The following is a 53,923-nucleotide window of genomic DNA, read 5'->3' as shown; positions in this document are numbered from 1 at the left end:
TGAATCGTCTGCTGCAGACCGAAGGCATGTGGCCGGCAGCCGACTGAACACGAGCGCGTCCGGCGTTGCTTGCACAAGTTGTGCAGGGATCAAAGATCGTCCAGGCGGCTCAACGTCAGCGCCGCCTGGTCTCGCAACGCCGTCTGTACGTGTTCGGGCGTCTTCCGCCATTGCTGGTACACCATCGCCAGACGCCGGTTGTCCTGAAGCAGCGGCTGGTGGCGAGCAAAGAAATCCCAGTACAAGGCATTGAACGGGCAGGCGCGGTCGCCGGTTCTCTGCTTCCTGTCATACGGGCATGCCTGGCAGTAATCGCTCATGCGGTCTATGTAGGACGCGCTGCTGACGTAGGGTTTCGTGCCCAGCAGCCCGCCGTCCGCGAACTGGCTCATGCCAACGGTATTGGGCAGCTCGACCCATTCGAACGCATCGATATACACGCCCAGATACCACTGATGCACGGCGCCGGGGTCCAGTCCGGCCAGCAGCGCAAAGTTGCCGATGACCATCAGGCGCTGGATATGGTGCGCGTAGGCGTTCTCCAGCGAATTGCCGATGGCGTCGCGCATGCAACGCATTGTTGTCTGCCCCGTCCAGAACCACGCCGGCAACGGGCGCGCATGCCCCAACGCGTTGCGTGTCTCATAGCCCGGCATGTGCGCCCAATACACGCCGCGCACATATTCGCGCCATCCCAGAATCTGCCGGATGAAACCCTCCACCGCAGCGAGCGGTGCGTGCCCCGCCTCGTAGGCGGCTTGGGCCTGCCGCACCACTTCGTCCGGATGCAGCATCTTGGTGTTCAGGGCGAACGACAACTGCGAATGAAACAGGCGCGGGTTGCCCGCGCTCATCGCGTCTTCATAGGCCCCGAAGTTCGGCAGAGCACTCTGGATGAAGTGATCCAGCCACGCCAGCGCCTGCGCACGGTTCAACGGCCAGTGGAACTCACCGGCCTGCGGATTTCCGAAGCTTTGCACACCCGCTTGGCGCACTGTTTCCCACAACCCGCGATGATCATGCACCGGCCGGGCATCCGGCGGCAGCAGCGGCGTGCCCTGCCAGGGCTCGCGGTTGTCGTGGTCGAAGTTCCATCGGCCGCCCATCGGAGCGCCTGAAGTGTCCATCAGCACGCCATGGCGTTGGCGCATATGGCGGTAAAAAGCCTCCATCAACCACTGCCTGCGTGGTCCGAAAAACTCGGCCACCTCGTCGCGGGACGTATAGAAATGTTCGCTGTCCACTTCCCGCACGGAGAACGTCTGCGATGCGCCCCAAGTACGCAGGTTCTCGCTGACCCGCCATTCATCGGGTTGCTGGTAACTCAGTTCGCGCGCGCCGTAATGCGCCATCAGCGCGGCCAGGTTTTGCGTCATGTCCTGGCGATTGCTGGGATCGTCGATCGCGACGTACCTCACCCGATGTCCCGCCTCGCGCAGATGCCGCGCAAAATCGCGCATGGCTGCGAAGATAGCCAGGATTTTCTGCGCGTGGTGCAGCACGTAGTCCGTCTCTTGACGCACTTCCATCAGCACATGCACCACGCCCGGATCGGGATGCTCGAACCAGCTGTGAAGCGGGTTCAGCTGATCGCCCAGAATCAAGCGCAGCGCGCGCGCGCCGGAGCGTTGGGATGCCATGGCGTGCCGTTCCGGATCAGGACGCTGGTTCCAACGCAGGCTGCGCGCGTTCCTGGCTGACCCAGATAAACGCATTGGTATCCAAGCCCAAGGCCTGGGCGCGACGCAGGATATCGTCGCGCGTGTCCGGGCTCAGCGTTTTGTCGCGCGCCAGGATCCAGGCGTAGCCGCGATCCGGGCCCACGACCAACGCCCAGCGATACTCCGGGTCCAGCGCGGCCACATGGTAGCCCCCGTAGAACGGACCGAAGAAAGACACCTTCAGCGACGCCACCGACGGGTCACCCGTAAAGAGGGCTCGGCCCTGCGCCGATCGCCAATCGCCCTGCGCCCCCTTGGCAGGGTCGAACCCGCGATTCACCACACGCACGCTACCGTCATCCTGCAAGGCATAGTTGGCGGTGACGTCGGTCATTCCGCGCTCGAACCGGTGGTCCAGCCGCGCGATCTCGAACCAGCGGCCTTCATACCGATGCACGTCGAAGGAACCGACTGGCGTCACGCCCTTGGGCGGCGTCGTGGCGGCACAGCCGTACAGCGTCAAACCCAGCAGTCCCAGGCCCAGCCATGGCGCCACGCGCCACAAGGGATGGGAGAAACGACGATCGGACTTGGCATGACGCATGGCAGACCTCCGCTGAAAGTATCAGCCGCAATTATATTTTCGAGGTCCTGCGGCCATGCTTCCGATTCGAGGAAAACGGAAACAAGTCTGGGGGTTTGGGTATCAAGGTGTAGGGGGTGACCGAAACCAAGCCGGCCAGGTCTAGCGAATATTCAGTTGAGCTGACACCAGACAGTTATGGCGACGAGAAACAGCAGCCCAAAAGCAAAAACCCCGACAGTCATGGACATGCCGGGGTTTGTTTGCAGACTGAACTGGCGACGTCTTAGAACGGAATATCGTCGTCCATATCCGCCAGGTTCGCACCGCTGCTGGCCGGGGCTGCGGCCGGAGCCGGGCGCTGTTGCGGCGCCGGGCGTTGCGCCGGGGCGCGTTGCTGTTGCGGGCGCGACGGAGCGTCGTCGTAACCGCCGCCGCCGCCGTAGCTGGCGCCACCGCCGCCGCCGTCTTCGCGGCCACCCAGCATTTGCATCTGGTCGGCGACCACTTCGGTGCTGTAGCGATCAGCGCCGGTGTCCTTGTCTTGCCACTTGCGGGTCTTCAGGCGGCCTTCGATGTAGACCGAACGGCCCTTCTTCAAGTATTCGCCGGCGATTTCCGCCAGGCGGTTGTACATGACGACGCGATGCCATTCCGTTTCTTCGCGGCGCTCGCCGGAAGCCTTGTCCTTCCAGGTGGAGGTCGTGGCGATGGACATGTTGCAGATTGCCGCCCCGTCCGGGCTGTAGCGGACTTCCGGGTCACGCCCCAGATTGCCCACAAGAATGACTTTGTTAACCGATGCCATGCCGATGTCCCTCAGTTGTTGACAGCCTGCGCCCAGGCGTTGCCGCGAGCGCGCCGGCAACAACATAAAAAGCGATGTTGAAGACCGGCTTCATGAAACACGCCGGTCATCATGACAATGACCGGCGACGACTGGAATCCGATGGATTCCCACTTCCTTGAAGCCCTAATTTGGTACGTATTATCGACGAAAAGCACTCGCCGCGCCAAACGCGATTCGTGACAAAGCGATCCACCCCGGGAATCGATTTAGGAGCTGTTGGCGACCATACGCGGCAACATCCGCGACTTTCCGCATGTAGTCGGGGACACATCCCCACATCAGGACAACGGTCGTAGCGCCCAGGTCACCGCCAGCCAGATGGCCGACAGAATGGCCGCGCCGATGAACACCGCGCTGGCCCCCGAATGCGACGCCAGCCAGCCACCCAGCGCGCCGCCGACAAATAGGCCCGCCGCCTGCGCCGTGTTGTAGAAGCCCAGCGCCAGGCCCTTGTATGCCTGAGGGGCCACGCGCGAAACCAGTGAGGGCTGCAGGGCCTCAAGCACGTTGAAGGCCACGAAGAAACCGGTCAGCGCCACGGCCAACGTATAGAAACCATGGCTGGCGGCGGGCAGCAGCGCACACACCAGCACCAGGCCCGCCACGGCGGCGCGCAGGGCGCCACGGTGGGCGCGGCGCTTTTCCGCGACGAACACCACCGGCACCATCAGCACGAACGACACCAGGATGACCGGCAGATAGACCTTCCACAATTCGCGCGCATCCAGCCCGCCCACCTTGGCGAGCAGCGCCGGCACCACGACGAATAGCGACACCTGGATCAGGTGCAGTACGAAGACGCCGAAGTTCAGGCGCAGCAGATCACGGTGGGTCAGCACTTCGCGGGGTCGAGCGGCCTGCATGGTTCGGGCCTGGGTGCGCGGCACCACCGGCACCACGAAGCGCGCCACGCCCAGGCAGATCACGCCCAGGCAGGCGATGGTCCAGAACAGCCCGGACAAGCCCCACCAACCCACCAGCACCGGCGACAAGACCAGCGACACCGCGAACGACAGCCCGATCGAACCGCCCACCATCGCCATGGCGCGGGTGCGGACTTCATCACGGGTGGCGTCGGCCAGCCAGGCGGTGACGGCGGCGGAAATGGCCCCCGCCCCCTGGATGGCGCGGCCTATCGTGATCCAGTACACGTCCGTCGCCTGCGCACAGACGACGCTGCCGACGACGAACAACAGCAATCCGAACAATACGACGGGGCGACGCCCCCAGCGGTCGGACGCCAGGCCAAAAGGAATCTGCATGAAGGCTTGCGTCAGGCCGTACATGCCCAGAGCCAGGCCGACGCGCGCGGGGTCGTTCCCGCCCGGCAGTCCGGCGGCGGCCACGGCGAACACCGGCAACAACAGGAACAGCCCCAGCATCCGCGCGGCGAACAGGCCGGCCAACGCGACGCTGGCGCGGCGCTCGGAGGGGGTCAATTTCAACTTGATGTCTGCCGGCATGCGGAAAATTCAACAATGACAAGGGCGGTGCGCGCGCGTGGATGTCACACGCTCACAGTCTGATCTGGCGGTGCGGCGCCGAACCCGGTCCAGTCCGCCTTGGTGGGCTGCCTTGAACGCGGGAGGATTCGGCGCGCTATAGTAACAAGTTGGCCTTTGAAACCGCTTAAAAGAGCCTGATGGACACACGATCAACGTGACAATACGCATACGGGGTGCTCGCACCCACAACCTCAAGAACGTTTCGCTGGACCTGCCGCGCCACAAACTGGTGGTCGTCACCGGCTTGTCCGGCTCTGGCAAATCTTCGCTGGCGTTCGATACGCTGTACGCGGAGGGCCAACGACGTTATGTGGAAAGCCTGTCCGCGTATGCCCGACAATTTCTCCAGCTGATGGACAAGCCGGACGTTGACCTCATCGAAGGTCTGTCGCCGGCCATTTCCATCGAGCAGAAAGCCGCCGGCCACAATCCGCGCTCCACGGTCGGCACCATCACCGAAATCCACGACTACCTGCGCCTGCTGTATGCGCGGGTGGGCACGCCCTACTGCCCCGATCACGGCCTGCCGCTACAGGCGCAATCCGTCAGCCAGATGGTCGACGCGGTGCTGGGCTGGACGCCGGAAACCCGGCTGGCCGTGCTGGCGCCGATTGCGCGTGGCAAGAAAGGCAGCTTCGAGGACGAATGCGCCAGCCTCCAGGCGCAAGGCTACGTGCGGCTGCGCGTCGACGGCCAGTTGATGGAAATCGACGGCATGGCTCCGTTGAAGAAGACCGAGAAGCACGACATCGACGTCGTGATCGACCGGCTGCGTATCAAGCCGGAGAGCAAGCAGCGTCTGGCCGAGAGCTTTGAAACCGCGCTGCAACTGGCCGACGGCCGCGCGCTGGCGCTGGACATGGACAGCGAACGCGAGCAGGTGTTCTCCAGCCGCTACGCCTGCCCGGTGTGCAGCCACAGCCTGCCCGAGCTGGAACCGCGCCTGTTCAGCTTCAACAATCCGATGGGCGCCTGCCCCAGCTGCGACGGCATTGGCCAGGTGGGATTCTTCGACCCCAAGCGCGTGGTCGCCTTTCCCGAACTGAGCCTGGCCGCTGGCGCGATCCGTGGCTGGGATCGCCGCAATGCATTCACGCATTCGCTGCTGACCAGCCTGGCGGCGCACTACGAATTCGACATCGAAGCCCCATTCGAAGACCTGCCCGAAACGCTGCGCGACAAGGTGCTGTACGGCTCGGGCGAGGAAGAAATTTCATTCCTCTACCTGAACGAAAAGGGCCGCAGCACCGTCAAGCGGCATACGTTTGAAGGCGTCATCCCGAATCTGGAACGCCGCTGGCGCGAGACCGACTCGGCCACCGTGCGCGAAGAACTGGGCAAGTACCGCAACATCAAGACCTGCCCGGACTGCGCGGGATCGCGCCTGCGCCCCGAAGCGCGCAACGTGCTGATCGGGCACGACCCGCGCGGCGGCGAGCGCCACGGCCAGGCCATCTACGAAGTCGAAGCCATGCCGCTGTCCAGCTGCCTGGCCTGGTTCCGTGATCTGAGCCTGACCGGCGCCAAGCAAGAGATCGCGCAGCGCATCGTGCGCGAGATCGAAGCGCGGCTCAGTTTCCTGAACAACGTCGGGCTGAACTATTTGTCACTGGACCGCAGCGCCGACACCATCTCGGGCGGCGAAGCCCAGCGCATCCGGCTGGCCAGCCAGATCGGCTCTGGCCTCACGGGCGTGATGTACGTGCTGGACGAGCCCTCCATCGGCCTGCACCAGCGCGACAACGATCGCCTGATCGGCACCTTGCAACACCTGCGCGACCTGGGCAACAGCGTCATCGTCGTCGAGCACGACGAAGACATGATCCGCATGGCCGACTGGGTCGTCGACATGGGCCCGGGCGCTGGCGAGCACGGCGGCGAAGTCGTGTCCCAGGGCGACCCTGACACCGTGCAGCGCGATCCGAATTCGCTGACCGGCCAGTACCTGAGCGGTGCGCGCGAGATCGCCATTCCCGCTCGCCGCCCGGTCAACGACGAACTGCCCTGGCTGACCCTCACCGGGGCCAGCGGCAACAACCTCAAAGACGTCGAACTGCGCGTGCCGGCCGGCCGCCTGGTCTGTGTGACGGGCGTGTCCGGCTCCGGCAAATCAACGCTGGTCAACGACACCTTGGCGGTAGCGGTATCGCGCCAGCTGCATCACGCGCAAAGCGAGCCCGCTCCCTATGTGTCGATGCAGGGTCTTGAGAACTTCGACAAGATCATCAGCGTGGATCAAAGCCCCATCGGCCGCACCCCGCGCAGCAATCCGGCCACGTACACCGGCTTGTTCACGCCCATCCGAGAACTGTTCGCCGGCGTACCCGAGGCGCGTACTCGAGGCTACGACCCCGGCCGCTTCAGCTTCAACGTCAAGGGCGGCCGCTGCGAGGCGTGCCAGGGCGATGGCGTGGTCAAGGTGGAAATGCACTTTCTGCCCGACATGTACGTGCCTTGCGACGTTTGCCACGGTAAACGCTACAACCGCGAGACGCTCGAGATCCGCTACCGGGGCCGCAACATCAGCGAAGTGCTGGACCTGACCGTCGAGCAGGCGCTGGAATATTTCGAATCCGTGCCGGCCATCTCGCGCAAGCTGCACACGCTGATCGACGTGGGCCTGTCCTATATCCGGCTGGGCCAAAGCGCGACCACGCTGTCGGGCGGCGAAGCGCAGCGCGTGAAGCTGTCGCTGGAACTGTCACGCCGCAGCACCGGGCGCACGCTGTACATCCTGGACGAGCCCACCACCGGCCTGCATTTCCGCGACATCGAGCTGCTGTTGCAGGTGTTGAACCAGTTGGTCGACAGCGGCAACACGGTGCTTATCATCGAACACAACCTGGACGTCATCAAGACGGCGGACTGGCTGATCGATATGGGCCCGGAAGGCGGCGACGGCGGCGGTTACGTGGTGGCGCAAGGCACCCCGGAAGTCGTGGCGAACACGCCGGCCAGCCACACCGGCCAATACCTGGGCAAGCTCTTGCGCCGCAGCGCAAGCAGGTAAGCCCACCGCAACCCCACCATCAGGCAGGAGATACCGCATGTACACGTTGATCATCGGCAACAAGAATTACTCGTCGTGGTCCTTGCGGCCCTGGCTGGCCCTGCGTGCGACCGGCATCGCCTTTAGCGAGCAAAAGCTCGGCTTTTTCACCGAAGAGTTCTCGCGCAAGGTGGCGGCGGTGTCTCCGGCAGGCCTGGTGCCGGTGCTGCTGGACGGCGAGTTCGCCGTCTGGGATTCCCTGGCCATCTGCGAGTACGCCGCCGACCAGCACCCAGACGCGGGCCTTTGGCCCAAGGATGCAAAAGCCCGGGCTCGTGCCCGTTCGCTGGCGGCGCAAATGCATAGCGGCTTTGGCGCCTTGCGCAACGCGCTGCCGATGAACATCGAAGCGCACTTGCCTGGCATCGACATGTCCGAAGCCGTGCATGCAGACATCCAGCGCATGCAAGCCCTCTGGCGCGAAACGCGCGAGCAGTTCGGACACGGCGGTGATTTTCTGTTCGGTGCGTTCTCGATTGCCGACGCATTTTTCGCGCCGGTGGTCTCGCGCTTCACAACCTACGACGTGCCCGCGACGGGCGCTGTGCGCGACTATATGGACGCGGTGCTGGCGCTGCCGGCCATGCAGGAATGGACGCGCGACGCCCGCGCCGAAGCCACTTTCGTCCCGGAAGACGAACCTTATCGCAAGCACCGCTGAAGATGCGGCCGGGGCGTAACCGTAAGGATGCGCCCCTGCCCCCGCGTTCAGCCCATTTCGAACAGGCGCTTGTGTTCGCGGATCGCGTAGCGGTCGGTCATGCCCGCGATGTAGTCTGATATGGCGCGCGCCTGCTCGTTGAACGCGGGCCGGCGGTAGTCGGGCGGCAACAGGCGCGGATCATCCAGGAACGCCGCGAACAACTCGCGCACGATGCGGCGCGCTTTCGCGGTCATGCGCAGTACCTGATAGTGCCGGTACAGGTTGTCGTACAAGAATTTTTTCAACGCATCGGCCTCGCGCCGGATCTCGTCGGAAAATCCCGCCAGCGGCGGCGCGCGACGGACGTCGTCAACGCTGGCCGGAGCCGCGTCGCGGATGCGCGCCAGCGAGGTCTGCGTCAGATCCACAATCAGCGTGTTGATCATGCGGCGGATGGTCTCGGACACGGCGCGACGCGGCGCCAGGCCTGGATAGCGGTCCAGCACCTCTGCATGATGGCGCTCGAAGATCGACACATCCTGCAGCTGTTCCAGCGTGATCAGGCCGGAACGCAGGCCGTCGTCGATGTCATGGTTGTTGTAGGCGACTTCATCGGCAAGATTGGCCAACTGCGCTTCCAGCGAAGGCTGGGTGCGGTTCAGGAAGCGCTCGCCCACATCGCCCAACTGGCGCGCGTGCGCAACCGAGCAGTGCTTGAGAATGCCTTCGCGGGTTTCAAAGCACAGGTTCAGTCCGTTGAAATCCGCGTAGCGCTCTTCAAGCTCGTCCACCACGCGCAGGCTTTGCAGGTTGTGTTCGAAGCCGCCGGCTTCCGGCGCCAGTTCGCGCATGCATGCGTTCAGTTCGTCTTGGCCGGCATGCCCGAAGGGCGTGTGGCCCAGGTCGTGCGCCAGCGAGATCGCTTCGGTCAGCTCTTCGGACAGGCGCAGGCTGCGTGCCAGGGTACGCGCAATCTGCGCCACTTCCAGGCTATGCGTCAGGCGTGTGCGAAACAGGTCGCCTTCGTGGTTGACGAACACCTGCGTCTTGTATTCGAGCCGACGGAAGGCGCCGGAATGCACGATGCGGTCGCGGTCACGCTGAAACTCAGTCCGATTTTCGGGCGGTGGCTCGGCATAGGTGCGACCGCGCGATTGGGACGGGTCGGATGCGTAGGAAGCCAATTCTTTCGTCTGCAACACCGTCTCCAATCGCGGTTACTGGGTCGTTCTGGACAAGACGGCGCGCACCGCCTCGTCGGGGGCCGCGCGCATGAAGGCTTCGCCTATGCGCGGCATGAGCACGTAGCGGATCGAACCGCCTTCCGTTTTCTTGTCGACCTGCATCAGGTCCAGCCAGCGGTCCGCGCCCAGATCCGGGGCGACGACGGGGCAGCCGATGGCGGCGACCAGCGCGCGCACGCGCTCGACGTCGGCGCGGGCAAATCCGGCCACGTCGGCCGACAATTCAGCCGCTTGCACCATCCCGCAGCCCACGGCTTCGCCGTGCAGCCAGGCGCCGTAGCCCAGGCCGGATTCAATGGCGTGGCCAAAGGTGTGGCCCAGGTTCAGGATGGCCCGCAGACCGGATTCGCGTTCGTCCTTGCCCACGACCTGCGCTTTCAATTCGCAAGAGCGCCGGATGGCGTAGGCCACCGCCTGCGGGTCCAGCGCGCGCAGCTTCTGGGCGTTGTCCTCGCACCAGGTCCAGAAATCCGGGTCCAGGATCAGGCCGTATTTGATGACTTCCGCCAGGCCGGCGGACACTTCGCGCGCGGGCAGCGTGTTCAGTACGTCGGTATCGATCTCGACCGCTACCGGCTGGTAGAACGCGCCGATCATGTTCTTGCCCAGCGGATGGTTCACGGCGGTCTTGCCGCCCACCGACGAATCCACCTGCGCGAGCAACGTGGTGGGCACTTGCACGAAGCGCACGCCGCGCATGTAGACGGCGGCGGCAAAGCCCGTCATGTCGCCGATGACGCCGCCACCCAGCGCCACCAGCACGCAGCGGCGGTCCAGGCGGTGCGTCAGCAACGCGTCGAAGATCAAGTTCAACGACTGCCAGTCTTTATAGGCTTCGCCATCCGGCAGTTCGATGCGCAGCACGCGCTTGCCGGTGCGCGCCAGGGCGGCCTCGGCGCGTTCGCCGTACAGCGCGGCCACCGTGGGGTTGGTCACGACCGCGATGGCGGTGGCGTCGGCGGGGATGCACTTGTCCAGCGCATCGAGACGGCCAGGGCCGATGTGAATGGGGTAGCTTCCGCCCGGGGTGTCGACGTCAACAACGTTCATATGCGCTTCTCGAAGGCTTGTAATTGCGGCAGCAGCGCCTTCACCAGCGTGTGGATGGGCATGGCGCCCGTTTCCACGACCAGGTCGGCGACTTCTTTGTACAGGGGTTCGCGCAGGGTCATCAGATCCCGCAGGGTGCCGCGCGGGTCGGCGGTGGCCAGCAAGGGGCGATTGCGGTCGCGGCAGGTGCGGCGGAACAACTCGTCCACGCTGGCCCTCAAATAGATGACGATTCCGCGCTCGCGCAGACGCTGGCGGTTTTCGCTGGCCAGGATGGCGCCGCCGCCGGTGGCAAGAATAATGTTGCGCCGTTGGGTACACTCTTCCAAGGCGGCGGACTCTCGGCGACGAAAACCGGCTTCGCCCTCGATTTCGAAGATAACCGGCACCCGAACGCCGCAACGCGCCTCGAGCTCATGATCCAGATCCATAAACTCGCGCCCCAGCGCACGCGCCAGGCTCCGGCCGATGGTAGTCTTGCCCGCGCCCATCATGCCGACCAGGAAGACGGGCAGGTCATGCGGCAACGGCACGGTCTTGCCTGTGCACTCGATGGCGCACGGCATGTTTTCAGACGCCTCGTCGGAGGGCGCTGGGTCCGGGTCAGCCTCCGGACATGAATGGGCGGAAAAGTTCATGTCGGCATTATCACATCTGCCGCCAGTTGCCCGCGCACCACACTGAACAATCTTGTTACAGAAACCGATCCCTCTCGCTGAGTGGGGACCGGAGTTACCCGTAAAATCGCCGCGATGAGCAAGCCCCAGAATTCCTCCAAGAAAGACAAGCCCGCCAAGAGCGGCTCCCCGTTCCTGCGATTCTTCGTGAAAACCGGCATCCTGTTTGCCGGCCTGTTCCTGTGCGGCGTATTGCTGGCCGGGATGGCGTTGGCGCTGGCCTGGCCCAACCTGCCCGACCTGAACGCCATGACGGATTACCGCCCCCGGGTGCCGCTGCGCGTCTACACGGCGGATCGCGTCCTGATCGGCGAATTCGGCGAAGAGCGCCGCAACGTGCTGCGCTTCAATGAAATCCCCGACGTCATGAAGTCGGCGGTGCTGGCAGCCGAAGACGACCGTTTCTATCAGCACGGCGGCATCGACTGGACGGGCGTGGTGCGGGCGGGCCTGACCAACCTTATCAACATGTCCAAGACGCAGGGCGCGAGCACGATCACCATGCAGGTGGCGCGCAACTTCTACCTGTCGTCGGAAAAGACCTATTCGCGCAAGTTCTACGAACTGCTGCTGACGTTCAAGATCGAGTCCGAGCTCACCAAGGACCAGATCCTTGAGCTCTATATGAACCAGATCTACCTGGGCCACCGCGCCTATGGTTTCGCGGCCGCCTCGCGCACGTACTTCGGCAAGCCCTTGGCGGAAGTGACTCCGGCCGAAGCCGCGATGCTGGCCGGCATCCCGAAGGCGCCCTCGCGCTTCAACCCCATTTCGAACCGCCCCCGCGCCGAACTGCGCCAGCGCTACGTGCTGGGCCGGATGCAGTCGCTGGGCTATCTGACCGAACCTGAATACAAGCAGGCGATGGCGCAGCCCATCATCATGAAGTCGGCCGAAGGCACGCCCGCGGGCGGCTATGCCATCCATGGCGAATACGTGGCGGAACTGGCGCGCCAGCTGCTCTATAACGTCTACCAGGACAACGTCTATTCGCGCGGCATCAATATCTATACGACCGTGCAGTCCAAGGACCAGGAAGCGGCCTACCGCGCCGTGCGCGAAGGCGTGCTGGAATACACGCGCCGCGCGCCCTACCCGGGCCCCGAAGAACAGCTGGACCTGCCCCCGGGCACCGAGAACAACCCGGCCGCCCTGGATGAATTCCTGGACGGCGTGTTCGACAAATTCAGCGACAGCGGCGATCTGCTCACCGCCTTGGTGCTGTCCGCCAGCCCCACGGAAGTGAAGCTGGCTCGCAGCTCGCGCGAAATCATCACCGTCACCGACAAGAAGGTGCTGGGCGTGGTGGCGCGCGCGCTCAATGACAAGGCCAAGCCCGAACAGCGCATCAAGCGCGGCTCGGTGGTCTATATCCGCAAGTTCGGCGACAACTGGGAAATCATCAACCTGCCGTCGGTGCAGGCGGCGTTCGTGGCCCTGTCGCCGCAAGACGGCGCCATCCGCGCGATGGTGGGCGGTTTCGATTTCTACCGTGGCAACTTCAACCGCGTGACGCAGGCGTGGCGCCAGCCGGGCTCGAACATCAAGCCCTTCATCTACGCGGCCTCGCTTGAACGCGGCTTGACGCCGGCCACGCAGATTTCCGACCAGCCGTTTGAACTGACGGCGGCGCAGACCGGCTCCAAGGCCTGGAATCCGAAGAACTACGGCAATCAGTACGAGCCCATGCTGACGCTGCGTCAGGGCCTGTACAAGTCCAAGAACATGGTGTCGATCCGCATCCTGCAAGCCATCGGCCCGCAGTATGCGCAGGACTACCTGACCCGCTTCGGTTTCGACAAGGCGCGCCAGCCGGCCGTGCTGCCGCTGGCGCTGGGCGCGGGCTCGGTGACGCCGCTGCAACTGGCGGGTGCGTTTTCGGTATTCGCCAACGGCGGCTACCGCGTCACGCCCTACCTGATCGACCGCGTCACCGACAGCAGCGGCAAGGTCATCATGCAGTCCAAGCCCGTGGTCGCCGGCGATGCGGCGGCGCGCGCGATTGACCCGCGCACCGCGTGGGTCATGGACGACATCCTGCGCGGCGTGGCCACCTACGGCACGGCGGCGCGTGCTCGCGTACTGCTCAAGCGCAACGACATCGCCGGCAAGACCGGCACGACCAACGAATCCGTGGACGCGTGGTTCTCGGGCTACACGCCGAATCTGGTGGCGACGGCCTGGCTGGGCTTCGATCAGCCCAAGTCGCTCGGCTCGCGCGAGACCGGCGGCGGCGTCGCCATGCCGATCTGGGTCGACTACATGCAGGACGTGCTCAAGGGCGTGCCGGAAGAAAAGCCGCGCCCCCGTCCCGATGGCCTGATTGTGGAAAACGGCGAATTCTACTTTTCGGAATTTCCCCCCGGCCAAGCCGTGGCCCGCCTGGGGCTGGCCGAGGCCGACACCTTGGGTGAGTTCCTGAATGGCCTGAACGGCAGCAGCAATCAGGACACGAAGATCAAGGTGGCGCCGGGCGTGGGTACGCAAAACGCGGCTCCGTGGTCGCAAAAGATTCCGTTCTGACGAAAAAAGGCCGGCCTGGATAGGCCGGCCTTTTGTTTGCCGCGTGCGGTATGGGCAGTCTTACAGTTTCAGCGTGACGGGTACGCCTGCCGCGGCGGAACAGATCTGCGACAAGGCATCCGGCAATTGCGGACCGCCACGCGTATCGTTCCAGTGCTGGCCGTCGTAACGGTAATGGAAGCCGCCGCTGCGGGCAGCCACCCACAGTTCCTGCATGACGGCCTGGCTGTTCACGACGACGTGGGTATTGTCTTCGAACACCATGGTCAGGACATTGCCGCTACGGCTGGTTTCCACATCGACGTCGAGCGAAGCCGCCCAGTCATCGGCCTGGCTTTCGATGCTGTCCAGCACCTGGTCGATCAACGCAAGAAATTCGGTTTCGGTCATAATCGAGCCTGCAAGAATTACGGAGTTCCCAGTGTTCCAATTGGCATTCAGCCGCATGGCTCTTCGCATTGTAGCCACGCTTGTGGCCTCCGGCATGGTAGCGGCCTGCGGGTACAAGGGGCCTTTGTATATGCCGACGCCTGACGGCAAACCGCCGTCCAACCCTCAGCCGGCGTCGCAAATTCCTCCTGCCCCGACAATCCCATGACGACAGCCTTTCCCGTGCCGCCAGAGCTGGCCGGCCATCCCTACTTCCAGTACCGCAATAACGTACTGTACGCCGAGGATGTGCCCCTGGACCATCTGGCGCATGGGCTAGGCACCCCGCTGTACGTCTATTCCCGCGCGGCGCTCAAGGCCGCCTGGGAGACCTATCGCAGCGCCATCGGGCCGCTTCCCGTGCTGGTCTGCTACGGCATGAAAGCCAATTCCAACCTGGCCGTGCTCAAGGAATTCGTGCGGCTTGGCGCGGGCTTTGACATTGTTTCGGGCGGGGAGCTCAAACGCGCCCTGGCCGTGGGCGCGGACCCCGCCAAGATCGTCTTTTCCGGCGTCGGCAAGCAAGTCTGGGAAATGCGCGACGCACTGGCCGCCGGGGTGAAGTGCTTCAACGTCGAATCCGAAGGCGAATTGCGCCGGCTGTCGGACGTGGCCCAGGAAATGGGAATGCGCGCGCCGGTATCGCTGCGCGTGAACCCCGACGTGGATGCCCAGACGCACCCCTACATTTCCACCGGCCTGAAAGAAAACAAGTTCGGCATCGCCATTGAATCGGCACTGGACGTCTACCTGACCGCGCAGGCGCTGCCGGGCCTGGAGATCGTGGGCGTCGATTGCCATATCGGTTCGCAGCTGACCGACATCAGCCCCTATTTCGACGCGCTGGAAAAACTGCTGGACCTCATCGGGCAACTGGACCAGGCCGGCATCCGCATCGCGCATCTGGACCTGGGCGGTGGCTTGGGCATCCGCTATACGGACGAGACGCCTCCGTCACCCAAGGCCTTGTTGGACCAGGTGTTTGAACGATTGAATGCGCGGGGCCAGGGGCATTTGCACCTGATCCTGGAGCCGGGTCGCTCGCTGGTCGGCAATGCCGGCGTGCTGTTGACCACGGTGCAATATCTCAAGCATTCGGACGCGCGCAATTTCGCCATCGTCGATGCCGCCATGAACGATCTGCTGCGCCCCGCGCTGTACGACGCATACCATGGCGTGCAACCGCTGCGCCCGCGTGCCGGCGACCTTGTCGAGTACGACATCGTGGGCCCGGTATGCGAAAGCGCCGACTGGCTGGCCAAGGGCCGCGCACTGGCGATCCAGCAAGGCGACGTGCTGGCAGTGGAATCGGCCGGCGCGTACAGCATGGCCATGGCCAGCAACTACAACACGCGCGCCCGCGCCGCCGAGGTCATGGTCGATGGCAGCAACTACCACGTGGTGCGCCAACGCGAAACGCTGGACGACCTGCTGCGCGGCGAATCGACGCTGTAGCTTTCATCCGCGCGGTATCGCCGCGCCTTCGTCAGCACCTGGGGCGATCATTCTTCGCACCAATAAAAAAGGCCCTTGCGGGCCTTTTCTACGTCGGGCTTTTTCTCACAGCTGCCCGTACGAATGCAGCCCGGACAGGAACATATTCACGCCCAGGAAAGCGAAGCCGGTAATCAGAAGACCCATCAGCGCCCAGTAGGCCGCCATGGTGCCGCGCAGGCCTTTGATCAGACGCATGTGCAGCCAGGCCGCGTAGTTCAGCCAGACGATCAGCGCCCAGGTTTCCTTGGGGTCCCACTGCCAGTACGCGCCCCAGGCATCGGCCGCCCACAACGCGCCCAGGATCGTCGCCACGGTGAAGAAGGCGAAGCCGATCGCGATGGCGCGATACATGATGTCGTCCAGCACCTCCAGCGACGGCAGCGCGGCGGCGATACGGCGGCGGCCCAACAGAATAGCGCCCACGATTACCGCGCCCACACCGAAGTAGAGCATCCAGGTGGCCGACAAACCATCGGTGCGGAACACCATCGGTTCAGCGCAAAGCAACACGCCCAGCACGAACAAGGGGGCCAGCTTGAGCCAGGACGTCGTCTGCCCGTGCTGCTTGATCAGATAGGCAAAGCCCACCATCGCGGCCAGCGAGAACGTGCCGTAGCCGATGAAATTGGCGGGCACGTGCAGCTTCATCCACCAGCTTTTCAGGGCGGGCACCAGCGGCTGGATCTGACCTGCATCGCGCGTAAAGGAATACCACAGCAGAAACACGACGGCCGAGGTCACCACCAGCAGCACGAATCCGCCCAGCGCGCGCGTGGCGTACTTGCGTTCGTAATACAGATAGAACAGCGCCGTGATCAGCGAGAACAGTACGAAGACTTCGTAGAGGTTGCTGACGGGGATGTGCCCCAGGTCGGGCCCCATCAGATGGCCTTCGCGCCAGCGCACCAGCAGACCCGTCACGCCGGCGAACACCGCGCCCCAAGTCAGCGCCGTGCCCAGCCACGCGGCCGTGGGGCTTAATACGCCGATCCAGTAACAGACCATGGCCAGTGCGAACAGCGCGCACATCCACAAAATGGCTGACTGGGAAGAGAACAGGTATTTCAGGAAGAACACGTGCTCGGCGCGGGCCAGGTCATTGCCGTAAAGCATCAACGCCAGCCCCGCCGCGATGGCACAGGCGACCATCAAGCGGCGCAACGGACGCCACAGCCAGCCCAACCAGGCCAGCGCGGGCACGGTGCCGCACAGGATGATCTTCTCGTAGTAGTCCATCGAGTTGCCGTGGCGGGTCAGCGCAAACGCAGCGCCCACCGCCAGCAGCAGGAAGAACACCACGTCGGTCCAGTCGGGCTTGCCGCGTCGGGCGCGGCTGTCGCCGGTTTCCGACAGGCTGTCCTGCCACAAGGTATCTGGGGACGCGTTCAGCGTGTCCGGCGAGGAAGGGTGCGGGGAGGTCGTCGTCGACATAAAAAACCTTAAGGCCTCTTCTGGCGCAACAGCGCCTGCTTGAAGCGTTCAAACTCTTGATTGAAGTCGAGTGTACGCTTCTGGGACGTCATGGCCGCCAGGACGCTGCTGCCGCTGCCTTGCGGCTTGACCCAGATCCAGATGCGGCGGTCGCGGATGTAGAACATCGAAAATACACCCAGCACCAGCAAAAGACTGCCCAGGTAGACCGTATTCTTGCCCGGCGTACGGCTGACCTGGAACACGCTGGCCTGCACGTGATTGAAATCCGCCAGCGACAGGAACACCGGAGCCGGATAGACCGTCAGGTCGGACAGCGCCGCCACCGCCAGGCGCGACCAGACGACGGCGCGTTCGCCTTCCGGGCCGTCCACGGCCACAGGCGGCAGACCGGCGCGTTCGCGTTCGATGGCACGCAATTCATTCATGCTGGCGCCGATCAGCCGGATCACCACGTCCGCCGCGCGCTCCAGGTCGGCGGGCGGCGTGTTGGCTTGCAGGAACGCAGCCACCGCTTGCAGGCCGCCCGAGGCAAAGGTCTCCAGCGCGCGCTCGGCGGCGGTTTGCAGGGGCTGGCGATCCGCGCCCGACGGGCTGTTGCGTTCAGCGAAGCGCCTTGCGGCTTCCTGGCGCGCGGCCGGGTCGGCCAGCGTGGCGCGCAGGCGCATGAATTCAGCGATCGAGCTGTCCTCATCCGCCGGAATGCGCAGGTAGCGGAACGGCTCGGACGCATTGTTGCGCACGCCGGCCAGGAACACGCTGGCGCCGTCCAGCTCGACAGGCAACATGTAGTTCTGGAATTCGTGCGCCTGGCCGGCATCGTCGATCAGCTTGTATTCGACGCTGGGCCCCACGTTGCGCAGGTTCTCATTCTTTTTGCCCGCCGCGCTGCCCGACACCGAAGCCACATGTTCGGCGAAGCTCTGGTTGGCGCCCTTGGGGTCGCCGCGTGTCAGGTCCTCGACGTTGATCGGGCGCATCGCCGTGATTTCCACGCCCATGCTGCGCGCGCCGCGCGCCGTCTGCGCGGTCACTTCGCTGGTCTTGCCCACCGTGCCGTCAACGGAGAACGTCGCGTCATTGGCGCCGACCAGCGGGTAGCCCTTCAACACCACCGTGCTGCCGCCGTCGTCGAAACTGGACTGGTAGACGGTCATGCCCTTGAAGCGCAGCGGCTCGTTGACTTCGATGGTGGAATCGAAGGTCTTGCCGGTGTCGGGGTCGGTGACTTCCACTTCGCTGGCAAAGCGGCTGGGCATGCCGGTGGAGTAGTAATCGACGACGAATTTCTTCAGCTTCAGCGTGAAGGGCATCGGCTGCACCAGCGCGCCGTCGCCCACCATCACCACCGCCGTGCTCGCCTGGCCGCCTTCAGGCACCAGCACGCTGGCGCGAAAACTGGGGTTGTTGACCGACAGGCGGCCGCTTTCCGGCACCTGCGATATCAGCATGTTGTCGACAATGGGTTGCTTGCCGCCAAACATGACCTGAAGGCGCACCGGCAATTCGCTGTCGAGCAGACCCCCGATGCAGATGATGACCATGGCGGCATGCGCGAACACATAACCCAGCCGATTGGCGCTGCCTTTCTTGGCCGCCAGCAGCACGCCATCGGCGTCGCGGCGCTCGCGCACGGCATAGCCCAGCCGCTCCAGCAGCGTTTTCAGGCCCGCCGAAGTCTGCGCGACGTCGGTGGGTTCTTCGGTTTCAACGCGGTGGGGAAACGCGCGCAGGCTGCTGGCGCGCACATGTTCGCGGAACGAGCGCGCGTCGCGCAGCATCTTGGGGGCATTGCGGATCAGGCAGACCGAGGTCGACACGACCAGGAAACCCATGATCAGCAGGAACCACCAACTGTTGTAGACGTGCCAGATCGAAAACTTGTCGAACACCTCGTACCAGAACGGTCCGAACTGGTCGATGTAGTTGCTGGATGAGCGGTTCTGCTGCAACACCGTGCCCACCAGGCTCGCCACGCAGATGAACATCAGCAGGCTGACGGCAAACCGCATCGAACCGAGCAGTTCGAAGAAGTCTTGAGGCAGGCTGCGCAAAGAGGGGCGGGTGTGGGTGCGTGTTGAATTCATGAAAAAAGGGGGGCCGCGCGATCGGCTACCCCCCTCATAGACAGCGCGCAGCGGAACCAGGTTCCGCTACGCTCAGGTTGCATGAACGCGGACCAGCCGCGCGTGTTGCCGGCCTACGCTTACCGCAGGCCCGCTGCGTAGTCGGACACTGCCTTGATATCGGCGTCCGACATGCGGTCGGCGATCGCGAACATGATGTCGTTCTTGCGGTCGCCACTGCGGAACAGCTTGAGCTGCTCTTCGATGTACATGGGGAACTGCCCCGACAGGCGGGGGTACTGGGCGGGCATGCCAGCGCCATTGGCAGAGTGGCACGCCGCGCAGGCGGGCACATTGCGTTCGGGCAAACCGCCGCGCCAGATCTTCTGACCCAGCTCAACCAACTTCTCCTGGCCTGCGGTGGCGGGCTCTTTCAGGGGTTGTTGAGCCAGATACAGCGCAATGTTCTGCATGTCCGCTGGCGTCAGATTCTGCGCCATGGCGGTCATCGGGGTGGGATTGCCCCCCGCGCCATTGCGCACGGGCAGCTTGGCGCCCTGCTTGATCTGGAAATCGGCCAGTTGCTTGGCCAGATATTCGTGGGGTTGCGCGGCCAGGTTGGGATTCACCGGGATGGTGCTATTGCCCGCCGCGCCATGACAGGACGCACAGGCAATGATGCCCCGTGAGGCGTCACCCTGATCAAACAGCTGACCGCCCTTGGCGGCATCTGGCTTGGCCGGGCCGGCAGCGCCGTCGGCGGCGAAACTGGGTGTAGAGAAGGCGGAGGCGCCGAGCAACAGCCCGCTCGCAACCAACATCCGGGACAGCACACGCTTCATGAAGACCTCGACGATCACATCGATCAAGGCGCAAAAAGGCGCCCACGCCTGCCCCGCACACCCTGGAAAACCGTATCGAACCTCATTTGCCCAATCTGCCTGCCAAGATGCCGCTGGCACCTAAACAGTAAGCAAAAAAGACGGCTCCGCGCACGGGGACCACTGTTGCAAACGCCGGATTATACAATAGGGCTCGAAACCAACCGTATCCAAAGCCCATCCGTGTCCCTCCTACATCGCGCCTCCTTCCTTACCTCCGCAGCTCGCCTCGACCAGTTGCCGGCCGCCGGCGCTCCCGAGGTCTGCTTTGTCGGCCGCTCCAATGCCGGCAAATCCACGGCCATCAACGTGCTGTGCAACCAGCGCCGTCTTGCGTTTTCCAGCAAGACGCCGGGCCGCACGCGCTTGATCAACATGTTCGGCTTGCCCGACCCGCTGGATCCGGAAGGCCACATCGGTTTTCTCGTTGACCTGCCCGGCTATGGCTATGCGTCCGTCGCGCGCAACGAAAAAGAAAAATGGGCGGACATCCTTGGCGGCTACCTGCGCGACCGCGAATCGCTCGCGGGCATCGTGCTGCTGATCGACATCCGCCGCGGCGTCACCGAACTGGACCGCCGCCTGGCCAATTTCATCGCCCCCACCGGACGCCCCGTGCTGGCGCTGCTGACCAAGGCCGACAAGCTGCCTTATGGCCAGCGCATGCGCACCGTGTTCTCCGTCCGCAAGGATTTGGCCGATATCGGCGCCCTGCACACCATCCCGTTTTCGGCGCCTGAGCGCATCGGGTTGGAAGAAGCCGGCGCCCATATCGAAAACTGGATTTCTCCCAAGGTCGAATCATGAACCCGCAGATCATTACCCCTGAATTTCCGGTTTCCCGCCCTCGCCGCCTGCGCCGCGACGATTTCACCCGCCGCCTGGTGCGCGAGAATGCGCTGACCGTCAACGACCTGATCTATCCGGTCTTCGTGGCCGACGGCACGGGCATCGAACAAGCCGTGCCCTCGCTGCCTGGCGTGGTCCGTTATTCGCTGGATACGCTGCTGCCCGTGGCCGAGAAATGCGTGGAACTCGGCATCCCCGTGATGGCGCTGTTTCCCGTTATCGATCCCTCGCTGAAAACGCCCGACGGCATCGAAGCCACCAACCCGCGCGGCCTGATTCCTCGCGTGGTCGGTGAGCTGAAAAAGCGCTTTCCCGAGCTGGGCATCCTGTGCGATGTGGCGCTGGACCCGTACACCAGCCACGGCCAGGACGGCGTCATCGACGACAACGGCTACGTGATCAACGAAGTCACCGTCGAAATCCTGGTCAAGCAAGCCCTCACGCAAGCCGCGGCGGGCGTCGACATGGTTGCGCCCAGCGACATGATGGACGGCCGCATCGGCGCGGTGCGCAAAGCGCTGGAAGCCAACGGCCACATCCACACGCAGATCATGGCCTACTCGGCCAAGTACGCCAGCGCCTTCTACGGCCCGTTCCGTGACGCCGTGGGCTCGGCCACCAACCTGGGCAAGTCGAACAAAATGGCTTACCAGATGGATCCGGGCAATCTGGACGAAGCACTGCGCGAAGTGGCCGCCGATCTGCACGAAGGCGCGGACATGGTCATGGTCAAGCCGGGCATGCCGTACCTGGATGTGCTGCGCCGCGTGAAGGACACCTTCCGCGTGCCCACCTTCGCCTATCAGGTCAGCGGTGAATACGCGATGATCAAGGCCGCCGCCGCCAACGGCTGGCTGGACCACGACAAGGTCATGATGGAAGCCCTGCTGGCGTTCAAGCGCGCAGGCGCCGACGGCATCCTCACCTACTTTGCCATCGAAGCAGCCACGCTGCTCAAAGCCCAGCGCTGATCGCCCCTTGCGATGCGGGCCGGCCTGCGCGGCCGGTTCGCGTTGCAGGTGATCAGGCGCGTTGCCGGGCCGGGGCAGGCGCGGTTCGGCGCAGCCCCAGCCACGTTCCTCCCAACACGCAGGCCAGGCCCAGCACATGGGTCAAGGTGACGTGTTCGTCCAGGAATAGCGAGGCAAACAGCAGTCCGAATATCGGCAGCCAGTTGACGAACAACGCGGCACGGCTGATGCCCAATCGCGCGATGCCGGCGTTCCAGATGATGTTGCTGACGCCAGAGGCGATCACCGCCGAAAACAGCAGGACGAGCCACGGCCACCACGTCATCTGCCACGTATCCGTCTGGTAGGAAGACGGCGTGACCGCCGCGTGCGCGACCAGCATCAACCCGCCCGCCAGGTACATATACCAAAGCATGCCCAGCGGATCCATCGTGCGCGACATGCGCTGGATGACGAGCCCGCCAAACACAAACACCAGCACGGCCACGAATACGACCGCATCGCCCCACCCGTTCAGCCCGAATTGCGCGCCGCTACCGGCCACCACCATGCCCACGCCCAACAGGCCGAGCAAGGCGCCGCAGATGCGCACCATCGTCAGTTTTTCGCGATAGAACAGCGCGGCCAGCAACGCCGACAGCAAGGGACTCGTGGCCATGATGAGCGTGCCGTTGGCGGCCGACGAAAACCGCAGCCCGGACACCAGCGCCACCTGATGCGCGTACACCACCAGGAAACCGGCGAGCGCCACCCAGCCCAATTCCATGCGGCCCAGCTTGGGCACTCGGCCTCGGCGGGCCTTGATGATGAGAGTGACGGTAATGAACGCAATGACGATCCGCACGGCGGCAAGCGCCTGGATGTCCATGTGCTGCGTGAGGTATTTGATGGAGACGATGTTCAGGCCCCATGTGGCCATGACGAACATCAATTGAACATAGATCAGACCGTTTCGGTCCTGGCTTGCATCAACTGTCGGGGACGTCACGGGCGCCGGCCTGGAGGGGTTGGGATGCGCCGCCCACGCGGCGCAGTCGCCATGGTATATCGGCCGCCGCCAGCGCACCAGCACCTTGGTCGGTGCATGCGCCCGAGGCCAGCCTACGCGCACCTTGGGTCAGCGCGTGAGCATCAAGGTCGCGTACGAGCAGCTTGAGTCAGTGCGCGAGCACAAGGTAGCCTACGCGCACCTTGAGTCAGCGCGCGGGCATCAAGGTCAGCGTACGAGCACCTTGTCCAGCGACTCCGTGAAACGCTTGGCGTCCTGGAAGCCCACGACGCGCGCCTCCGGCAACTCCTTGCCGCCCGGCTCGAAGAACATGATTCCCGGCGGCCCGAACAGCCGGAAGCGTTTGAGCAATGCGCGATCGTCGGCATTGTTTGCCGTCACGTCGGCTTGCACCAGCAACATGTTCGACATGCGCTGCGCGACGCCCGGATCGGTAAAAGTGAAGCGCTCCATTTCGCGGCACGACACGCACCAATCCGCGTAGAAATCCAGCATCACCGGCTGGCTGCTTTGCGCCAGCACCGCGTCCAGTTCCGCGATGTTGCGCACGCGGGTGAACTGGAGCTCGCCCTTGGTCACGGCCGTGCCTGCCGAGGCCTCGCCACGCGCGGCAAGGTGCGACAGCGGTTGCAGCACATCGCGCCCCCCGCTGGCCGCGCCCACCAGCCAAGCGGCGGCGGCAAGCGCCAGCAGCAGGCCCAGCCCCTTGCCGAACATGCGGCCCGCACCAGCACCGGCAGGCAGCGCATCAAAGGCGCGCAGCATCACCGCCGACACGACCGCCAGGAAGGCCCAGCCCGTCATCTGCACCCAGGTTGGCACCACGGGTATCAGCATCCACCACGCCGTCGCCAACAGCAGCATGCCGAACAGGCGCTTGACGCCGTCCATCCAGGCACCCGCCTTGGGCAGCAAGGCTCCCGAGGACGCGCCCACGATCAGCAGCGGCACGCCCATGCCCCACGCCATGGCGAACAGCGCCGAACCGCCCAGCACCACGTCGCCGGTCTGCGAGATATACAACAACGCGCCCGCCAGCGGCGCGGCCACGCACGGCCCGACGATCAGCGCGGACAAGGCGCCCATCACCAACGCGCCCGTGTAGCGACCGCCCGGCACGCGCGAGGAACGCTCCGACAGTTTGGCCTGCACCCCCGACGGCATCTGGAACGTGAACACGTCGAACATGGCCAGCGCCAATACGGTCAGCAAGATCGCGAACAGGGTCAGGATCCAGGGGGTCTGCAACCATGCCGCGAGGCCGGCGCCGCTCAAGCCGGCGGCCACGCCCAAAGCCGTATAAACCACCGACATGCCCAGCACATAGGTTGCAGCCAAAGCCAGGCCGCGCCCGCGCGAGGGCCGAGGCTGCGCGGCACCGCCCAACACGATCGAAGACAGAATGGGGATCATCGGCAGCACGCAGGGCGTGAACGCCAGCAACAAGCCCAGGACCAGGAACACGCCCGCCGTCTTGGCCCAACCCAGCCCGCCCAGCGCATCGGCCAGGCCGGTGTCGCCCGCGTTGACCAGCGCGCCAAGGCCAGTGGCTGACGAGGTCGACGCGCCCTGCCCGGATTGTGTGGCCTGGCCCATTATCCCGGCCAGTCCGCCCGCCAGCGCGTATCCGCCAGCCACCGGAGTCAGCTTGACGCTGCTGTCCATGGGCGGATAGCAAAGGCCGGCGTCTGCACAGCCTTGACCGGTCAAAGTCAGGGTAAAGGGTTGAGTGCCCGAGCCCACCGGCACGCGGATCAGCACGTCCTTGTGGAACACTTCCATGTCTTTTTCGAAGGTCGGGTCGTACTTGACCTCGCCCTTCGGGTAGACAGCCTCGCCCAGCGTCGTCGCGCCGGCCGGGCTGATCGTGATGCCGAATCGCTCGCGGTACATGTAGTAGCCGGGCGCGACCTTGAAGCGCAGCTCCAGCGTATCGGGCGCGGCCATCTGCGCGCTGAACACGAACGCTTTTTCGGGTTCGAGAAATTCCGCTTCCGCGCGCGCCGGCTGCCAACCCATCAGCAACAACGCCATTGCCAGCAATGCAAGGCAGCGCCCGATCAAGGCGCGCGTCGCGCGTAGGGCGTGAATCGAGCGCCCGGGCGCAACGTCGATACCGGCAAGTGGGAACATCAGACTCTCTTGTTATTCGTGACGGCCGTCTGCTCTCGAACCCAATCCAGATAGGGCGCCGCGCCGCCTATGACCGGCAGCACGATGATTTCGGGCACATCGTAGGGATGCATCTGCGCCAGGGCCTGTACAACGGCTTGGTGACGCGCGTATGTGGTTTTGATATGAATGGGGACTTCTTCTGTCCCTTCGACCTCGCCATTCCACAGGTAGATGGACAGGCCAGGCGCGCCAAGGTTCACACACGCGGCCAAACCATCTTCGACCAGCACATGCGCAATGCGCTTGGCCAGCAAGAGGTCGGGCGCATTGCTGATGACCAGCACGACGTCGTCATCGCGCAACATGGGGGCTCCTTGAGATACCCGTGAGGGATGTAACTCGGGGTATTTTATCGATATTGCGGGGGAACACCGGATGCCTGCAATGCCCGGCCGCCCGCCCAGACCAACGTCCCCATCATGCCACCGCTTTTACGAGGCCCGCATGCCCGACAATTGCCTGTTCTGCCGCATTGCCCGGCACGAGATCCCCGCCCATATCATTCATGAAGATGATCGCTTGATGGCCTTCCTGGACATCCAGCCGGTGCGGCCCGGCCACACCTTGATCATTCCGAAGCAGCATTACCCCTATTTCGAGGACATGCCTGCGGATCTGGCGGGGCATATCGTGAACCTGGGGCAGAAATTGGGCCGCCACATGAAGCGCCTGTACGGCGTGCAGCGCGTGGGCTTTGCGTTCACCGGCATCCACGTGGCGCATTCGCATGCTCACGTCATTCCCATGCATCACACCCAGGACGTGACGTCCACGCAATACATCGAACAGCAGGACCTGACCTTCAAGATGCCGCCACAGCCGCCCCAGGAAGTGCTGGCGGCCACCGCCGCGCAGTTGCGGGGAGAACTGCACGCCTCTTGATCAGACGCGACTGGCGGAGCGCGCAGTCGGATGCCACGGATCGCGCGCTCTGCCGGGGCTCAGTCGAAGGCCGAAGCGGCGCTCCAAATAAAACAAGGGCGGGTCCGAAGACCCGCCCTTGTCGCTTATCTAGCTACCGAAATTTATTCGGCGCTGTCCGCAGCGGCTTCATCAACTTCCGGACGGTCAACCAGTTCCATGAAAGCCATGGGAGCGTTGTCGCCTTGACGGAAGCCCATCTTCAGCACGCGGGTGTAGCCACCGTTACGGGCCGCGTAGCGCGGGCCGATTTCGGCAAACAGCTTCACCACCGCATCGCGATCGCGCAGACGGGCAAATGCCAGACGCTTGTTCGCCAGCGTGGGCTCTTTGCCCAGCGTGATCAGGGGTTCGATGACGCGGCGCAATTCTTTCGCCTTCGGCAGCGTGGTCTTGATGGCTTCGTGAGTGATCAACGAAACGGCCATGTTGCGGAACATGGCAAGACGGTGACTGCTGGTGCGGTTGAGCTTACGCAAGCCATTACCGTGACGCATGATAAGTTTCCTTTGAATCTAAAGATGGCGTTCGCCATCGGGTTGCCGGCTCTTCTATCAACCTGCAATCAGGCCGCGGTCCGGTAGAAAACGGTGCATTTTACGACGATTTCGCAAACCGCCCGGCGGGGTTGCCGGGCGTTGCAGGAACCGCCCTGTTGCCAGGACGGCACCCGTTCAAAACTTAGGGACGCTCCAGGCCCAGGGGCGGCCAGTTCTCGAGCTTCATGCCCAGAGTCAGACCACGTGCAGCCAGGACTTCCTTGATTTCGTTGAGCGACTTGCGACCCAGGTTCGGGGTCTTGAGCAGCTCGTTTTCGGTACGCTGGATCAGGTCGCCGATGTAGTAGATGTTTTCGGCCTTCAGGCAGTTGGCCGAACGCACGGTCAGTTCCAGGTCGTCGACCGGACGCAGCAGGACCGGGTCGATCTGCGGCGTGCCGCGGACCGGAGCTTCGTAGGAATCGCCAGCACCTTCCAGCGCAGCGAAGACCGAGATCTGGTCCATCAGGATGCGAGCCGACTGGCGCACCGCTTCCTCGGGCGAGATGACGCCGTTGGTTTCGATGTCCAGAACCAGCTTGTCCAGGTCGGTGCGCTGTTCCACACGGGCGCTTTCAACCGCGTAGCTCACGCGACGAACCGGGCTGAACGAAGCGTCCAGAACGATGCGGCCGATGGTGTGGGTGCGGTCTTCCGACAGCGCGCGCACGTTGCCCGGCACGTAGCCGCGGCCCTTCTCAACCTTGATCTGCATTTCCAGCTTGCCTGCGTCCGTCAGGTTGCAGATGGCATGGCCGGGGTTGATGATCTCGACGTCGTGCGGCAGCTCGATATCGCTGGCCAGCACGGTGCCCGCGCCGGTCTTGCGCAGAACCAGCGTCACTTCGTCGCGATTGTGCAGCTTGAAGACCACGCCCTTCAGGTTCAGCAGGATGTCGACGACATCTTCGCGAACGCCCGGGATGGTCGAATATTCGTGCACCACGCCCGTCATCTGCACTTCGGTCGGCGCGTAGCCGGTCATCGAAGACAGCAGGATGCGGCGCAGGGCGTTGCCCAGCGTATGACCGTAGCCACGCTCGAACGGCTCCATCACGATCTTGGCATGGTGCGTGCCGACCGGTTCGACTTCAATGGAGCGCGGCTTCAGAAAACCTTGAGTGGACATTTACTGTGTTCCTTTTCAATACCCTCGGCTCGTTACACCGATAAGGCTGATGGACAGGGTGAAACATGCAACTCGGGCGGCGCGAAAACGCCGGCCGATACTTACCGCAAAGCCCGCCCCACCAAAAGGCGGAAAGCGGGCTGCTGCGAGACGTGCAAACGGGTCGCGGGACCAGTAGCCGGCACACCTGCGAAGGAGGCGCCGGCCGACCTGATTAACGCGAGTACAGTTCGACGACCATCGATTCGTTGATGTCGCGAGCGACGTCAGCGCGATCGGGGACCGACTTGAACGTACCGGTCAGCTTGGTCGCGTCGACTTCCACCCATTGGGGGATGCCGATGCTGGTGGCCAGGTCGAGCGATTCCTTGATACGGCCTTGCTTCTTGGCCTTTTCACGGATCGAAACGACGTCGCCAGCCTTGACCAGCATCGAAGCGATGTCAGCCGTGTGGCCGTTCAGTTCGATGGCGCGGTGGCTCACCAGCTGGCGAGCTTCGGCGCGCGTCGAGCCGAAGCCCATGCGGTAGACGACGTTGTCCAGGCGCGATTCCAGCAGCTGGATCAGGGTTTCGCCGGTGTTGCCACGGCGACGCTCTGCTTCAGCGAAGTACTTGCGGAATTGCTTTTCCAGCACGCCGTACATGCGCTTCAGCTTTTGCTTTTCGCGCAGCTGCAGGCCGTAGTCGGAAGTGCGGGCACCCGAAGTGCGGCCGTGTTGGCCAGGCTTGGAATCCAGCTTGCACTTGGAATCCAGCGAGCGACGGGCGCTCTTCAGGAACAGGTCAGTACCCTCGCGGCGCGAGAGCTTGCATTTGGGTCCAATATAACGTGCCATGTGGATTCCCTTTAGATACGACGACGCTTCGGCGGACGGCAGCCGTTGTGCGGAACGGGCGTGATGTCGGCGATGGACGAAATCTTGATGCCCAACGCGTTCAACGCGCGGACCGACGATTCGCGGCCAGGACCGGGGCCCTTGATGCGCACTTCCAGCGTCTTGATGCCGTATTCCAGCGCGACGCGGCCAGCCGTTTCAGCGGCGACTTGCGCGGCAAACGGGGTCGACTTACGCGAACCCTTGAAACCAGCACCACCCGAAGTGGCCCACGACAGTGCGTTGCCCTGACGGTCGGTGATGGTGATGATGGTGTTGTTGAACGAAGCGTGAACGTGCGCGATGCCGTCCGAGACGTTCTTCTTAACCTTTTTGCGCACGCGCGAAGCGCCGCTGGTGGAAGCTTTCGCCATAATCCAGTTCCTCGATTATTTCTTCAGGGACGCAGCAGCACGACGCGGGCCCTTACGGGTCCGGGCGTTGGTGCGAGTGCGCTGGCCGCGCACGGGCAAACCGCGCTTGTGACGCATACCGCGGTAGGTTCCCAGGTCGATCAAACGCTTGATCGAGAGCTGTACTTCACGACGCAGGTCGCCTTCAACCGTGAACAAACCAACATGTTCGCGGACGCGTTCCAATTCAGCGTCGTTCAGATCCTTGACCTTTTTGTCAAAGGGTACGTTTGCCGCTTCGCAGATTTTGCGAGCGCGCGTACGACCGATGCCAAAAATAGCGGTCAGTCCGATCTCGGCGTGCTGTTGCGGCGGGATGTTAATGCCAGCAATACGGGCCATGACTATTCCTTGAATAAATCTGTTGCGTAGTCGCTAACCCGAGTTAGCCTTGACGCTGCTTGTGACGCGGGTCGGTGCAGATAACACGCACCACGCCGTGACGTTTGATAACTTTGCAGTTGCGGCAGATCCGCTTAACCGATGCCATTACTTTCATGGTTGACTCCTAATTTTCCGTAATCCGGTTCCGCTCATTTGGAGCGGAAAACTATCCTGGCTCGCGTCAGATCATAGGGCGTGAGCTCCACTGTGACCTTGTCACCCGGCAGGATCCGGATGTAATGCATACGCATCTTGCCGGAAATATGGCCCAACACCACGTGGCCGTTTTCGAGCTTGACGCGAAATGTCGCGTTCGGGAGGTTCTCAAGAACCTCGCCTTGCATCTGAATGACGTCGTCCTTGGACATTCTTTTGCTTACCGCATCGGCAAACCCGCGCCCTTGAAGTTGGCCTTCTTGAGCAACGAGTCGTACTGGTGAGACATCATGTAGGCCTGAACCTGTGCCATGAAATCCATCGTCACCACCACAATAATCAACAGAGACGTACCACCGAAGTAGAAGGGAACGTTCCAGCGCATCACCAAGAATTCCGGCAACAGGCACACCAACGTGATGTAGATGGCACCTGCGAGCGTCAAACGCATCAGGATCTTGTCGATGTAGCGCGCTGTTTGTTCGCCCGGACGAATGCCCGGAACAAACGCACCACTCTTCTTCAGGTTGTCCGCCGTTTCGCGGCTGTTGAACACCAGAGCCGTGTAGAAAAAGCAGAAGAAAATAATCGCGACGGAATACAGCGTGATGTAGAGCGGTTGACGAGGCGACAGGGCCGCAGCCAGGTCGCTAAGCCAGCGCATGTTCTCACTGCTGGAGAACCAGCTCGTGATCGTGGCCGGGAACAGAATGATCGACGATGCGAAAATCGGCGGAATCACCCCTGCCATGTTCAGCTTCAGCGGCAAATGCGAGCTTTGACCACCGTAGACCTTGTTGCCGACCTGCCGCTTGGCGTAGTTCACCGTGATCTTGCGCTGTCCGCGTTCCACGAACACCACAAAAGCGGTAACCAGCACCACCAAAGCCACAATGAACAGTGCCGAAAGCACAGACATCGCGTTGGTGCGGACCAGGTCCAACAGTGCAGCCAGCGCCGCGGGAAGACCCGCAACGATACCTGCGAAGATCAGGATGGAAATCCCGTTGCCCAGACCGCGTTCCGTGATCTGTTCACCCAGCCACATGACGAACATGGTGCCAGTGACCAGAGTCACAACGGTCGTGAAGCGAAACAGCATGCCCGGATCGATCACCAGTCCCTGTTGGGACTCCAACGCCACCGAAATGCCCACTGCTTGCACCAGCGCCAGCACGACTGTGCCGTAGCGGGTGTATTGGGTAATCTTCCGACGACCGGATTCGCCCTCTTTCTTGAGCGCTTCCAGCGACGGCACCACCACCGACATCAACTGCATGATGATGGATGCCGAAATGTACGGCATGATCCCCAGGGCAAAAATCGAGAAACGCGAGAGCGCCCCACCCGAGAACATGTTGAACAGGCCCAGGATCCCGCCCTGGTTCTGACGGAACAAGTCCGCCAGCGCATCCGGATTAATACCCGGTACGGGGATGTGTGTACCCAAACGGTAAACCACCAGGGCGAGCACCAGGAACACCAAACGGCGCTTCAAATCACCGTACCGTGCTCCGGTTTTGCCCAATGCCTGCGCGTTAGCCACTCGTCACCTCGTGATCAAGCAAGCGAGCCGCCCGCGCCTTCGATGGCGGCGCGAGCGCCGGCCGTCGCGGTAATGCCTTTCAGCACTACCTTGCGCGAGAGTTCACCCGACTTGATGACCTTGGCGTAACGAACCGCCTGACCAATCACGCCAGCCGCCTTCAGCACTTGCACGTCGATTTCATCGATGGGCAGGGCTTGCAGGTCCGACAGACGGACTTCGGCGTACAGATGCTGACCGAGCGGGGTGAAACCACGCTTGGGCAGACGACGCTGCAGCGGCATTTGACCGCCTTCGAAGCCAACCTTATGGAAACCGCCCGAGCGCGACTTCTGACCCTTGTGGCCACGGCCGGCGGTTTTACCCAGACCCGAACCGATACCACGGCCGACGCGGCGCTTGGCGTGCTTGCTGCCCTCAGCGGGCTTCAGCGAATTAAGTTGCATATCCGACATGGTGATTCCTTAGGCTTCCGAGACGGAAACGAGATAATCCACCTTACGGATCATCCCACGCACCTCGGGCGTATCGACCAGCACGCGGCTGCTGTTGATGCGGCCCAAGCCCAAACCGCGAACCGTATCACGGTGCGATTGCTTGGTACCGATCACGGAGCGCACGAGGGTCACTTTGATCTGCTTCTGAGCCATGATTTACCCCAGGATTTCTTCGACCGACTTGCCGCGCTTGGCAGCAACATCGGCCGGGGTCAGGGAAGCGCGCAGACCGTTCAACGTGGCGCGAACCATGTTGTAGGGGTTGCTCGAGCCCAGGCTCTTGGCAACCACGTTACGCACACCCATCACTTCAAAAATAGCGCGCATCGGGCCGCCGGCGATAACGCCAGTACCTTCAGCAGCCGGCGAGATCAGCACGGTAGCGGCGCCATGCTTGCCAACCACGGTGTGGTGCAGCGTGCCGTTCTTCAGAGCAACCTTGAACATGCCGCGACGGGCCTGTTCCATTGCCTTCTGGACGGACACCGGCACTTCACGCGCCTTGCCCTTACCCATGCCGACGCGACCATCGCCATCGCCAACCACGGTCAGCGCGGCAAAGCTCATGGTGCGACCACCCTTGACCACTTTGCTCACGCGGTTGACCGCGATCATCTTTTCGCGGAGGCCGTCATCGTTCTCTTTTTCCGCGGCGTTCTTGCCTTGTACTTTAGCCATTTGACAGATCCTCGCTTAGAACTTCAGGCCGGCTTCACGCGCGGCATCGGCCAGCGCTTTCACGCGGCCATGGTAACGAAAGCCCGAGCGATCGAAAGCGACCAGTTCAATACCGGCAGCCTTGGCCTTTTCGGCCACGCGCTTGCCAACCAGCGTCGCAGCGGCAGTGTTGCCACCCTGACCGGTTTGGCCGGCCAGTTGCGCACGCACTTCGGCTTCCACCGTCGAGGCGCTGACCAGAATGCGATCGCCTTCCGGCGAAATGATGTTGGCGTAGATGTGCTGGTTCGAGCGGAAGACCGAGAGGCGATGAACGCGCAGCTCGTTGATCTTCCGGCGGGTCGGAACCGCACGACGCAAACGGGAAACTTTTTTGTCCATGATTCGTCCTTGCGTGCGCCGTTATTTCTTCTTGGTTTCTTTGATGACGACGCGTTCGTCCGAGTAACGCACACCCTTGCCCTTGTAGGGTTCGGGTTCGCGGTACGCGCGGATTTCAGCGGCCATCTGACCGACGACTTGCTTGTTGGCGCCCTTGATGACGATTTCCGTCTGGGTGGGGCATTCGGCCTTGATACCGGCCGGCAACTGATGCAAAACGTCGTGCGAGAAACCGAGCTGCAGCTTAACGGCATCGCCTTGGATCGAGGCGCGGTAACCCACGCCAACCAGGGTCAGCTTGCGCTCGAAGCCCTTGCTCACGCCGGTAACCATATTGGCCACCAGAGCGCGCACGGTACCCGACATGGCATTGGCGTGACGAGTTTCGTTGGCGGCGGCAAACGTGAGCTTGCCTTCGTCCATCGCAACCGTGACGTCGCCAGTCAGGGCTTGAGTCAGGGTGCCCAGCGGGCCCTTGACAGTGATCTGATCCTGCTTGATGTCAGCTTCGACACCCTTGGGCAGTTCGACCGGATACTTAGCGATACGTGACATTCGAATTTCTCCTTAGGCCACGTAGCACAGCACTTCGCCGCCGACGCCGTTGGCGCGAGCCTTACGGTCGGTCATGACGCCGCGCGAGGTCGAAACGATAGCCACGCCCAGGCCGTTCATGACCTGAGGAATGCTGGTACGGCCCTTGTAGATACGCAGACCGGGGCGCGAAACGCGTTCGATGCGCTCGATAACCGGACGACCAGCGTAGTACTTCAGGGTGATCTCGAGCTCAGGCTTGGCCTGGGTGCCCTTGATTTCAAAGCTGTCGATGTAGCCTTCGTCTTTCAGCACAGCGGCAATAGCCGCCTTCAGCTTCGAGGAGGGCATGCTCACCGTAACTTTGTCCACTTGCTGCGCATTGCGAATGCGGGTCAGCATATCGGCGATGGGATCGCTCATGCTCATAATGTATCTCCTACCAGCTGGCCTTGGTGATGCCGGGGATTTCGCCCTTCATCGCCATTTCACGCAGTTTGTGACGCGTCAGGCCGAACTTGCGGAACACACCGCGCGGACGACCGGTGACCACGCAACGGTTACGTTGGCGCGTCGGATTGGCATTGCGCGGCAGCTGTTGCAGCTTGAGCCGAGCTTGGTAACGTTCTTCGTCGGTCTTCGACTGGTCGTCGATGATCGCCTTCAACTCAGCGCGCTTGGCAGCGAACTTGTCAGCCAGCTTGGCGCGCTTGATGTCGCGATTGATGAGGGAAAGTTTAGCCACGTCATCAGCCCCTTAGTTACGGAACGGGAAGCTGAAGGCCGTCAACAGCGCCTTGGCTTCTTCGTCGGTCTTCGCGGAGGTGGTGATGCTGATGTTCAGCCCACGCAGCGCGTCGATCTTGTCGTACTCGATTTCGGGGAAAATGATTTGCTCTTTCACCCCGATGTTGTAGTTGCCGCGGCCGTCAAACGCACGACCCGAGATACCACGGAAGTCGCGCACGCGAGGCAGCGCGACCGCAACGAGGCGATCCAGGAATTCGTACATGCGTTGACCACGCAGCGTGACCATGCAACCAATCGGGTAGTTTTCGCGGATCTTGAAACCGGCGATAGCCTTCTTGGTCTTCGTCACGACAGGCTTTTGGCCAGCGATCTTGGTCAGGTCCGACACCGCGTGTTCGATAACCTTCTTATCGGACACGGCTTCCGAGACACCCATGTTCAGGGTGATCTTGGTGATGCGCGGCACTTCCATGACGCTCTTGTAGCCAAACTTGGCCTGCAGGTCGCCAGCGACCTTGCTCTTGTAGAAATCTTGCAAACGAGACATGTCTATCGCCCCTTACGCCTTGGCGCCGACAACGGCACCATTGGAACGGAACACGCGGACCTTGCGACCGTCGACTTCTTGAACGCCCACGCGGTCGCCACGACCGGTTGCGGGGTTGAAGAGCGCCACATTCGAGATGTGGATCGGCATGGTCTTTTCGACAATCCCGCCCGGGTTGTTAGCCATCGGGTTGGCTTTGACGTGCTTCTTGGCCACATTGACGCCTTCGACCAGAACGTGGTCGGCATCAACACGGGCCAGCACGGTACCGCGACGCTTCTTGTCGCGGCCGGTCAGGACGATGACTTCGTCGCCTTTACGAATGTTGTTCATCGTAGGGCTCCTTACAGCACTTCCGGGGCCAACGACACGATCTTCATGAACTTCTCGGTACGCAGTTCACGCGTAACGGGTCCGAAGATGCGGGTGCCGATAGGCTCCAGCTTGGCGTTGAGCAACACGGCGGCATTGCCACCGAAACGAATCAGCGAACCGTCTTTACGGCGCACGCCCTTGGCGGTACGAACCACCACGGCATTGTAAATTTCGCCTTTCTTGACGCGTCCGCGCGGAGCCGCATCTTTGACGCTCACCTTGATGATGTCGCCGATACCGGCATAACGGCGCTTGGAGCCACCGAGCACCTTAATGCACATGACATGACGCGCACCAGTGTTATCGGCCACGTCCAGCGTGGTCTGCATTTGGATCATGATTTTTCCTGTTCCAACTTAACTGGAAATACTGTTTTCCCGGGGTTTTCCCCCCGAGGAACTCTGCAATTCCTGCCAGTTTTGGTCCCGTCAGGTCTGCCGCCCTGCTTTATGTATTGCAGACCTAAAGCTTTCGCTCTACCTCTGCAACTGGTTGGCAACGCAACGACCCTGGGTTGAAATCCTGCGGGTATTCCCCCAACTCGATGAATTCGAAAGCCAGCTTGAAGGCTAATGCCCGGGGCTAGTTCTTCCTTAACTCAATCGACAATCTGGGAAAGCTGATCATTCTAGCGTGGTTAAATTTTGAGCGCAAGTACTTTGTTGGAATGACGCACAAAAGACCACGCTCCCCTATGTGGGGAACGTTTGCGGCCTATCTGCCCCCTTATTTCTGGCGGTAGTAGGCCTTCTCCCAGGCGTCATGATTGGCTTTGCCGCGACGGATTTCGTCCGTGAACGGGGCCGCTCTGAGCACCAGGCGATTCAGCCATTTTACCGGAATCCGGCAAGGCCTCTCAAAGTCGACGAACAACACGGCGCGCAGCCCCGGCGTGTCGTTGTGCACCTGATGTGGATAAAGATCGTCGAACACTACGGCCTGCCCTTCCTGCCAGTTGTACCGCTCCCCGCCAACCTCGATCCAGCAACGCTCGGCAGGCTCGGGCACGACCAGGCCCAGGTGCAGCCGCAGGACGCCGTTGTAGGGACCGGTATGGAGCGGAATCCGCTTGCCCGGTTCCAGGATGGAGAAGAACGCGCTGCGCACCCCCGGTATGCCCAGAAGCGCCCGCGCGGTTTCGGGGCAGCGCGCCAGGTTGCGCTCGGAACGCAGCCCGTATCCCATGAAAAGGAATGTCTTCCATTGATCGTCGGACGTGATCATGCCGACGTCGGGGGAGATCTCGTGGAAAGCGGGCAGGTTCTGACGCTCGGTCAGCAGTTCCGTGAGCTCGGCGCGGATGGCCGGTGTGCGCGCTTCAAGTTCAGGGATCCAGGGAAACTGGGCATTCTGGAAAATCGGCTTGTCGCCCACCAATGACGCCCGCGCAATGCGTTGGCGCAGCCAATCGATGAAGCGAAACAGCAAGCGGGAATACAGGCTGGGCTTGTTGCCGGTAAGCGCGTCAACGGGTTGCACGATGGGTATGTAATCAGGCTGCCTAGGATGGCTCATTGTGTAGAAGCCGGCACGGGCTTGCAAGGCTTGGCCCCATCGATTGGCTCCAATCCGGCGGGGCAGATTGGACCTCCCCGCCGCGCGCAAGCTGGTTTAGACTGGCGTGGGCGACGCGATCGCACTCCACTCCTATTTCGCAAGGAAAGACAGGCATGTATGAACAGTTGGCGCTGTATATCGACGGCGAATTCATCTCCGGCGAGGGTAGGCGCACCCAGGACGTCATCAACCCGGCCACGCTTGAAGTGCTCGGCCAGCTGCCTCACGCAACCGAAGCGGATCTGGACCGTGCGCTAGCCGCCGCCCAGCGCGCATTCGAATCGTGGAAGAAATCTTCTCCGATGGATCGTTCGGCCATCCTGCGCAAGGTCGCCACGCTGTCCCGCGAGCGCGCCAAGGAAATCGGCCGCAACATGACGCTGGACCAGGGCAAGCCGCTGGCCGAAGCTGTCGGCGAAGTCACCTCTTGCGCCGAGCACGCCGATTGGCACGCCGAAGAATGCCGCCGCATCTACGGCCGCGTGGTCCCGCCCCGCAACCCGGACGTGCGCCAGTTCGTCGTGCGTGAACCCATCGGCGTCTGCGCCGCGTTCACGCCCTGGAACTTCCCGTACAACCAGGCCATCCGCAAGATCGCCGCCGCGCTCGGCGCCGGTTGCACTGTCGTGCTCAAGGGCCCGGAAGATTCGCCCAGCGCCGTCATGGCGATCGCACGCATGTTCCACGACGCCGGCTTGCCCAAGGGCTGCCTGAACATCGTCTGGGGCGAGCCCGCCAAGATCTCCGACTACCTGATCCGTTCGCCGATCGTGCGCAAGGTGTCGTTCACCGGTTCCGTGCCGGTGGGCAAGCAACTGGCCGCGCTGGCCGGCGCGCACATGAAGCGCGTCACGATGGAACTGGGCGGCCATTCGCCCGTGTTGGTGTTCGACGACGCCGACATCGACCGCGCCGCTGAAATGCTGGCCAAGTTCAAGGTGCGCAACGCTGGTCAGGTCTGCGTGTCGCCGACCCGCTTCTATGTGCAGGAAGGCGCCTACGAACAGTTCCTGGCGCGCTTCTCCGACGTGCTCAAGAACATCAAGGTCGGCGACGGCCTGGAAGCCGGCACCGACATGGGCCCGCTCGCGCATGAACGCCGCGTGCCCGCGATGAGCGCCTTCATCGACGACGCCAAGAAGCATGGCGGCAAGGTCGTCGTCGGCGGCGGCCCGCTGGACCGCAAGGGCTTCTTCTTCGCCCCCACGGTCGTGACCGACCTGCCCGACAACTCGATGCTGATGACCGAAGAGCCCTTCGGCCCCGTCGCGCCGGTGGTGCGTTTCAAGGACACCGACGAAGTCCTGCGTCGCGCCAACAGCCTGCCGTTCGGCCTGTCGTCCTACGTCTTCACCAATTCGCTGAAGACCGCCACCAAGGTCTCCAACGGCCTGGAAGCCGGCATGGTCAACATCAACCACTTCGGCAGCGCGCTGGCCGAGACGCCCTTCGGCGGCATCAAGGACAGCGGCATCGGCAGCGAAGGCGGCCTGGAAACGTTCGACGGCTACCTCGTCACGAAATTCATCACGCACATCTGATCGGCCCCGGCCGTCAGACCAAAAGCCCCGCAAGGGGCTTTTTTTTCGTCCCGCAAAAGCGGCGCGTTTCATGATGCTGTCATGGGCCTTGGCCACCATTGCGCCTCGCTGACAGGCAGCTGACCTTGCACCCGGCGCTGCCGACCCACTTTTCAGGACATGTACGCGCAATGAACGCCCTTTCCCGCTTTGCCCGCACGGCAGGCGTCGCCTCTCTCGTGGCCTTGCTCGCCGCTTGCGGCGGCGACGATGACAACGACAACACCCCGGTCGCCCCGACGCCGCCACCCGCCGCCGAAACGCCCGTCGCACCGCCCGCCCCCGTGCAAGTTGCGTTCATGCCCGACATCCACTTCCACGACGTCTATGCCGACTTCAAGGATGGCTCGTTTCCCGGCATCCCCAATCCGAAGCATGGCGACAACGCCACCATCCGGACGATGTACGCGCAACTCACGTCGACCCGGCTGTTCAACGAAAACTACTTCGCCTTCCTGGCCGCACTGGATGACGCCGCCAAGCGCGGCGTGAAGCTCATCGCGTTGCCGGGAGACTTCTCCGACGACGGCCAACCCGTGCACATGCGCGGCCTGGTCAAGATCATGGATGACTATTCGAAGAAGCACGGCATCCAGTTCTTCGCTGCGCCCGGCAATCATGACCCCAACCGCCCGTTCAACCAGGCCGCCGGCAAGAGCGACTACCTGGGCCTGGACCCGGTCAGCGGCGCCATCGGTTTCTCGCAGCCCATCTACAGCCGTGGCGGCAACACTGCATGCAGCACGCCTTACAGCGGCGACTGGGCGCGCATCGGCAACACGTATTGCACCGAAGAAGTGCTGCACATGGGTTACGCCGGCATCACCGACGCGCTCAAGCAGCATGGCTTCATGCCGCAGCCGCAAAACGTCTATTACGAAACGCCGTACAGCACGTACAAGTACGAAGACTACGAATATGAAACGGCCCTGTCGCAAGCCAACTGGGTCAACCGCCAGTACGAGATCTGCGCCGAAGGCACGGGTGGCCCGAACAAGCCGCAGAACTACACCTTGTGCAAGATGGTGCCCGACACGTCCTACGTGGTCGAGCCCGTCAAGGGTGTCTGGCTGGTCGGCATCGACGCCAACGTCTATGTGCCTACAGGCATGGGCGCGAACGACTTCACCGGCTCGGGCGACCAGGGCTACAACAAGATGCTCACGCACAAGGCCCACGTCATCAAATGGCTGACCGACGTCGTCGCGCGCGGCAAGGCGCAGGGCAAGCAGGTGATCGCGTTCAGCCACTTTCCGATGACGGAATTCTTCAATGGCGCGTCGGACGACATCGAAGCACTGCTGGGCGCCAACAAGATGCAGATGGTCCGTCGCCCCGCAGAGAACACCACGCGTGCGCTGGCCGAGACTGGGCTGAAAGTACACGTGGGCGGCCACATGCACTTTAACGACATGGCGGCGCGCAACTACGGCGGCGACACGGCGCTGTTCAACATCCAGGCGCCGTCCATGGCCGCTTACGTGCCGGCCTACAAGCTGATGACGCTGCAAAGCGCCGACCAGATCGAAGTGCAGACCATCCGCCTGGACAAGGTGCCGCGCTTTGACGAACTGTTCGACCTGTACCGTGCCGAAAACGCCTACACCACGCCCCCGCGCTGGGACGTCTCGATCCTGGACGCCAAGGACTATGGCGACTTCACCTATCGCTACATGAGCGAACTGGTGCGCCTGCGCCTGCTCAACGATGACTGGCGCTGCGAAATGCGCGAACTGGTCAAGAGCCCGCTGACCGGCGCCGACCTCTTGACGCTGTCGCAGCTGCAAACCACCGTCACGCTCAAGGAACTGGCCAACACCGGCAATCAGAACAATCTGACGCCGGCATTCTTCGCGTGCCTGGCGGAAGGCGGAGGCAGCGGCGCCGCCAACGCGGCCTATGCCGGCAACCTGGCCGACGCGCAAAGCCGCGCGCAGGCCCTGGCGCAAGCCAACGGCATGCAGCTATCGGACTTCGCGCAATGGAAGGCCCTGGACATGGCCGGTGACTTCGTGCGCATCGCCAACGCGGGCGACCTGGCGTTCGCCGACATCCCGGCCCAGCGCGCCAATCAGTACAAGCTGCTGGCGCTTGCGCTGGCCCAGACCAACTCGGCAGTGCAGATGAATGGCAACAGCGTCAGCAACGCCAGCACGCTGGCCGATCTTTTCAAGGCGCGCTTCAAGCCCCTGATGGCCATCATGCTGAAACTGGCGGCCGGCGCGCCGTCGGAGCATATCCGTCTGGACCTGACGAGCAACAGCATTGTCAACCTGTCCAATCAGCCCTCGCCGTTCTAAGCCCGGCTGGCGGGTCTGAAGGCAAAGCGGCTCACGATCAGTGAGCCGCTTTTTTTATCCGCGCGCGCGCATGTCCCGAGGCGTCATGCCGAATCGGTGCTTGAACAAGCGGCTGAAATGGGACGGATGCGAAAACCCCACCTGGTACGCCAGCTCCGCGATGCTGCGGTGCCGATGCAGCGGACTGAGCAACAGCTCGCGGCACTTGTCCAGACGCTGGTCAAAGATGAAGGACTCCGCCGACAGCCCGCCCGCTCGCAGGATGCGATGCAGGTACGCGACCGAGATGCCGCAGCCCTGCGCCACCTGCTGCGGCGACAACGCCGGGTCCGCCAGATGCTGGCGCATGTAGGCCAGCACGCGCTGGCGGTGCGCCAAGGTGACGCTGCTGTCCGACTCGGACGCATGCCCCTGCCCGGGTTGCACCAGAAACAGCACGATCAGATCGATCAGACGTTCGCCCAGCTCGGTCACTTCCGTATCCGACCAGCCGCCCATACCCTTGAACAGATGATCCATGTAGCTGGCCAGCATGGCGCCACGCGGCGATCCGTCATCCACGCGAAGCTTGTAGAACGCGCCGATCCGGGAGTCGCGCTGCGACAGCGCGCTGCGTGGAAAGGACACGCTCAGGCTGCGGTACCCCGACGCCCCCAATGCCGTCGCCTGATACGGCAGGCTCTGGTTCATCAGGTACACGCAACCGGGTTCGACCTGGAACTCCCGGCCCTGCTGCTGCACGGCCAGCGGTCCCGCCAGCGGCAGGCCGAACGTGTAGAACTCCTGGTCCAGCCGCGACACATTGCCCGCAGTGCGTTCCAGCTTCTGTCCCTGATAGTGCAGGTCGTTGAATTGCAGGCTGGCGCGGCGCGCATAGCGGACGTGGCCGGCGAAGTGCGCCGGCGCACCGCGATGCACTTCGAATGGGCCGAACGCGTCGGACAAGGCGGCGCGCCATTGCTCGCGCCCATCAGCGCCGGCGGTGGCCGAGATGGCGAACTGCGTATCGGGCATGGCGCGGTCTCCTGGTCGCGGCAAGAAGCGCAAATTGATCTTGCGTCTACAACTTGTTGACTCACCCTGCTCTGGGGCGGCCGGCGCATTGTGATGGCTTCTGGCGCAAGTCTATAGTCAGCCCGATAAGCACACAACCTGGACAACCCGGGAGGAGACTCATGGCAAACGCGCCTGCAACGGCCGCGCGCTTGGCGCCGATCTCGCGCTATCTGCGCTGCGAGGGCCGCGAACTGCACTACATGGAATGGGGAGCGGCCGACGCACCACCCGTCATCATGTGGCATGGGCTCGCCCGCACCGGGCGCGACTTCGATGAGCTCGCCTGCGCGCTCGCCAGCGACTACCGCATCATCTGCCCCGATACGATCGGACGCGGCCTGTCGCAATGGAGCCCCGATCCCGCTGCGGAATACCAACTGGACTTCTATGCACGGCTGGCGCGCGCGCTGGCCGATGGCCTGTCGATCGATCGCATGCGCTGGGTGGGCACGTCGATGGGCGGAGCCACCGGCATGCACGCCGCCGCCACGACCTTGCGCGACCGGATCTCGCACCTGGTGGTCAACGACATCGGCCCCGAGCTGCCCGCCGCCGCCATCGAACGCATCCTGGCGTATGCGGGCAGTCCGCCAGCGTTCGACACCGTCACCGAACTCGAAGCCTGGCTGCGCGTGGCCTACAAGCCCTACGGCTGGCAGAGCGACGAACAATGGCGCCGCATGACGGAAACCTCGGTACGCCGGCTGCCCGACGGCCGCATCACGGCGCACTACGACCCGGCCATCGTCGGCCAGTTCACGCATCATCCCGACGACTACCAGCGCTGGAGCGGTTATGACACGCTGCGCATGCCGCTGTTGCTGTTGCGCGGCGCCGAATCCGACCTGCTGTTGCCCGAGGTCGCCCATGCAATGACGCAGCGCGGCCCGCGCGCGCAACGCATCGACTTTCCCAACTGCGGCCACGCCCCCGCGCTGAACGTAGCACCGCAGATCGACGCCATCCGCCAATTCCTTGCCACGCCGGACCACACGGCGAACGCGCAGACCCACTCATAACAGGAGACTTCCCATGAATCGCATATTGCTTGCCGCGCTTGCGGCGCTTTGCATGAGCTCGGCGGCTGTCGCCAAGGATTTCGTCGTGGCCCATGTCTATGACAAGACCGGACCGCTGGAGGCCTATGCCAAGCAGACGCAGAACGGTCTGATGCTGGGCCTGGAATACGCCACGCAAGGCACCATGACCGTCGCCGGCCGCAAGATACGCGTCATCGAAAAGGACAACCAGGGCAAGCCGGACGTGGCGCGCGCGCAGTTGGCTTCCGCCTATGCCGATGACAACGCAGACATCGCCGTGGGCCCGACCTCGTCGGGTGTCGCGCTGGCAATGCTGCCCATCGCCGAAGAGTACGAAAAGATCTTGCTGGTCGAGCCCGCCGTAGCCGATTCGATCACGGGCGAAAAGTGGAACAAGTACATCTTCCGCACCGGCCGCAATTCGTCGCAGGACGCCATCGCCAACGCGGTCGCCTTCGACCAGGCCGGCACGTCCATCGCCATGCTGGCGCAAGACTACGCCTTTGGCCGCGATGGCGTGAAGGCTTTCAAAGGCGCGCTCAAGAACGCCAAGATCGTGCACGAGGAATACCTGCCCGCCAACGCCACCGACTTCACCGCCGGGGCGCAGCGCCTGTTCGACGCATTGAAGGACAAGCCGGGCCGCAAGATCATCTTCATCCTGTGGGCGGGCGCGGGCAACCCGTTCAAGATCGCCGACCTGGATCCCAAGCGCTTCGGCATCGAAATCGCCACGGGCGGCAACACGCTGGCCGCCATGACACCGCTGAAATCCCTGGCCGGCATGGAGGGCGCCACGTATTACTACTACGGCATCCCGAAGAACCCGATCAATGACTGGCTGGTCGCCGAACACCAGAAGCGCTACGGCCAACCGCCCGACTTCTTCACCGCTGGCGGCATGTCGTCCGGCATCGCCATCGTGGCGGCGCTGAACAAGACGGCCGGCGACTCCGACACCGACAAGCTGATCAAAGCGATGGAAGGCATGAGCTTTGACACGCCCAAAGGCAAGATGACCTTCCGGCCCGAGGACCACCAGGCCATGCAATCCATGTACCACTTCCGCATCAAGAACGACCCGTCGGTGCCGTGGGCCGTGCAGGATCTGGTCAAGGAAATCACGCCGGATCAGATGAACGTGCCAATCCAGAACAAGCGCTGAAGGCCGGTTGCCGCAATGCTGGAAACGCAATCGCTCACCATCCGCTTCGGCGGGCACGTGGCCGTCAACGACGTCAGCTGCCGCTACACACCCGGCACGCTGACGGCCATCGTCGGGCCGAATGGCGCGGGCAAGACCACCTACTTCAACCTGATCTCGGGCCAACTGCGCGCCAGCGCCGGTTCGGTCAGGCTCAATGGCCGTGACCTGACCTCGCTGTCGGCCCCCGCACGCATGCACGCCGGCCTGGGCCGCGCCTTCCAGCTGACGCAGCTGTTTCCCCGATTGACCGTGCACGAGAACGTTCGGCTGGCGTTGCAGTCCCGCCAGCAAGGCATGAGCTGGCGCCAGATCCGCTTCTGGCGCGTCTGGGACGACGACCGCCAGCTGCTGGCGCGCGCCGATGCGTTGCTGGAGCGGACGCGCCTGATGGCGCGCCGCGACCAGGCCGCCGCCGACCTGCCGCACGGAGACCAGCGCAAGCTGGAGATCGCGATGCTGATCGCCCTGGAACCGCAGGTGTTCATGTTCGACGAGCCCACGGCCGGCATGAGCGTGGACGACGTGCCCGTGGTGCTGGACCTGATCCGCGAAATCAAGAACGATCCTTCAAAAACGATATTGCTCGTCGAACACAAAATGGACGTGGTTCGCGAACTGGCCGACCGCATCGTCGTGCTGCACAACGGCCAGCTGATGGCCGATGGCGAACCCGCCGCCGTCATCGCCTCGCCCATCGTGCAGCAGGCGTACCTGGGCGTCGCGCCCACGGAGACACCGGCATGAGCGCGCCCCTGCTGCTTGAACTGCAAGACGTACACACGCACATCGGCGCTTATCACATCCTGCACGGGGTGGATCTTGCCGTACCGGCCGCCGCCGTCACCATGCTGCTGGGCCGCAACGGAGCCGGCAAGACGACGACGCTGCGCACCATCATGGGACTGTGGCGTGCGTCGCAAGGCCAGATCCGGTTTGACGGGGCGGATATCGGTGGGCCGGGCTCGCGCAAATCGCCGCCCGACATGGCGCGCATGGGCATGGCCTACGTGCCCGAGAACATGGGCATCTTCGCCGACCTGTCGGTCAAGGAAAACATCCTGCTGGCCGCGCGCCAGGCCAGAAACGCGGACCAGCTGGATACGACGCGCCTGGAATGGATATTCGGCTTCTTCCCCGCGCTGAAGAAATTCTGGCTACATCCCGCGGGCAAGCTGTCGGGCGGACAGAAGCAGATGCTTGCGGTTGCGCGCGCCATCATCGAACCGCGCCGCCTGTTGTTGATCGACGAGCCCAGCAAAGGCCTGGCGCCCGCCATCATTCAGAACATGATTGACGCCTTCATCGAACTCAAACAAGCGTCCACGACCATTTTGCTGGTCGAGCAGAACTTCAACTTTGCCCGCCTCGTCGGGGACCACGTCGCCGTCATGGATAACGGCCGCGTCGTCCACGCGGGCGGCATGCAGGCGCTCGCGCAAGACGACGCGCTACAGACGCGGTTGCTGGGCCTATCGTTGGGAAGCCATCAATGAGTACCTTGGATTTCGACACGCCGCTGCCTCGCGTGCGCGCGGACCTGCGCCCTGTTTTGCTGGTGGTGGCGCTGGCGGCGCTTGCGCTGCCGCTGGTAGGTTCGTTTTCAACGTGGATCACCCTGACCCTGGCCGGCTTGGCGATGGGCATGATCATCTTCATCGTCGCCTCCGGCATGACGCTGGTATTCGGCTTGATGGATGTCTTGAACTTCGGCCACGGCCTGTTCATCGCCATCGGCGCATACATGGCGGCGACCGTGCTGGGGTCGATGTCCGATTGGACCCAGACAGGCAGCCTGTGGATGAACCTGGCGGCTGTCCTGCCGGCCATGATCGTCGGCATGCTGGTGGCCGGCGCGGTCGGGCTGGCCTTTGAGCGCGTGATCGTGCGGCCCGTATATGGACAGCATCTGAAGCAGATCCTGATCACGATGGGCGGCATGATCATCGGCGAAGAGATCATCAAGATGATCTGGGGTCCGCAAACCTTGTCGCTGCCGCTGCCGCAGGCCTTGCGTGGCGCGTTCCTGCTGGGCGATGCCGCCATCGAGAAATTCCGGATCGTGGCGCTGGTGGTGGGCGTGCTGGTGCTGGGCGGCATGCTCTGGCTGTTGAATCGGACCAAGCTGGGCCTCTTGATCCGGGCTGGGGTCGAAGACCGGGAGATGGTCGAAAGCCTGGGCTACCGCATCCGCCATTTGTTCGTGGGCGTGTTTGTCGCGGGTTCGATGTTGGCCGGCCTGGGCGGCGTGTTGTGGGGCATGTACCAGCAATCGGTCGTGCCGCAATTGGGCGCGCAGGTGAACGTGCTGATCTTCATCGTCATCATGATTGGCGGGCTGGGGTCGACCGTGGGCTGCCTGATCGGGGCGCTGCTGGTAGGCCTCATGGCCAACTACACCGGCTTCCTGCTGCCCAAGGCCGCCCTGTTCTCGAACATCGCGTTGATGGTCGCCATCTTGTTGTGGCGGCCCCAAGGCGTGTATCCCGTCACGAACCGCTAGGAGCCGCGCCATGTCATTCCGCCTGCTCTCCGGCGACCCGCCGCGCAGCCCGCTGCTGGCGCTTGCGCTGATCGCGATAGTCGCCCTGCTCGCCACCGCGCCCTTTTTGTTCCCCGGGCCCAAGTCGTTGGCGGTGGCGGCCAAGATCCTGGTGTTCATCATCCTGGTGGCCAGCTATGACCTGCTGCTGGGCTACACCGGCATCGTGAGCTTTGCGCACACGATGTTCTTCGGCATCGGCGCCTATGGCGTGGCGATTGCCAGCATCCGAATGGAGCCGGGGTGGACCGCCGTGTTCGCGGGGGTAGGCGCGGGGCTGATCGTGTCGTTGGCCTTTGCGCTGTTGATCGGCCTGGCAAGCCTGCGCGTACGAGCCATCTTCTACGCCATGATCACGCTGGCGGTTGCCGCGGCGTTTCAGACGCTGGTGTCGCAGTTGTCGACGTTGACGGGCGGCGAAGACGGCTTGAACTTCAAGGTGCCGCAATGGCTGCGCCCGGCCTTCCGGCCCTTGTCCGAGCCCGTATTTGGTGTGACGATCGACGGTCGCATCATCACCTATTACCTGATTGCGGCCGTGTGCGTCGTGCTGTTCCTGATGCTGCTGCGCATCGTCAATTCACCGTTCGGCCGGGTGTTGCAGGCCATACGCGAAAACCCGTTCCGCGCCGAGGCCATCGGTTACCGCACGGTGTTGTACCGCAGCCTGTCCAATCTGCTTGCCGCCGCGTTCGCCACGCTGGCCGGCGCGCTGTACGCATTGTGGCTGCGCTATAACGGCCCCGATACCTCGCTGTCGTTCGAGATCATGCTGAACATCCTGCTGATGCTGGTGATAGGCGGCATGGGCACGATGTATGGGGCAGTGGTAGGCGCGAGCCTCTTCGTGTTCGCGCAAAGCTATCTGCAAGACGGCCTGCACGTCATCCATGATGCGGTCACGGGCGTGGCGCCGCTGGCGCTGCTGTTCGAACCTGATCGCTGGCTGCTATGGCTGGGGATCCTGTTCGTGGTGTCGGTGTATTACTTCCCCACGGGCATCGCGGGCCGGCTTCGCGAATTCGCGCGAAGGCGCTAGCGTCGGGACGTTCGCATCCGGGCGCGTTCGGGCTCAACCCGCCGCGCCCGGAACGTCCGGTCTTACTTGACCTTGCTGCGCAGTCGATCCAGGTCGCGGCTCAACTGGTCGATCTGCCGCTGCATGGCGCTGAACTGCCGATCATTCGCGCTGTTGTTGTTGCTGGCGCTGCTACGGCTGCTATCGCTTTGCTTGCGTTCGATCGCGGCAAGCTTCTTGTCCTGCTCATCGACTTTGCGTTGCAGCGCCCGGTTCTCGTTTTTCAGATCGTTCGCCGTGCGCGCTTGCTCACGGATCTGATCCAGTGCTTGCCGCAATTCCCGCACTTCCGGACCGGTGCTCACCCGACCGCCAGACCCCACCACCAGCACGCTGTCATAGACGGGGCGGGATATATCCCCGTCCTTCAACACCAGGGTTTGCGCGCTTGCTGGTACGGCAAACGCCGCACTCGCGCACACCATGAAACCCGCAATGCCAAGCTTGCCCGCAGACCAGATCATGGTTGCAACTCCCGAGGTCAGAATTGTCAGCGCGACGTGCGCTGACAGGATTTATATCAGGATCCTGGGGGTCGTTTACCTGGTCGGCGTCGACAGTTGATACGCTGCGTTTCAACGCGCGCGGGCCGGACGATAGCGCGCGGCCGGCGCGGTCCTGCGGCGGCTATTTTCCCGTTTGGCGCAGCGACTCCGCGTCGCGCCGAAGACTGTCTACGCGCCGCTGCATGTCATCGATGCTGCCACGGTCCAACTGCGAGCCGGACGGCGACGGTTGCAAAGGGCGCATCGTGGTGCCCGTATTCAGCGGGATCATCGCGGGTGGCGCAGGCCCTGCGCTCGACGGCTTCTGGTTCAACAGGCGTTCAAGCATCATGAACTGGTTGCGCTGCGCCTCCAGGGCCTGCTCCTGCGATGCCAAGGCCTGCTCGTCCTCATCGTCGGATCCAAAAATGGCGGCGTGGTCGCGAGATCCCGGACTGGGTTTTACCCGAGGCTCGGGGCCTGCGTTCAACACGTTCTTTCCAATGCGGGAATCGTCGGGGGCCGAAGCAGAGCCAGAGGCCTCGGGCTTGGCCGGCTGCGCTTGCGCCGCGCCCGACAAGCAAAGCGCGGCCGCAAGGACCTGAGCCGTGACGGCATTGCGCATGGTGTTCGTGAACCGCATCGACATAGATTCCGAGGACGAAAAAAAACGGCAAGGGGTTTAGCCCTTGCCGTTTTATATCAGAACGGCGAACCGTTCCGATGACTGCATCACTTAGATGATACGTGCGGCTTCAACCAGACGCACCACACGCCACGACTTCGAGCGCGAGATGGGACGGCCTTCAGCGATTTCAACCGTATCGCCTTCGTTGTATTGGTTCGATTCATCGTGCGCCTTGTACTTCGCGGAACGCATGATGATCTTGCCGAAGATGGGGTGCTTGACGCGGCGCTCGACGAGCACAACGACAGTCTTGTCCATCTTGTTGCTGACGACCTTGCCAACCAGCGTACGCTGGCGCTTGGCCACTTGGGTGTTTTGAGTTTCGCTCATGTTTATTTCCCTGCCTTCTCGGTCAGCAAGGTACGAACGCGCGCGATGTCGCGACGCACGTTGCGCAGCTGGCTGGTGTTGGCCAGTTGCTGCGTGGCCTTCTGCATACGCAGACCGAATTGTGCCTTCAGCAGGCTTTCGAGCTCTTTGCCGAGCTCGGCGGCGTCTTTCGAACGGAGTTCGCTAGCTTTCATGTTAGTACTCCTTAAGCACCGATATGACGCGCGACGAACGTGGTCGAAATCGGCAGCTTGGCAGCGGCCAGGCGGAAAGCTTCACGCGCGATCTCTTCGCTCACACCTTCCATTTCGTAGAGCACTTTGCCGGGCTGAATTTCAGCGACCCAGTACTCAGGATTACCCTTACCGTTACCCATACGGACTTCGGCGGGCTTCTGCGAGATGGGCTTATCCGGGAAAATGCGAATCCAGATACGGCCGCCACGCTTGATGTGACGATTGATAGCACGACGAGCGGCTTCGATCTGGCGAGCGGTCAGACGGCCACGGCCGGTGGCCTTCAGACCGAATTCGCCGAACGACACGTGGGTACCACGCGTCGCCAGACCGGTGTTGCGGCCCTTCTGCTCTTTGCGATACTTTCTGCGAGAGGGTTGCAGCATGGTTATTCTCCTTCAGGCGCCGGAGCAGCGTCCGCCTTGCGGGGACCACCACGACCACGACCACCCGGACGACCGGTGCGAGCACCGTCCGGACGATCACCACGCGGAGCGCGGCGCGGACGACGTTCTTCTTCGCGCGGGGCAGCGGTTTCCGGCGGCAATTCGCCGTTAGCCAGCATGTCGCCCTTGTAGACCCAGACCTTGATGCCGATCACGCCATACGTGGTGTGGGCTTCAGAGGTGCCGTAGTCGATGTTGGCCTTGAGGGTGTGCAGCGGCACACGGCCTTCGCGATACCACTCGGTGCGAGCAATTTCGATACCGTTCAGACGGCCCGAGCTCATGATCTTGATGCCTTGGGCACCCAGACGCATCGCGTTTTGCATCGCGCGCTTCATTGCGCGACGGAACATGATGCGCTTCTCGAGCTGTTGCGAGATCGAGTCGGCGATCAGTTGAGCATCGGTTTCCGGCTTGCGGATTTCTTCGATGTTGACGTGCACGGGCACGCCCATCAGACGCTGCAGATCAGCCTTCAGGCTTTCGATGTCTTCGCCGCGCTTGCCGATCACCACGCCCGGACGAGCCGAGTAGACGGTGATGCGGGCATTCTTGGCCGGACGCTCGATGATCACGCGACCAACGGAGGCGCTCTTGAGCTTCTTCTTCAGGTACTCGCGAACGCGAATGTCTTCGGCAAGCATCGTGCCGAAGGCCTTGTCGTCGGCGAACCAACGCGAGGACCAATTACGGGTGACCGCGAGACGGAACCCAGTGGGGTGAATTTTCTGACCCATCGTGACTCCTTAAGCTCCGACCTTGACCGTGATATGGCAGGTCTGCTTCTCGATACGGTTGCCGCGGCCCTTGGCGCGAGCGGAGAAGCGCTTCATCGACTGAGCCTTGTCCACAAAAATCGTGGTGACTTTCAGTTCGTCGATATCGGCGCCGTCGTTGTGCTCGGCGTTGGCGATGGCGGACTCGACAGCCTTCTTCAGGATGACGGCCGCCTTCTTCGGCGAGAAGGTGAGGATTTCCAGGGCACGGCCGACCTTCTGACCACGGATCATGTCCGCAACCAGGCGGGTCTTCTGTGCCGAGATGTGCACCCCACGGATAATGGCAGTAGTTTCCATCGCTTACCTCTTCGCCTTCTTGTCCGCAGCGTGACCCTTGAACGTACGGGTCAGCGCGAACTCGCCCAGCTTGTGACCGACCATGTTCTCGTTGATGTACACGGGGACATGCTGCTTGCCGTTGTGGACCGCGATCGTCAGACCGATGAACTCGGGCAGGATCGTGGAACGACGCGACCAGGTCTTGATCGGCTTCTTGTCTTTGCCCGCGACGGCCGTGTCCACCTTTTTGATCAGGTGAGCATCGACAAACGGGCCTTTCTTGATCGAACGTGACATAGTGTTCGCCTCTTACTTGCGCTTGCGCCGTTGGACGATCATATTGTTCGTCCGCTTGTTGCGACGGGTCTTGAAACCCTTCGCCGGGGTGCCCCACGGGCTGACCGGCTCGCGTGCTTCACCGGTACGGCCTTCGCCGCCACCGTGCGGGTGATCCACCGGGTTCATGGCAACGCCACGAACCGTCGGGCGGATACCGCGCCAACGCATTGCACCGGCCTTGCCGATTTGGCGCAGGCTGTGTTCTTCGTTACCGACTTCACCAATGGTGGCGCGGCATTCGATGTGCACACGGCGAACTTCACCCGAGCGCAGACGAACCTGAGCGTAGATGCCTTCGCGAGCCAGCAGGACGGCGGAAGCGCCGGCCGAACGGACCATTTGAGCACCCTTGCCAGGCAGCATTTCGACGCAGTGAATCGTCGTACCCACCGGGATGTTGCGGATCGGCAGGGTGTTACCAGCGCGGATCGGAGCATCGGTGCCCGACAGCAAGGTAGCGCCCACTTCCAGACCACGCGGAGCGATGATGTAACGACGTTCGCCGTCGGCGTAGCACAGCAGAGCAATGTGCGCCGTACGGTTGGGGTCATATTCCAGACGCTCGACCTTTGCCGGGATACCGTCCTTGTCGCGACGGAAGTCGACGACACGGTAGTGTTGCTTGTGACCACCACCACGGTGACGGATCGTGATGTGACCGTTGTTGTTACGGCCAGAACCACGGGTCTTCTTTTCCAGCAGCGGCGCGTAGGGCTCACCCTTGTGCAGGTTCGGGCTAACAACCTTCACCATGCCACGGCGGCCAGCCGAAGTCGGCTTAACTTTTACGAGGGCCATTTACTTCACCTCCGCAAAGTCGATTTCCTGGCCGTCCTTGAGCGACACGTAAGCCTTGCGCTCATTACGGCGACGGCCAACGAATCGGCCAAAGCGCTTGACTTTGCCCTTACGGTTGAGGACCTGCACGGACTCGACCTGCACCTTGAAGAGCAGTTCGACGGCAGCCTTGATTTCCGGCTTGGTAGCGTCAGCCACGACACGGAAAGCGACTTGCTGATTCTTCTCAGCGACGAACGTGGCCTTTTCGGTCACGATCGGAGCCAGAATGACTTGCATCAAGCGTTCAGCGTTCATCCCAGCATCTCCTCGAGTTGAGCGATGGCCGGCTTGGTGATCAGCACTTTCTTGTAGTGGACCAGCGACAACGGATCGGCATAACGGGGCTCGACAACAGCAACGTGCGGCAGGTTGCGGGTGGCGAGGTAAACATTCTCATCAACGCTGTCGGTGATGATCAGGACCGAGTCCAGGCCCAGGCTCTTCAGCTTTGCAGCAGCAGCCTTGGTCTTGGGCGATTCCAGATCAAACGATTCGACAACGGCGATACGGTCTTCACGAGCCAGTTGCGACAGGATCGAACGGATCCCGGCGCGGTACATCTTCTTGTTGACCTTCTGGCTGAAGTTCTCTTCGGGCGAGTTCGGGAAAATCCGACCACCGCCACGCCACAGCGGCGACGAAGTCATACCAGCGCGTGCGCGGCCGGTACCCTTCTGGCGCCAGGGCTTCTTGGTCGAGTGCTTAACTTCGGCACGATCCTTCTGAGCGCGGTTGCCGGCACGGGCATTGGCTTGGAAAGCCACCACGATCTGATGAATCAGCGCTTCGTTGAAGTCACGGCCGAAGATCGTATCGGGCGCGCTGAACGTAGCAGCGGCCTGACCTTGGTCGTTCAGGAGCTTGAGATCCATTTACTTACGCTCCCTTCTTGGCCGGGGCCTTGATGGCCGGGCGCACGACGATGTCGGCGCCAGCGTGGCCGGGGACAGCGCCCTTGACCAGCAGCAGGCCGCGCTCAACGTCAACGCGAACGACGTCGAGGTTTTGAACGGTGCGGGTGACATCACCCAAGTGACCAGCCATGCGCTTACCCGGGAAAATACGGCCCGGATCTTGTGCTTGACCAATCGAGCCCGGGACGCGGTGCGAACGGGAGTTACCGTGCGACGCGCGTTGCGAACCGAAGTGGTGACGCTTGATGGTACCGGCGAAGCCTTTACCAATGGTCGTGCCCGTCACGTCGACCTGTTGGCCGGCTTCGAACACGGATTCCACGGCGATCACGGAACCGGCTGCAAATTCAGCAGCGCGAGCGGGATCCAGGCGGAATTCTTTGAGGATGCTACCGGCTTCAGTGCCGGCTTTGGCGTAGTGGCCCGTTTGCGGCTGAGCCACACGCGAGGCACGACGAGTGCCATAAGCCACTTGGATCGCGGCGTAGCCGTCGGTTTCCAGCGACTTAACTTGGGTCACGCGGTTGTTAGACACGTCCAGCACGGTTACCGGGATGGATTCACCTTCCTCGGTAAAAATGCGGGTCATGCCGACCTTGCGACCCACCAGCCCCAGCCGGTGAGCGGCGGGCGTGGGTGTCGAATTCGACATCGTTTTCTCCATTCCCGACTGCGATTGGTCGGGGCTAATCAGGCAAAAGGTAACGGCCTTTGCCCTACGACTATGTTCAACCTGGTTGGTGTCGCATCAACGTCCGCTTTGCCTTGCAGCAAAGAACGGCAATTCATGCAATCCGCCCATAGTTAGACTTGCCACAAAATGGCAAGCTTGGCATATTAGCATGATTTTTTCAGGCAACACAAGCACTTAGCTGGCTTGGGGCCAGTAAGGGCGGGCACATTTGCCACACTTTTTTGTGACCGCGCCAACCCAAGAACAAACCAAAAACAAAATGGCCGCACTCCCGGGGGAATACGGCCATTTTTTACGAGCCTACCGGCGAAGGTAGCAGGCTCGGTTCGCCTTACTGCAGCGCGATTTCGACGTCGACGCCGGCCGGCAGGTCCAGACGCATCAGAGCGTCAACGGTCTTGTCGGTGGGATCAACGATGTCCATCAGGCGCTGATGGGTACGGATTTCGAACTGGTCGCGCGACGTCTTGTTGACGTGCGGCGAACGCAGAACGTCGTAGCGACGGATACGCGTGGGCAGCGGCACCGGGCCGCGGACAACGGCGCCGGTACGCTTGGCGGTGTCGACGATTTCAGCGGCCGATTGATCGATCAGCTTGTAATCGAAAGCTTTCAAGCGGATACGGATCTTTTGGTTTTTCATGGCGTTTCCTAAAGAACGAGAGGCGAAGGCGACGAGGCGCCCTCGCTGGTTGTGTGCTGCTTAGTGATCCGAA

At 62.7% G+C, this 53,923-nt stretch carries 64 protein-coding genes (1 of these 64 cut by a window edge); 17 read left to right on the top strand and 47 right to left on the bottom strand.

What is annotated here, in order from left to right; all coding sequences use genetic code 11:
• Nucleotides 1-47 carry the end of a MerR family transcriptional regulator gene (locus API01S_RS24960; protein WP_006216489.1) on the top strand. The gene continues 916 nt to the left of window position 1, outside the view, so only the last 47 of its 963 coding nucleotides appear in the window; the start codon falls outside the window, past its left edge; its stop codon occupies nt 45-47.
• Between the two features lie 42 nt (nt 48-89).
• On the opposite strand, the gene API01S_RS24955 is transcribed toward API01S_RS24960, so the two are convergent.
• The 4 genes from API01S_RS24955 to API01S_RS24940 form a co-directional block, all read right to left on the bottom strand.
• Entirely contained in the window at nt 90-1,640 is a 1,551-nt protein-coding gene (locus tag API01S_RS24955; protein WP_061306436.1) for a cryptochrome/photolyase family protein, read from the bottom strand.
• A 16-nt stretch (nt 1,641-1,656) separates the two neighbouring features.
• Complete coding sequence (locus tag API01S_RS24950) at nt 1,657-2,265, bottom strand: lipocalin family protein (protein ID WP_006216491.1); 609 nt, start codon at nt 2,263-2,265, stop codon at nt 1,657-1,659.
• A 265-nt stretch (nt 2,266-2,530) separates the two neighbouring features.
• Nucleotides 2,531-3,052, bottom strand: a complete 522-nt coding sequence (gene ssb, locus API01S_RS24945) for a single-stranded DNA-binding protein (protein ID WP_039883724.1) — start codon at nt 3,050-3,052, stop codon at nt 2,531-2,533.
• A 320-nt stretch (nt 3,053-3,372) separates the two neighbouring features.
• The gene (locus tag API01S_RS24940; RefSeq protein ID WP_050728393.1) at nt 3,373-4,557 is read right to left on the bottom strand and encodes an MFS transporter; all 1,185 of its coding nucleotides are present in this window, start codon (nt 4,555-4,557) and stop codon (nt 3,373-3,375) included.
• 196 nt (nt 4,558-4,753) lie between these two features.
• Between API01S_RS24940 and uvrA the strand changes: the two genes are divergently transcribed.
• Nucleotides 4,754-7,609, top strand: a complete 2,856-nt coding sequence (uvrA, locus tag API01S_RS24935; RefSeq protein WP_050728392.1) for an excinuclease ABC subunit UvrA — start codon at nt 4,754-4,756, stop codon at nt 7,607-7,609.
• A gap of 37 nt (nt 7,610-7,646) precedes the next feature.
• Nucleotides 7,647-8,309 carry a glutathione S-transferase family protein gene (locus API01S_RS24930; RefSeq protein WP_050728391.1) on the top strand — a complete coding sequence of 221 codons (663 nt, stop codon included), beginning with the start codon at nt 7,647-7,649 and terminating at the stop codon, nt 8,307-8,309.
• A gap of 47 nt (nt 8,310-8,356) precedes the next feature.
• Here the strand turns inward: API01S_RS24930 and API01S_RS24925 are convergent, their stop codons facing one another.
• The 3 genes from API01S_RS24925 to API01S_RS24915 are packed head-to-tail and all read right to left on the bottom strand — an operon-like array spanning nt 8,357 to nt 11,151.
• Nucleotides 8,357-9,502 (bottom strand): deoxyguanosinetriphosphate triphosphohydrolase, encoded by a 1,146-nt coding sequence (locus tag API01S_RS24925; protein ID WP_061306435.1) that lies wholly within the window; start codon nt 9,500-9,502, stop codon nt 8,357-8,359.
• A gap of 6 nt (nt 9,503-9,508) precedes the next feature.
• On the bottom strand, nt 9,509-10,585 hold the full coding sequence (gene aroB, locus API01S_RS24920; protein ID WP_006216497.1) for a 3-dehydroquinate synthase: 1,077 nt from the start codon (nt 10,583-10,585) through the stop codon (nt 9,509-9,511).
• Complete coding sequence (locus API01S_RS24915; RefSeq protein ID WP_231689361.1) at nt 10,582-11,151, bottom strand: shikimate kinase; 570 nt, start codon at nt 11,149-11,151, stop codon at nt 10,582-10,584. Before API01S_RS24915 ends, aroB begins: the two co-directional genes overlap by 4 nt.
• Before the next feature lie 186 nt (nt 11,152-11,337).
• Between API01S_RS24915 and API01S_RS24910 the strand changes: the two genes are divergently transcribed.
• A complete protein-coding gene (locus tag API01S_RS24910; RefSeq protein ID WP_050728389.1) occupies nt 11,338-13,785 on the top strand; it encodes a penicillin-binding protein 1A in 2,448 nt (815 codons plus the stop codon).
• Between the two features lie 60 nt (nt 13,786-13,845).
• Here API01S_RS24910 and cyaY read toward each other — a convergent pair whose 3' ends face one another.
• A complete protein-coding gene (cyaY, locus tag API01S_RS24905) occupies nt 13,846-14,175 on the bottom strand; it encodes an iron donor protein CyaY (RefSeq protein WP_006216501.1) in 330 nt (109 codons plus the stop codon).
• On the opposite strand from cyaY, the gene lptM reads away from it, so the two are divergent.
• Entirely contained in the window at nt 14,126-14,383 is a 258-nt protein-coding gene (gene lptM / locus API01S_RS29680) for an LPS translocon maturation chaperone LptM (RefSeq protein WP_330937415.1), read from the top strand. The two genes, cyaY and lptM, sit on opposite strands and share 50 nt — an antisense overlap.
• Nucleotides 14,380-15,669, top strand: a complete 1,290-nt coding sequence (lysA, locus tag API01S_RS24900; protein WP_050728388.1) for a diaminopimelate decarboxylase — start codon at nt 14,380-14,382, stop codon at nt 15,667-15,669. Before lptM ends, lysA begins: the two co-directional genes overlap by 4 nt.
• A gap of 105 nt (nt 15,670-15,774) precedes the next feature.
• Here lysA and ccsB read toward each other — a convergent pair whose 3' ends face one another.
• The 3 genes from ccsB to API01S_RS24885 form a co-directional block, all read right to left on the bottom strand.
• Nucleotides 15,775-17,142, bottom strand: a complete 1,368-nt coding sequence (ccsB, locus tag API01S_RS24895) for a c-type cytochrome biogenesis protein CcsB (protein WP_082305976.1) — start codon at nt 17,140-17,142, stop codon at nt 15,775-15,777.
• Between the two features lie 8 nt (nt 17,143-17,150).
• Nucleotides 17,151-19,229 carry a cytochrome c biogenesis protein ResB gene (locus tag API01S_RS24890; RefSeq protein WP_006216504.1) on the bottom strand — a complete coding sequence of 693 codons (2,079 nt, stop codon included), beginning with the start codon at nt 19,227-19,229 and terminating at the stop codon, nt 17,151-17,153.
• A 119-nt stretch (nt 19,230-19,348) separates the two neighbouring features.
• Entirely contained in the window at nt 19,349-20,050 is a 702-nt protein-coding gene (locus API01S_RS24885; protein WP_039883725.1) for a c-type cytochrome, read from the bottom strand.
• 222 nt (nt 20,051-20,272) lie between these two features.
• Here API01S_RS24885 and yihA point away from each other — a divergent pair, with 222 nt between their 5' ends.
• Together yihA and hemB are read left to right on the top strand one after the other, a co-directional pair.
• Entirely contained in the window at nt 20,273-20,896 is a 624-nt protein-coding gene (gene yihA / locus API01S_RS24880; protein WP_006216506.1) for a ribosome biogenesis GTP-binding protein YihA/YsxC, read from the top strand.
• On the top strand, nt 20,893-21,909 hold the full coding sequence (gene hemB, locus API01S_RS24875; RefSeq protein WP_006216507.1) for a porphobilinogen synthase: 1,017 nt from the start codon (nt 20,893-20,895) through the stop codon (nt 21,907-21,909). Before yihA ends, hemB begins: the two co-directional genes overlap by 4 nt.
• 52 nt (nt 21,910-21,961) lie before the next feature.
• Here the strand turns inward: hemB and API01S_RS24870 are convergent, their stop codons facing one another.
• From API01S_RS24870 to cutA, 3 genes are all read right to left on the bottom strand, one after another.
• A complete protein-coding gene (locus API01S_RS24870; protein WP_006216508.1) occupies nt 21,962-22,837 on the bottom strand; it encodes a DMT family transporter in 876 nt (291 codons plus the stop codon).
• A gap of 288 nt (nt 22,838-23,125) precedes the next feature.
• Nucleotides 23,126-25,051: a protein-disulfide reductase DsbD gene (gene dsbD / locus API01S_RS24865; protein WP_156329839.1), complete on the bottom strand. Its 1,926-nt coding sequence runs from the start codon at nt 25,049-25,051 to the stop codon at nt 23,126-23,128.
• Nucleotides 25,051-25,398, bottom strand: a complete 348-nt coding sequence (gene cutA / locus API01S_RS24860; RefSeq protein WP_006216511.1) for a divalent-cation tolerance protein CutA — start codon at nt 25,396-25,398, stop codon at nt 25,051-25,053. Before cutA ends, dsbD begins: the two co-directional genes overlap by 1 nt.
• A 139-nt stretch (nt 25,399-25,537) precedes the next feature.
• Here cutA and API01S_RS24855 point away from each other — a divergent pair, with 139 nt between their 5' ends.
• Nucleotides 25,538-25,975, top strand: coding sequence for an HIT family protein (locus API01S_RS24855; protein WP_050728386.1), 438 nt, complete (start codon nt 25,538-25,540; stop codon nt 25,973-25,975).
• 143 nt (nt 25,976-26,118) lie between these two features.
• Here the strand turns inward: API01S_RS24855 and rplQ are convergent, their stop codons facing one another.
• The 19 genes from rplQ to API01S_RS24765 form a co-directional block, all read right to left on the bottom strand.
• A complete protein-coding gene (rplQ, locus tag API01S_RS24850) occupies nt 26,119-26,511 on the bottom strand; it encodes a 50S ribosomal protein L17 (protein ID WP_006216513.1) in 393 nt (130 codons plus the stop codon).
• A gap of 184 nt (nt 26,512-26,695) precedes the next feature.
• Complete coding sequence (locus tag API01S_RS24845) at nt 26,696-27,682, bottom strand: DNA-directed RNA polymerase subunit alpha (protein WP_006216514.1); 987 nt, start codon at nt 27,680-27,682, stop codon at nt 26,696-26,698.
• Nucleotides 27,683-27,896: 214 nt separating this feature from the next.
• Nucleotides 27,897-28,520 carry a 30S ribosomal protein S4 gene (gene rpsD / locus API01S_RS24840; protein ID WP_006216515.1) on the bottom strand — a complete coding sequence of 208 codons (624 nt, stop codon included), beginning with the start codon at nt 28,518-28,520 and terminating at the stop codon, nt 27,897-27,899.
• Nucleotides 28,521-28,531: 11 nt separating this feature from the next.
• Entirely contained in the window at nt 28,532-28,933 is a 402-nt protein-coding gene (rpsK, locus tag API01S_RS24835) for a 30S ribosomal protein S11 (RefSeq protein ID WP_006216516.1), read from the bottom strand.
• Between the two features lie 15 nt (nt 28,934-28,948).
• Nucleotides 28,949-29,314: a 30S ribosomal protein S13 gene (gene rpsM / locus API01S_RS24830; protein WP_006216517.1), complete on the bottom strand. Its 366-nt coding sequence runs from the start codon at nt 29,312-29,314 to the stop codon at nt 28,949-28,951.
• Between the two features lie 43 nt (nt 29,315-29,357).
• On the bottom strand, nt 29,358-29,471 hold the full coding sequence (rpmJ, locus tag API01S_RS28990) for a 50S ribosomal protein L36 (RefSeq protein WP_003806928.1): 114 nt from the start codon (nt 29,469-29,471) through the stop codon (nt 29,358-29,360).
• 34 nt (nt 29,472-29,505) lie between these two features.
• Nucleotides 29,506-29,724: a translation initiation factor IF-1 gene (infA, locus tag API01S_RS24825; RefSeq protein ID WP_003806927.1), complete on the bottom strand. Its 219-nt coding sequence runs from the start codon at nt 29,722-29,724 to the stop codon at nt 29,506-29,508.
• An 8-nt stretch (nt 29,725-29,732) separates the two neighbouring features.
• On the bottom strand, nt 29,733-31,058 hold the full coding sequence (secY, locus tag API01S_RS24820) for a preprotein translocase subunit SecY (protein WP_039882533.1): 1,326 nt from the start codon (nt 31,056-31,058) through the stop codon (nt 29,733-29,735).
• A 14-nt stretch (nt 31,059-31,072) separates the two neighbouring features.
• Nucleotides 31,073-31,513: a 50S ribosomal protein L15 gene (gene rplO / locus API01S_RS24815; RefSeq protein WP_006216519.1), complete on the bottom strand. Its 441-nt coding sequence runs from the start codon at nt 31,511-31,513 to the stop codon at nt 31,073-31,075.
• 9 nt (nt 31,514-31,522) lie between these two features.
• The gene (gene rpmD, locus API01S_RS24810) at nt 31,523-31,708 is read right to left on the bottom strand and encodes a 50S ribosomal protein L30 (protein WP_006216520.1); all 186 of its coding nucleotides are present in this window, start codon (nt 31,706-31,708) and stop codon (nt 31,523-31,525) included.
• 3 nt (nt 31,709-31,711) lie between these two features.
• The gene (gene rpsE, locus API01S_RS24805; protein WP_006216521.1) at nt 31,712-32,233 is read right to left on the bottom strand and encodes a 30S ribosomal protein S5; all 522 of its coding nucleotides are present in this window, start codon (nt 32,231-32,233) and stop codon (nt 31,712-31,714) included.
• A 15-nt stretch (nt 32,234-32,248) separates the two neighbouring features.
• Nucleotides 32,249-32,614, bottom strand: coding sequence for a 50S ribosomal protein L18 (rplR, locus tag API01S_RS24800; protein ID WP_006216522.1), 366 nt, complete (start codon nt 32,612-32,614; stop codon nt 32,249-32,251).
• A gap of 21 nt (nt 32,615-32,635) precedes the next feature.
• Nucleotides 32,636-33,169: a 50S ribosomal protein L6 gene (gene rplF, locus API01S_RS24795; protein WP_050728385.1), complete on the bottom strand. Its 534-nt coding sequence runs from the start codon at nt 33,167-33,169 to the stop codon at nt 32,636-32,638.
• Nucleotides 33,170-33,181: 12 nt separating this feature from the next.
• Nucleotides 33,182-33,577 carry a 30S ribosomal protein S8 gene (gene rpsH, locus API01S_RS24790; protein WP_006216525.1) on the bottom strand — a complete coding sequence of 132 codons (396 nt, stop codon included), beginning with the start codon at nt 33,575-33,577 and terminating at the stop codon, nt 33,182-33,184.
• A 10-nt stretch (nt 33,578-33,587) separates the two neighbouring features.
• Nucleotides 33,588-33,893 (bottom strand): 30S ribosomal protein S14, encoded by a 306-nt coding sequence (gene rpsN / locus API01S_RS24785; RefSeq protein ID WP_006216527.1) that lies wholly within the window; start codon nt 33,891-33,893, stop codon nt 33,588-33,590.
• 12 nt (nt 33,894-33,905) lie between these two features.
• On the bottom strand, nt 33,906-34,445 hold the full coding sequence (gene rplE, locus API01S_RS24780) for a 50S ribosomal protein L5 (RefSeq protein ID WP_006216529.1): 540 nt from the start codon (nt 34,443-34,445) through the stop codon (nt 33,906-33,908).
• Between the two features lie 12 nt (nt 34,446-34,457).
• Nucleotides 34,458-34,778, bottom strand: coding sequence for a 50S ribosomal protein L24 (gene rplX, locus API01S_RS24775; protein ID WP_006216530.1), 321 nt, complete (start codon nt 34,776-34,778; stop codon nt 34,458-34,460).
• Between the two features lie 11 nt (nt 34,779-34,789).
• Nucleotides 34,790-35,158 carry a 50S ribosomal protein L14 gene (rplN, locus tag API01S_RS24770; RefSeq protein WP_006216531.1) on the bottom strand — a complete coding sequence of 123 codons (369 nt, stop codon included), beginning with the start codon at nt 35,156-35,158 and terminating at the stop codon, nt 34,790-34,792.
• A gap of 388 nt (nt 35,159-35,546) precedes the next feature.
• Entirely contained in the window at nt 35,547-36,335 is a 789-nt protein-coding gene (locus tag API01S_RS24765) for an aspartyl/asparaginyl beta-hydroxylase domain-containing protein (RefSeq protein WP_174544691.1), read from the bottom strand.
• Between the two features lie 155 nt (nt 36,336-36,490).
• Between API01S_RS24765 and API01S_RS24760 the strand changes: the two genes are divergently transcribed.
• Nucleotides 36,491-37,918 carry an NAD-dependent succinate-semialdehyde dehydrogenase gene (locus API01S_RS24760; RefSeq protein ID WP_050728383.1) on the top strand — a complete coding sequence of 476 codons (1,428 nt, stop codon included), beginning with the start codon at nt 36,491-36,493 and terminating at the stop codon, nt 37,916-37,918.
• A 170-nt stretch (nt 37,919-38,088) separates the two neighbouring features.
• The gene (locus API01S_RS24755) at nt 38,089-40,257 is read left to right on the top strand and encodes a metallophosphoesterase family protein (protein ID WP_050728382.1); all 2,169 of its coding nucleotides are present in this window, start codon (nt 38,089-38,091) and stop codon (nt 40,255-40,257) included.
• Between the two features lie 54 nt (nt 40,258-40,311).
• Here API01S_RS24755 and API01S_RS24750 read toward each other — a convergent pair whose 3' ends face one another.
• Nucleotides 40,312-41,271 (bottom strand): helix-turn-helix domain-containing protein, encoded by a 960-nt coding sequence (locus API01S_RS24750; protein WP_006216537.1) that lies wholly within the window; start codon nt 41,269-41,271, stop codon nt 40,312-40,314.
• Nucleotides 41,272-41,432: 161 nt separating this feature from the next.
• Between API01S_RS24750 and API01S_RS24745 the strand changes: the two genes are divergently transcribed.
• The 6 genes from API01S_RS24745 to API01S_RS24720 are packed head-to-tail and all read left to right on the top strand — an operon-like array spanning nt 41,433 to nt 47,138.
• Complete coding sequence (locus API01S_RS24745) at nt 41,433-42,332, top strand: alpha/beta fold hydrolase (RefSeq protein ID WP_061306434.1); 900 nt, start codon at nt 41,433-41,435, stop codon at nt 42,330-42,332.
• A 13-nt stretch (nt 42,333-42,345) separates the two neighbouring features.
• Nucleotides 42,346-43,518, top strand: coding sequence for a substrate-binding domain-containing protein (locus API01S_RS24740; protein WP_050728380.1), 1,173 nt, complete (start codon nt 42,346-42,348; stop codon nt 43,516-43,518).
• Between the two features lie 15 nt (nt 43,519-43,533).
• The gene (locus API01S_RS24735; protein WP_050728379.1) at nt 43,534-44,304 is read left to right on the top strand and encodes an ABC transporter ATP-binding protein; all 771 of its coding nucleotides are present in this window, start codon (nt 43,534-43,536) and stop codon (nt 44,302-44,304) included.
• A complete protein-coding gene (locus API01S_RS24730) occupies nt 44,301-45,053 on the top strand; it encodes an ABC transporter ATP-binding protein (protein WP_050728378.1) in 753 nt (250 codons plus the stop codon). The genes API01S_RS24735 and API01S_RS24730 overlap by 4 nt, the downstream gene beginning before the upstream one ends.
• Nucleotides 45,050-46,060 carry a branched-chain amino acid ABC transporter permease gene (locus tag API01S_RS24725; protein ID WP_050728377.1) on the top strand — a complete coding sequence of 337 codons (1,011 nt, stop codon included), beginning with the start codon at nt 45,050-45,052 and terminating at the stop codon, nt 46,058-46,060. The genes API01S_RS24730 and API01S_RS24725 overlap by 4 nt, the downstream gene beginning before the upstream one ends.
• 10 nt (nt 46,061-46,070) lie before the next feature.
• The gene (locus tag API01S_RS24720) at nt 46,071-47,138 is read left to right on the top strand and encodes a branched-chain amino acid ABC transporter permease (RefSeq protein ID WP_050728376.1); all 1,068 of its coding nucleotides are present in this window, start codon (nt 46,071-46,073) and stop codon (nt 47,136-47,138) included.
• A 62-nt stretch (nt 47,139-47,200) separates the two neighbouring features.
• On the opposite strand, the gene API01S_RS24715 is transcribed toward API01S_RS24720, so the two are convergent.
• The 13 genes from API01S_RS24715 to rpsJ all read right to left on the bottom strand — a co-directional run bounded on the left by API01S_RS24715 (nt 47,201) and on the right by rpsJ (nt 53,850).
• Nucleotides 47,201-47,641 (bottom strand): hypothetical protein, encoded by a 441-nt coding sequence (locus tag API01S_RS24715; protein WP_050728375.1) that lies wholly within the window; start codon nt 47,639-47,641, stop codon nt 47,201-47,203.
• 163 nt (nt 47,642-47,804) lie between these two features.
• Nucleotides 47,805-48,287 (bottom strand): hypothetical protein, encoded by a 483-nt coding sequence (locus API01S_RS24710; RefSeq protein WP_231689347.1) that lies wholly within the window; start codon nt 48,285-48,287, stop codon nt 47,805-47,807.
• A 111-nt stretch (nt 48,288-48,398) separates the two neighbouring features.
• Nucleotides 48,399-48,680 (bottom strand): 30S ribosomal protein S17, encoded by a 282-nt coding sequence (rpsQ, locus tag API01S_RS24705; protein WP_006216549.1) that lies wholly within the window; start codon nt 48,678-48,680, stop codon nt 48,399-48,401.
• A 2-nt stretch (nt 48,681-48,682) separates the two neighbouring features.
• On the bottom strand, nt 48,683-48,874 hold the full coding sequence (gene rpmC / locus API01S_RS24700) for a 50S ribosomal protein L29 (protein ID WP_003806912.1): 192 nt from the start codon (nt 48,872-48,874) through the stop codon (nt 48,683-48,685).
• 11 nt (nt 48,875-48,885) lie between these two features.
• Entirely contained in the window at nt 48,886-49,302 is a 417-nt protein-coding gene (gene rplP / locus API01S_RS24695; protein WP_006216552.1) for a 50S ribosomal protein L16, read from the bottom strand.
• Nucleotides 49,303-49,304: 2 nt separating this feature from the next.
• On the bottom strand, nt 49,305-50,099 hold the full coding sequence (gene rpsC / locus API01S_RS24690) for a 30S ribosomal protein S3 (RefSeq protein ID WP_006216553.1): 795 nt from the start codon (nt 50,097-50,099) through the stop codon (nt 49,305-49,307).
• A gap of 9 nt (nt 50,100-50,108) precedes the next feature.
• Nucleotides 50,109-50,438: a 50S ribosomal protein L22 gene (gene rplV / locus API01S_RS24685; protein WP_006216554.1), complete on the bottom strand. Its 330-nt coding sequence runs from the start codon at nt 50,436-50,438 to the stop codon at nt 50,109-50,111.
• Between the two features lie 3 nt (nt 50,439-50,441).
• A complete protein-coding gene (rpsS, locus tag API01S_RS24680; RefSeq protein WP_006216555.1) occupies nt 50,442-50,717 on the bottom strand; it encodes a 30S ribosomal protein S19 in 276 nt (91 codons plus the stop codon).
• Between the two features lie 12 nt (nt 50,718-50,729).
• A complete protein-coding gene (gene rplB, locus API01S_RS24675; protein ID WP_006216556.1) occupies nt 50,730-51,557 on the bottom strand; it encodes a 50S ribosomal protein L2 in 828 nt (275 codons plus the stop codon).
• Nucleotides 51,558-51,854 (bottom strand): 50S ribosomal protein L23, encoded by a 297-nt coding sequence (gene rplW / locus API01S_RS24670; RefSeq protein WP_006216557.1) that lies wholly within the window; start codon nt 51,852-51,854, stop codon nt 51,558-51,560.
• Nucleotides 51,851-52,471, bottom strand: a complete 621-nt coding sequence (rplD, locus tag API01S_RS24665) for a 50S ribosomal protein L4 (RefSeq protein ID WP_006216558.1) — start codon at nt 52,469-52,471, stop codon at nt 51,851-51,853. Before rplD ends, rplW begins: the two co-directional genes overlap by 4 nt.
• A gap of 4 nt (nt 52,472-52,475) precedes the next feature.
• Nucleotides 52,476-53,165: a 50S ribosomal protein L3 gene (rplC, locus tag API01S_RS24660; protein WP_039882538.1), complete on the bottom strand. Its 690-nt coding sequence runs from the start codon at nt 53,163-53,165 to the stop codon at nt 52,476-52,478.
• Nucleotides 53,166-53,538: 373 nt separating this feature from the next.
• Nucleotides 53,539-53,850: a 30S ribosomal protein S10 gene (gene rpsJ, locus API01S_RS24655; RefSeq protein WP_003806903.1), complete on the bottom strand. Its 312-nt coding sequence runs from the start codon at nt 53,848-53,850 to the stop codon at nt 53,539-53,541.
• Nucleotides 53,851-53,923 lie beyond the last annotated feature (73 nt).

Origin of the sequence: Achromobacter piechaudii NBRC 102461, assembly GCF_001571245.1 — a bacterium.
Taxonomy (GTDB): Bacteria; Pseudomonadota; Gammaproteobacteria; order Burkholderiales; family Burkholderiaceae_B; genus Achromobacter; species Achromobacter piechaudii.
This window is presented reverse-complemented; position numbering and strand designations above follow the sequence as displayed.

What these genes read in the sequence shown, in the direction of transcription:
- rplD (WP_006216558.1), bottom strand. Translation starts at nt 52,471, where the DNA reads ATGGATCTCAAGCTCCTGAACGACCAAGGTCAGGCCGCTGCTACGTTC.
- rplP (WP_006216552.1), bottom strand. Translation starts at nt 49,302, where the DNA reads ATGCTGCAACCCTCTCGCAGAAAGTATCGCAAAGAGCAGAAGGGCCGC.
- rplR (WP_006216522.1), bottom strand. Translation starts at nt 32,614, where the DNA reads ATGGACAAAAAAGTTTCCCGTTTGCGTCGTGCGGTTCCGACCCGCCGG.
- API01S_RS24720 (WP_050728376.1), top strand. Translation starts at nt 46,071, where the DNA reads ATGTCATTCCGCCTGCTCTCCGGCGACCCGCCGCGCAGCCCGCTGCTG.
- API01S_RS24910 (WP_050728389.1), top strand. Translation starts at nt 11,338, where the DNA reads ATGAGCAAGCCCCAGAATTCCTCCAAGAAAGACAAGCCCGCCAAGAGC.
- API01S_RS24760 (WP_050728383.1), top strand. Translation starts at nt 36,491, where the DNA reads ATGTATGAACAGTTGGCGCTGTATATCGACGGCGAATTCATCTCCGGC.
- API01S_RS24845 (WP_006216514.1), bottom strand. Translation starts at nt 27,682, where the DNA reads ATGTCCACTCAAGGTTTTCTGAAGCCGCGCTCCATTGAAGTCGAACCG.
- rpsE (WP_006216521.1), bottom strand. Translation starts at nt 32,233, where the DNA reads ATGGCTAAAGTACAAGGCAAGAACGCCGCGGAAAAAGAGAACGATGAC.
- API01S_RS24870 (WP_006216508.1), bottom strand. Translation starts at nt 22,837, where the DNA reads ATGTTCGTCATGGCCACATGGGGCCTGAACATCGTCTCCATCAAATAC.
- rplN (WP_006216531.1), bottom strand. Translation starts at nt 35,158, where the DNA reads ATGATCCAAATGCAGACCACGCTGGACGTGGCCGATAACACTGGTGCG.
- API01S_RS24855 (WP_050728386.1), top strand. Translation starts at nt 25,538, where the DNA reads ATGCCCGACAATTGCCTGTTCTGCCGCATTGCCCGGCACGAGATCCCC.
- API01S_RS24890 (WP_006216504.1), bottom strand. Translation starts at nt 19,229, where the DNA reads ATGAATTCAACACGCACCCACACCCGCCCCTCTTTGCGCAGCCTGCCT.
- API01S_RS24745 (WP_061306434.1), top strand. Translation starts at nt 41,433, where the DNA reads ATGGCAAACGCGCCTGCAACGGCCGCGCGCTTGGCGCCGATCTCGCGC.
- API01S_RS24930 (WP_050728391.1), top strand. Translation starts at nt 7,647, where the DNA reads ATGTACACGTTGATCATCGGCAACAAGAATTACTCGTCGTGGTCCTTG.
- API01S_RS24915 (WP_231689361.1), bottom strand. Translation starts at nt 11,151, where the DNA reads ATGCCGTGCGCCATCGAGTGCACAGGCAAGACCGTGCCGTTGCCGCAT.
- rplV (WP_006216554.1), bottom strand. Translation starts at nt 50,438, where the DNA reads ATGGAAACTACTGCCATTATCCGTGGGGTGCACATCTCGGCACAGAAG.
- rpsM (WP_006216517.1), bottom strand. Translation starts at nt 29,314, where the DNA reads ATGGCCCGTATTGCTGGCATTAACATCCCGCCGCAACAGCACGCCGAG.
- cutA (WP_006216511.1), bottom strand. Translation starts at nt 25,398, where the DNA reads ATGTTGCGCGATGACGACGTCGTGCTGGTCATCAGCAATGCGCCCGAC.
- API01S_RS24950 (WP_006216491.1), bottom strand. Translation starts at nt 2,265, where the DNA reads ATGCGTCATGCCAAGTCCGATCGTCGTTTCTCCCATCCCTTGTGGCGC.
- rpsJ (WP_003806903.1), bottom strand. Translation starts at nt 53,850, where the DNA reads ATGAAAAACCAAAAGATCCGTATCCGCTTGAAAGCTTTCGATTACAAG.
- API01S_RS24750 (WP_006216537.1), bottom strand. Translation starts at nt 41,271, where the DNA reads ATGCCCGATACGCAGTTCGCCATCTCGGCCACCGCCGGCGCTGATGGG.
- lptM (WP_330937415.1), top strand. Translation starts at nt 14,126, where the DNA reads ATGCTGTCCAGCACCTGGTCGATCAACGCAAGAAATTCGGTTTCGGTC.
- infA (WP_003806927.1), bottom strand. Translation starts at nt 29,724, where the DNA reads ATGTCCAAGGACGACGTCATTCAGATGCAAGGCGAGGTTCTTGAGAAC.
- dsbD (WP_156329839.1), bottom strand. Translation starts at nt 25,051, where the DNA reads ATGTTCCCACTTGCCGGTATCGACGTTGCGCCCGGGCGCTCGATTCAC.
- API01S_RS24710 (WP_231689347.1), bottom strand. Translation starts at nt 48,287, where the DNA reads ATGCGCAATGCCGTCACGGCTCAGGTCCTTGCGGCCGCGCTTTGCTTG.
- hemB (WP_006216507.1), top strand. Translation starts at nt 20,893, where the DNA reads ATGAACCCGCAGATCATTACCCCTGAATTTCCGGTTTCCCGCCCTCGC.
- rpsH (WP_006216525.1), bottom strand. Translation starts at nt 33,577, where the DNA reads ATGAGCATGAGCGATCCCATCGCCGATATGCTGACCCGCATTCGCAAT.
- rplB (WP_006216556.1), bottom strand. Translation starts at nt 51,557, where the DNA reads ATGGCCCTCGTAAAAGTTAAGCCGACTTCGGCTGGCCGCCGTGGCATG.
- lysA (WP_050728388.1), top strand. Translation starts at nt 14,380, where the DNA reads ATGACGACAGCCTTTCCCGTGCCGCCAGAGCTGGCCGGCCATCCCTAC.
- API01S_RS24885 (WP_039883725.1), bottom strand. Translation starts at nt 20,050, where the DNA reads ATGAAGCGTGTGCTGTCCCGGATGTTGGTTGCGAGCGGGCTGTTGCTC.
- rplC (WP_039882538.1), bottom strand. Translation starts at nt 53,165, where the DNA reads ATGTCGAATTCGACACCCACGCCCGCCGCTCACCGGCTGGGGCTGGTG.
- rplF (WP_050728385.1), bottom strand. Translation starts at nt 33,169, where the DNA reads ATGTCACGTATCGCTAAGTATCCGGTCGAACTGCCCAAGGGTGTCGAA.
- rpmD (WP_006216520.1), bottom strand. Translation starts at nt 31,708, where the DNA reads ATGGCTCAGAAGCAGATCAAAGTGACCCTCGTGCGCTCCGTGATCGGT.
- API01S_RS24765 (WP_174544691.1), bottom strand. Translation starts at nt 36,335, where the DNA reads ATGAGCCATCCTAGGCAGCCTGATTACATACCCATCGTGCAACCCGTT.
- aroB (WP_006216497.1), bottom strand. Translation starts at nt 10,585, where the DNA reads ATGAACGTTGTTGACGTCGACACCCCGGGCGGAAGCTACCCCATTCAC.
- ccsB (WP_082305976.1), bottom strand. Translation starts at nt 17,142, where the DNA reads ATGTCGACGACGACCTCCCCGCACCCTTCCTCGCCGGACACGCTGAAC.
- rplQ (WP_006216513.1), bottom strand. Translation starts at nt 26,511, where the DNA reads ATGCGTCACGGTAATGGCTTGCGTAAGCTCAACCGCACCAGCAGTCAC.
- rplX (WP_006216530.1), bottom strand. Translation starts at nt 34,778, where the DNA reads ATGAACAACATTCGTAAAGGCGACGAAGTCATCGTCCTGACCGGCCGC.
- rpsK (WP_006216516.1), bottom strand. Translation starts at nt 28,933, where the DNA reads ATGGCGAAAGCTTCCACCAGCGGCGCTTCGCGCGTGCGCAAAAAGGTT.
- API01S_RS24735 (WP_050728379.1), top strand. Translation starts at nt 43,534, where the DNA reads ATGCTGGAAACGCAATCGCTCACCATCCGCTTCGGCGGGCACGTGGCC.
- rpsS (WP_006216555.1), bottom strand. Translation starts at nt 50,717, where the DNA reads ATGTCACGTTCGATCAAGAAAGGCCCGTTTGTCGATGCTCACCTGATC.
- cyaY (WP_006216501.1), bottom strand. Translation starts at nt 14,175, where the DNA reads ATGACCGAAACCGAATTTCTTGCGTTGATCGACCAGGTGCTGGACAGC.
- rpmC (WP_003806912.1), bottom strand. Translation starts at nt 48,874, where the DNA reads ATGAAAGCTAGCGAACTCCGTTCGAAAGACGCCGCCGAGCTCGGCAAA.
- rplE (WP_006216529.1), bottom strand. Translation starts at nt 34,445, where the DNA reads ATGTCTCGTTTGCAAGATTTCTACAAGAGCAAGGTCGCTGGCGACCTG.
- rplO (WP_006216519.1), bottom strand. Translation starts at nt 31,513, where the DNA reads ATGTCGGATATGCAACTTAATTCGCTGAAGCCCGCTGAGGGCAGCAAG.
- rpsQ (WP_006216549.1), bottom strand. Translation starts at nt 48,680, where the DNA reads ATGAGCGAAACTCAAAACACCCAAGTGGCCAAGCGCCAGCGTACGCTG.
- rplW (WP_006216557.1), bottom strand. Translation starts at nt 51,854, where the DNA reads ATGAACGCTGAACGCTTGATGCAAGTCATTCTGGCTCCGATCGTGACC.
- ssb (WP_039883724.1), bottom strand. Translation starts at nt 3,052, where the DNA reads ATGGCATCGGTTAACAAAGTCATTCTTGTGGGCAATCTGGGGCGTGAC.
- API01S_RS24730 (WP_050728378.1), top strand. Translation starts at nt 44,301, where the DNA reads ATGAGCGCGCCCCTGCTGCTTGAACTGCAAGACGTACACACGCACATC.
- API01S_RS24740 (WP_050728380.1), top strand. Translation starts at nt 42,346, where the DNA reads ATGAATCGCATATTGCTTGCCGCGCTTGCGGCGCTTTGCATGAGCTCG.
- API01S_RS24940 (WP_050728393.1), bottom strand. Translation starts at nt 4,557, where the DNA reads ATGCCGGCAGACATCAAGTTGAAATTGACCCCCTCCGAGCGCCGCGCC.
- rpmJ (WP_003806928.1), bottom strand. Translation starts at nt 29,471, where the DNA reads ATGAAAGTAATGGCATCGGTTAAGCGGATCTGCCGCAACTGCAAAGTT.
- rpsD (WP_006216515.1), bottom strand. Translation starts at nt 28,520, where the DNA reads ATGGCACGTTATATTGGACCCAAATGCAAGCTCTCGCGCCGCGAGGGT.
- API01S_RS24755 (WP_050728382.1), top strand. Translation starts at nt 38,089, where the DNA reads ATGAACGCCCTTTCCCGCTTTGCCCGCACGGCAGGCGTCGCCTCTCTC.
- API01S_RS24715 (WP_050728375.1), bottom strand. Translation starts at nt 47,641, where the DNA reads ATGATCTGGTCTGCGGGCAAGCTTGGCATTGCGGGTTTCATGGTGTGC.
- API01S_RS24955 (WP_061306436.1), bottom strand. Translation starts at nt 1,640, where the DNA reads ATGGCATCCCAACGCTCCGGCGCGCGCGCGCTGCGCTTGATTCTGGGC.
- rpsC (WP_006216553.1), bottom strand. Translation starts at nt 50,099, where the DNA reads ATGGGTCAGAAAATTCACCCCACTGGGTTCCGTCTCGCGGTCACCCGT.
- API01S_RS24725 (WP_050728377.1), top strand. Translation starts at nt 45,050, where the DNA reads ATGAGTACCTTGGATTTCGACACGCCGCTGCCTCGCGTGCGCGCGGAC.